The organism is Halobaculum sp. CBA1158 (assembly GCF_021431925.1).
Taxonomy (GTDB): Archaea; Halobacteriota; Halobacteria; order Halobacteriales; family Haloferacaceae; genus Halobaculum.
Map to the genome: position 1 here is coordinate 987,452 of NZ_CP090371.1, position 55,200 is coordinate 1,042,651.

Sequence of the window (55,200 nt, forward strand, 5' to 3'; positions counted from 1 at the left end):
GCGCTCCTCCTCGGAGAGCGTGTGGGGCGGCACCGACCCGATGACGCCGGTGAGGTCGCCCTGGCCCGTGTGGACTCGGACGCGCTGGGCGCGCAACACGCGGGCGTCCCACCCGCCGAGCGCGTCCACCTTCAGGAAGCCGTCGTCGGTGACGTGTTTCACCATGAAGCCGATCTCGTCCATGTGGGCCGCGACGGCGACCTCGTGGTCGCCGCTCCCCTCGACCGTCCCGACGACGTTGCCCATCGCGTCGGTTCGCACCTCGTCGACGGCGTCCTCGAGGACGGCGCGGACGCGGTCGCGGACGCGGTCCTCGTAGCCCGGCACCCCGGGAGTCTCGGTCAGCTCGCGAAGCAGGTCGAAGTCGAAGTCGAACGCCATGCTCGATCCACGTCGCGCGCGGGCCATAACCACCGGGGATTTCGAGGCGGACGGCCCGCCCGAGGTCGGCGTTCGGGTCCGCGACGACCGCTCGGGACAACTCTCACGGAGTTCACCGTGGTTCCGGAACGCTTTTGCGGCCATCGGCCCCGGTTGCGCGTATGTCAGACGACGTGGAAGCCGACCTGCGCGCCCAGTTCGAAGAGGCCTTCTCGGGAGCCGACTTCCCGGTCTCCAGTCAGATGGACCTCGTGCCGGCGCTGCCGCAGGGCCCGGGCACGAAGTTCGAGTCCGGCGACGTCTCCTTCACCGCGATGGAACTCGCCGCCAAGCTCGGCTCCAGCCAGGACTTCCCCTACGAGGACGTCGACTCGCTCGTCGACGACGTGATCGAGGGGCTGAAGGACAACGGGATGATCTGAGTCCGGCTTCGACCGCCCCACCCCGGGTCTCTCCTTCCCGTCGCCCTCCCGCCGCACTCCCGGTACCGCCCGGTTCAGTCGCCGCGTCGCTCGCGGCCGTGCGCTTCACACAGCACTTCGCCAGCGCCGCTGTCCAGGTAGAACGCGTCGCCGGCGCGGACCGCTTCGCCGCAGACCGCACAGCCGTCGCCGTGGAACACCGCGAGCTTCCCGACGGCGGTTCCGGTGCGGAGCGCTCCGGCCTCGCGTGCGGGGCGAGCGATCCCCTCGCCGACGGCCGTCAGGTCGTCGGTGTCGGCCGCCTCGAATCGGATGATCGGCACGCGTGAGCGACGCGTCTGCGGGGCCTTCACTCCTCGCGTCGCAGGCGACGCGGTCGCGGCCGGTCGGGCCGCCGGCGAGGGGTTCAAGAGCACCCGTCGCCAATCGCTGGTGTGTTCGGTGAGTGGATCGCCGCCCTGCCGGGGTGGCTGGTGTGGGGAGTCGTCGTCGGCGTCGTCGCCTCGGCCGGCGTCGCGACGGTGTTCCTGGCGGCCAATCGCTGGTTCCCCGACCCGCCGGCCCGCACCGGCGGCCGCGACCGCGGGTCGATCCGCCGCCGCGAGGAGATCCGCGAGTACCTCCGGCGCATCGACGAGCGGTTCCTCGAGGACGTCGACCGCGACGGGACGACCGTCGACTTCTACCTGCCCGAGCGCCGCGTCGCGCTCACCTTCGACGTGCACGCGTACTTCGCGATCCGCGACGACGACGCCAGCGACGACCACGTGATACTCTGTGAACACGAGATGCCCGGGTGGCACCTCGCCCGGCGACTCCCGTTCGAGGTGCCCGAGGTCGACCTCGGTCTCGCTCCCGGACCCGGGTCCGCGAAGGCGACGCCCGCGGCCGCCTTCGATACGCTGGGCCTGCCCGCGAGCGCCGGCGAGGAGCGCGTCGAGGCCGCCTACCGCGAGAAGGTGAAGGAGACGCATCCCGACCAGGGCGGGAGCAGGGAGGCGTTCGACGAGGTCCGCGAGGCGTACGCGACCGCCCTCGAGCACGCCGAGGAGTCGTCCGCGCGGTCGTAGCGCGCCGGGCGCTCTCGACAGTTCGTTCCTCCTCTTTTCTCTTCCTCGGGGCGGCGGTCCCTCGGTCCGTCCCGACCGTTACCGCGAGATCCCTCCCTCGCCCTCGTCGATCACGCGCTCGACCTCCTCGGGCGTGACGACCGCGAGGTCGCCGGCGATGGTCCGCTTGAGCGAGGCGGTCGCGGCACCCCACTCCAGCGCCTCCGCCACGTCGCCGCCGCGGCACCGCCGCGAGAGGAAGCCGCCGACGAAGGCGTCGCCGGTACCGATCGCATCGAGCGTGTCGGCCTCGTACACCGGCTGCTCGAACACCTCGCCGTCGTGGAGCGCGAGTGCGCCCCGCTCGCCCCGCGTGACGACGACCGTCTCGAAGCCGTGGTCGGTCGCCAGTCCGTGGGCGATCTCGACCGTCTTCCCCTCCCGGTCGAGCACGGTCTCGGCGTCGCGTCTGGCGACGAACAGCGTGTCGACGTGATCGAACAGGTCGGTCAGGGTCTCCCGGGCCGCCTCGTGGCTCCAGAGCTTGCTCCGGTAGTTCACGTCGAGGCTGGTCGAGGCTCCGGCGTCGGCGGCGCGTTCGAGGGCGGCGGCGGTCGCGTCGGCGGCCCGCCCGGAGAGCGCGGGCGTGATCCCCGTCGTGTGGAAGGCGGTCGCGTCGTCGAGCACGCCCAGCGGCAACTCCTCGGGCGTCACCGTCGTCACCGCCGAGTCGGCGCGGTCGTAGACGACGTTCGTTCCTCGGGGCTCGCCGCCGTGTTCGAGGTAGTAGGTGCCGAGGCGGGCGTCCTCGTCCCACGCGATCCCGGTGTGGACGCCGTGTGCGCGCAGGCCTCTGACCACCCGGCGGCCGAGCGGTGAGTTCGGGAGCTTCGAGAGCCACACCGTATCGATCCCCAGCGACGCGCCCGCGACGGCGACGTTGCTCTCTGCCCCGCCGACGCGGGCGTCGAGGGAGTCGGCGGTCTCCAGTCGGGTGCCCTCCGGGGGGGAGAGGCGAAGCATCGTCTCCCCGAAGGTGACGAGGTCGGTCATGCGCGGGCCGACGACGGCGGCGCACAAGAAGGGTCGGGAAGGGAGCCGAGGGGAAGGAGGGACGGGAGCCTCGAGACCGGCTCCGCCTACTCGTCGCGTCGACCGCCGTGGCCGGGATAGTCGCGCTCGAACCGCTCGTCGATCTCCTCGGTCCCGAACTCCACGAGCACGGGGCGGCCGTGCGGACACGCGTAGGGGTTCTCGCAGTCGTCCAGCGCGTCGAGCAGGTCGGCGACGCTGCCCTCGGTCAGCGACGTGTTCCCCGTCACCGACGGGTAGCAGGCGAGATCCGCGAGCAGCGCGTCGGCCACCTCCGCCACCGGGCGACCGCCGTCGGCGACCTCGTCGGCGAACGCCGCGAGCACCTCGCGCAGGAGATCCGGGTCGAGCGTCGCGTCGAACACCGCCGGCACCGCCGTCACCGCGACCGCGCGGTCGACGGCGTCGGCGTCAGCGTCGCGGTCGGCGTCGTCGGCGCGGTCGCGGTCCCCGTCGCCGTCGACGCGCTCGGCCCGGAACCCCACCTCCCGGAGCGCGTCGCGGAACGTCTCGAACAGCTCGGCCTCGCGGGCCGTCAACGGGAGTTCGACCGGCGCGGCGAGCGTCTGTGCGGGCGTGTCGCCGGCGACGGCCGCCCGGAGTCGCTCGTAGTTGACGCGCTCGTCGGCGGCGTGCTGGTCGACCAGCACGAGTCCGGCGTCCGTCTCGCAGACGACGTAGGTGTCGTCGTACTGCCCGAGCACCCGCATCGCGGGCAGGCGGTCGTGGTCGGTCCGCTCGTCGGTGGTGCCGCCCGCGAGCGTCGCCTGCGAGGGCGCGCCCCACGACCGGTCGCGGGCGTCGTCACTACCGTCCCCCGGCCGGTCGCTGTCGGCGTCACCACCGTCCCCGCCCTGGTCGCTGTCGACGGTCGCGCGGCCCCGACCCCGGTCGTCGCCATTACCGTCGTCGCCGTCCGTCTCCCGATCGACGTCGTCGGACTGCCACGATCGCGGCGACGGTGCGTCGCCGGCGGTCGCGTCGGTTCGCCCCCGCGTCGGGTGATCCGTCGGCCGGTCCGTGCCGCTCACCTCGACGCTCCAGGCGTCGTCGCCGGCGGCGTCGGTGCCGCCGGTGTCGGCCGTTCCACCGGCGTCCGTGCCGTCGACTCCGGTCTCGTCGCCCGCGGCCGCTCCGGACGACTCCGATTCCTCGGAGTTTGCGGAGTCAGAACCGCCCCACGCGTCGAGGACCGAGGACGTCGACTTCGCGCCGGGACTCGGGGAGTCGCGGTCGTCCGCGTCGCCTCCGGTCGAATCGCCGTCGTTGGAGCCGCTGTCGTCGGAGTCGTCGTTGGAGCCGCTGCCGTCGGAGTCGTCGCCGTCGGAGTCGCTTGTGTTCGCCGTCTCGTCGTCTTCGCGCCGCTCGGCCGCCGCCCGCTCGTGGTCCGTCCCCGCGCCGCCGACGACCTCCGGGTTCACCGAGGTCTCGTCGGGCGCGGACCGACCCCGCGGGGCCGACGAGCGAACGAGGCCGTGGTCCAACAGCGCGGCCCGGACTCCCTCGCGGACGGTCGCCATCACGTCGGCGTCGTCGCCGAAGCGAACCTCGGTCTTCCGCGGGTGGACGTTCACGTCGACGGCCGTGCGCGGCACGTCGACGAACAGGACCGCGAACGGGTAGCGGTCCGTGGCGAGTTGGCCCCCGTAGGCGTCGACGACGGCCCCACGGAGGTCGCTCTCGCGCACCCAGCGGTCGTTGACGTAGGTGGTGAGGTACTCCCGACTCGCCCGGGTCGTCTCCGGGTGCGAGACGAGCCCCGAGACGGCGATTCGCCCGTCCGCTGACTCGTGGTCGACCTCGACCATCGACTCGGCGACCTCGCGGCCGTACACCGCGAGTACCGCCGAGCGCCGGTTCCCGTCGCCGGGGGAGGCGAACACCTCGCGACCGTCGTGCTCCAGCGAGACGGCCACGTCCGGGTTCGCCAGCGCGTACGCCGACACGACGCCGTTGACGCGGTCGAACTCCGTCGCGGGCGTCTTGAGGAACTTCCGGCGGGCGGGCGTGCGCCCGAACAGGTCGCGCACCTCGACGGTCGTCCCGACGGGGCAGCCGGCCGGTTCGACCTCTCCCTCGTCGCCGTGGTCGACGGTCAACTCCGCCCCGGTGTCGGCGTCGGGCGTTCGCGAGCGGACCGTCAGCCGAGCGACCGCGCCCACGGAGTGGAGCGCCTCGCCGCGAAAGCCGAGGGTTGCGACGCCCGAGTCGAGGTCGTCCATGCCCTCGAGCTTGCTCGTCGCGTGTTTCGCCACCGCCATCGGGAGCTCCTCTGGAGGGATGCCCGCGCCGTCATCGCGCACCCGGACGCCGTCGATCCCGCCGTTCTCGACGGCGACGGCGACTCGGCCCGCGCCCGCGTCCAGCGCGTTCTCGACGAGCTCCTTCACGACGGAGGCGGGTCGCTCGACCACCTCGCCAGCGGCGATCTCGCGGACGGTTCGGTCGTCGAGCGAGCGTATCTCCCCGGTCATCGACGGTACGTGGCGACGACGGGGTATCAATCCCGTGTTCCGTGCGCCCGCGGGGCGACACCGGGAGCCGCGGCGACGACACCGGGAGCCGCGTCGCCGCCGTCCCGAACCGCGCTGGCGACGAGTCGCGGTGAGACGCCGCCGTCGGCCTACAGGCCTGGGATCGCGTTACCGCGACTGAGAACGTCGGCGATCCGATTAAGTGGCGAGTTCGCACAGGAACTGCCAGCACGCATGAGTGGGAGCTCGCTCGAGGAACAGGACCGAACCGACGAACGCGACGCAGCCGCGGCGACGGACGGCGCGGGGGACGCCGTCGACGCGAGTCCGGACGACGCGCACATCGCCGATACAGCCGGGGACGACACGGAGCGCCCCCGGTCGGCGCGCGCGGAACTGGTGTTGACGCCGCCGGGGCCGGAGCGTCGCGCGATGCTGAAGCGACAGGCGGTGACCGGCTACGTCGAACATCCGACGGTCGTGGAGTTCAGCTACGAGACCGACCCGGCGACGCTTCACGAGCGCTGGCGAGAGTCCGTCGGGTCGCCGCCGTGCCACATGGTCGTCGACGCCACCGGCAGCGGCGAGGTACCGGGCCCTCGGGTCGCCGCCGACGGGGGGTCATTCGCCGCGGAGGCGGCCCACCCGCAGGACCTCACCGGACTGTGCATGAAGTGGCAGGACGCCCTCGAGGAGGCGCGCGGCCGCGGCGACCTCTTCGTCGCGTTCGACTCCGTGACGGCGCTGTTGCAGTACGTCGACCTCAGGGAGGCGTACCGCTTCCTGCACACCCTCGTCGCCGGCGTGCATCAGGCCGGCGCGCGCGCCCAGTTCTACCTCGACCCCGACGCCCACGACGAGCAGACCGTCTCGACGGTGCAGGGGCTGTTCGACGCCGTCCGACGGATCGGGTGAGTCGCGAAGGACCGACGCGACGGGCGGCTTCCGGGCGCGAACACGGTTTTGTCGCCTGGGACCGTTCGGCCGACATGGACCTCACGCGCCGGTTCGCCGACTACGACGCCTTCTGGGAGCGTCACGCGAACCCGAAGAGCGGCTGGTCGCGGTTCCTGTCGGTCCCGCTGTTGGTGCTCGCGGCGTACACGCGCGACCGACGACTGTTCGCGGTCGCGCTCGGGTGGACGCTGGTGAACCCCGTCGCGTTCCCCCGGGTCGACCGGGGCGACGGCGACCGCGTTGGCGACGGTGACCGCGTTGGCGACGGTGACCGCGTTGGCGACGACCCGGCGTGGATGACCCGCGTCGTCGACGCCGAGCGGGCGTGGCTTCGCGGGGAGACATCCCCGGGGTCGTGGAGCCGCCTGAACGCGGTTTCCGGTCCCGTGACCGCCTACGCGCTGTACGCCGCCTACCGTCGACGGCCGGTCCGTGCGGTCGTCGCGGGCGCGGCGTCGATGGCGCTGAAACTGGCGTTCGTGTGGGGGCTGGAGCGGCGATGGGACGCGGGGACGGCCGGGCGGTGAATCCTCGGGGACCGGCTCAGGGCTCGGGCAGGTCCACTTCCTCCCCGTCCGCCCATACGGTCGGTTCGGTCACGATCCCGTCGAGGTGCAGCGGCGCGTCGGTGTCGCCGCCGATGCCCGCGTCGTCGCCGATGGCGATGTGGACGGTGCCGGCCGCCTTCTCGTCGAGCAGCACGGAGCCGACGAGGTCGGTGACGCCGACGTTCGTACCGATACCCAACTCCGCGAGGTTGTACGCGTCGCGGCCGACCTCCTCGGCGGCGCACTCGACCTGCTCGCGCACCTCGTCGTCGGAGATCTCGGTGACGAAGCCGTCCTCGACCTCGAATCGGAGCTCCCGTCCCTCGAGCAGGCCGTACGGCATCATCGTCCCGTCGACGACGTAGGTTCCCTCGGCGGTCTCCGGGCTGACGAACACCTCGCCCGCCGGGAGGTTCGAGAACGACCCCGGCTCGCTCACGTCGCCTGTGTCCGACAGGAACTCGCGGTCGCCCGGCTCGAACGTGATGTCGGTGCCCGCCTCCGTCGTGACGCGGATCTCGTCGGCGTCGTCGACCTGCGCGCGTACGTCGGCGCAATGGCGCGCGATGGTCTCGTAGTCGGCGTCGAGGCCGGCGAGGAACACCTCGCGGGTGATCCCCGGCAGCGTCGCGCCGCGCGCGCCCGCCTCGCAGGCGTCCCCGCGGGCACGGGTGTGGCTCAGGCTCTTCGTCGTCGGCGCGAGGAAGGCGTCGGCCTCCCGCATCGCGGCGGCGACGGGGTCGGACGGCTCCGCGCCGTGCTGGCTCGCCGGCGGGTACCGGAGGATCGTCGCGTCTGCGGTCACCTCGCCGGCGACGGCGTAGAGCGCCTCGCCGATCGCCTCGCGCTCGTCGTCGGTGACGACCGCGAGCGACTCGTCGCTCGCGAGGTCGAGACACTGATGGATCGCCGTTTCCGCGGCCGAACGGAGCTCCTCGTCCATACCCGACGTTCCCCGCCGCGGGGGTTTGGACCTATCGACCGCGTCGGCGATGCGGGGGCGGGGTCGGCCATCGTCGCCGTCGCGTTTCTGACGGGAGAGCTCTCGATCGATCGCGTATCGGTCGAATTCCGATGCCTTACTCGATCTGTAGTTGTTTCGGGGGTAGCAGTCCCGTAACGATTAACCCCCGCCACGAAGGAGTTCCCGCCAATGATACAGGTGGGCGTCAACGGCTACGGCACGATCGGCAAGCGTGTCGCCGACGCGGTGGCCGCACAGCCCGACATGGATCTCACGGGCGTCGCGAAGACCCGACCGAACTTCGAGGCGGAGGCGGCCGTCCGCAAGGGGTACCCGCTGTACGCGGCGATCCCCGACCGGGCGGACCAGTTCCGCGAGGCGGGCATCGACCTGGCGGGCGAGGTCGAGGACATGGTGATGACCGCCGACGTGATCATCGACACCACGCCGTCCGGGATCGGTGCGGACAACCGGGAGCTGTACGAACGCTACGACACGCCGGCGATCTTCCAGGGCGGCGAGGACGCCGACGTGGCGGACGTGAGCTTCAACGCCCGGTCGAACTACGACGCCGCGACCGGCGACGACGTGGAGACGGCGCGGGTCGTCTCCTGCAACACGACCGGCCTCTCGCGCCTGCTCGCCCCCCTGCGTGAGGAGTACGGGGTCGAGAAGGCTCGCGTCACGCTGGTCCGGCGCGGAGGCGACCCCGGACAGACCTCCCGCGGCCCGATCAACGACATCCTGCCGGACCCCGTCGAGATCCCCTCCCACCACGGTCCGGACGTGAACACCATCTTCCCGGACGTGGACATCGACACCCTCGGGGTGAAAGTGCCCGCGACGCTGATGCACCTCCACTCCGTGAACGTCACGCTGGAGTCGGAGCCGTCGGCCGAGGCGGTTCGAGAGCTACTCTCTGAGGAATCGCGGCTGTTTCTCGTCCCCGAGGAAACCGGGATCGACGGCACGGGGAAGCTCAAGGAGTTCGCCATGGACACCGGCCGGCCCCGCGGCGACCTCTGGGAGAACTGCATCTGGGAGGAGTCCGTCTCGATGGAGGGCCGCGACATGTACCTCTTCCAGTCGATCCACCAGGAGTCCGACGTGATCCCGGAGAACATCGACGCGGTCCGCGCCCTGCTGAACCGCGAGGACCGCGAGACGAGCATGGCGACGACCGACGAGACGCTCGGCGTCGGCCTCGAGTCGCTGTTCGACGGCCAGCGACAGCGCGTGGTGCCGCGAAGCAACGGCGACGATTGAGGCGACCGGGTCGGCCTACCCGCTGGAGTCCGCCTCGGCGCTGCGGACGAGCAGCTCGACGGCCGGCAGCGGCTCCCCGGTCAGCGCGCGGATGTACGCGCCGCCGGCGATGGAGACGTGCGAGAAGTCCCCCTCTGACATGCCGTACATCGTGATCGCCCGAGAGGTGTCGCCGCCGCCGACGACCGAGAAGCAGTCGGTGTCGGCGATGGCCTCCAGCACGCCGACGGTGCCGACGCTGAAGCGCTCGTCCTCGAAGACGCCCAGCGCGCCCTTCACGAAGACGGCCTCGGAGTCGCGGATCACGGGCTCGTAGTCTGCGACGGTGTCGGAGCCGATGTCGAGGAACGCGCGTTCTTTCGTCTCGATGTCGTCGACGGCGACCTCCGCGCGGTCGCCCTCGTCGCCCTCGAACGCGAGATCCGAAGGGAGCAGCACCCGGTCGCGCCGCTCCTCGAGCACGGCGCGGATCGTCTCTTCGTTGGCGTCCCACTGGTCGTCGAAGAGGTCCGTCTCCACGTCCTCACCGACCGGGTACCCCGCCGCGCGGAGGAACAGCTCGCCCGCGACGCCGCCGAGGAGGAACCGGTCGACCGTCTCGTCGAGCGCCTCCATCACGCCGATCACGTCGGTGGCTTTCGCCCCGCCGACGACCATCGTCACGTTCCCGTCGAACTCGCGGTCGGCGATGGCGGTATTCGCCTCGTACTCCGTCTGCATTACCCGGCCAGCGTAGCTCGGGAGGCGCAGCGGGAAGCCGACCAGCGAGGCGTGTTTGCGGTGTGCGGCGGAGTACGCGTCGTTGACGTACGCATCGAACTCCGGCGCGAGCGTCTCGACGAAGTCGCTCGCGGCGTGTTCCTCGGGCTCCCGCTCCGGCAGTTCGTCGTCGGTCATCCGGGTGTTCTCAAGCAGGAGCACGTCGCCGGCGTCGAGATCGCGGACGGCTTCCAGCGCGTCGTCACCGAAGGTGTCGGCGACGAAGTCCACGTCGACGCCGGCGTGTTCGGCGAGGACGTCGGCGTGCTGTGCCAGCGAGACGAAGGTGTCCCTACCGGGACGACCTTGGTGGGCCATGAGCGCGACGCGGTGGCCCGCCTCGGCGAGTTCCGCGACGGTCTCGGCGTGGCGGGAGAAGCGACGATTGTCGCGGACGACGCCGTCCTCGACCGGAGAGTTGAGGTCGAGGCGAACGAGGACGCGCTGGTCGGGTGGAAGATCGTCGAGGGTGCGGAAGGCGCTCATCACGCGACCAGTCGGCGGTGGCGGACTTAGAAGACGCGGATGAAGCGGATACCACGAACGCGGTCGCTGGCACGGCGGTGTGGCGTACAGGTGGCCGTGCTCGGGGCGGGGGTGAACCGGCTGGCGGCTTCGGTGCCCCCTCGGCGCGCCGTCGGGCCACGCAACCGCTTCCCGACGCGCCCTCGCGGTCAGCGCATCGGAAGGGCTGGTGCGGTATCGGATAAAAGGATTCGCCGTGACCGTCGCGAAGCCGGCTCGGTCGGCACACCGTTTCGATCGGTGCGGAGCGGTGCGGGACCGTCTCTCCGTCCCTCCGAAGCGCCCACCGCGCCTCGTCGCGCCTCGGCAGCCCTCGCCTCAGTCGTCGCCCGCTTCCGCCTCCGTCCGGGAGGTGCGTCGGGCCGCGCGGTCGATGAACTCCTGCGGGAGCTCGTCGATCTCGCCGGCCTGAACGCCCCAGAGGTGAGCGTAGAGGCCGTCCTCGCTCAGCAGCTCCTCGTGGTTTCCGCGTTCGGCGATCCGGCCGTCCTCGAGGACGACGATCTGGTCGGCGTCCTTGATGGTCGAGAGCCGGTGAGCGATGGCGAAGGTGGTTCGATCCTCGGTGAGCTTGTCGATGGAGCGCTGGATCAGCATCTCGGTCTCGGTGTCGACGTCGGAGGTCGCCTCGTCGAGCACGAGGATGTCGGGGTCCTTCAGCATCGCGCGGGCGATGGAGAGGCGCTGGCGCTGGCCCCCCGAGAGCTTCACGCCGCGCTCGCCGATCTCGGTGTCGTAGCCCTCCGGGAGGTTCGTGATGAACTCGTGGGCCTCCGCGGCCTTCGCGGCCTCGACGACCGCGTCCTCGTCGGCCTCGAAGGTGCCGTACGCGATGTTGTCGCGGACGGTCCCGTAGAACATGAACGTGTCCTGGCTCACGTAGCCGAGGGACTGGCGCAGGCTCGGGATCGTCACGTCGCGGATGTCTTGCCCGTCGATCGTGATGCTTCCCTCGTCCACGTCATACATCCGGAGCAGGAGCTTGAGAACGGTCGACTTGCCGGCACCGGTCGGCCCGACGAGCGCGACCGTCTCGCCGCCGTCGACGTCGAAGGAGATGTCGTCAACGATCGTCTCCTCCTCGTCGTAGCCGAACGTCACGTCGTCGTAAACGACCGAGCCGTCGCCGACGACGAGCTCCTCGGCCGCCGGGTCCTCTACGATCCGGGATGGGGTGTCCATCAGCCCGAACAGGCGGGCGCTGGAGGCGCGGGCGCGCTGGTACATGTTGATGATCGAGCCGAACTGCGCCATCGGCCAGATGAACCGCTGAGTGTAGAGGATGAACGTCGTGAACGTCCCGACCGTGAGGCTCCCACCACCGGTGATCCACGTCGGTGCGACCCCGAGCACCCAGAAACCGCCCACGCCGAAGGTGATGACGAAGCCGATGCCGGCGATGACCCGCAGGGCGGGGAAGAACTTGATCCGGGTGGTGATCGCGTCCCAGTTGGCGTCGTAGTACTCCCCGGAGACGTCGTCGACGCGGTCGGACTCGAAGCCCTCGGTGTTGAACGTCTTGATCACCTTGATACCGCCGAGGTTGTTCTCCAGCCGGGAGTTGAGGTGGCCGACCGTCGATCGGACCTCGGCGTACTTCGGCTGAATCACGTCGATGAACTTCCAGGTCACGGCGGCGATGATGGGCACCGGAAGCAACGAGACGAGCGCGAGCCGGGGATTAAGCCAGACCATGATGCCCGCGATACCGAGCACCATCACCGACAGACGAAACGCCGAGTTCATCCCGTCGTTGAGGAACCGCTCCAGTCGGTTCACGTCGTTCGAGAGCACGGACATCATCTCGCCGGTCTGCTTCTCGGCGAAGAAGTCCATGTTCAGCCGCTGCATCTTGTCGTAGGTGTCCGTGCGGATGTCGTGCTGGATGTTCTGTGCGAAGGAGTTCCAGCCGTAGTTGCGGATCCAGTGGAACACCGACCCGCCGAAGAACGCGAACGCTATCACGCCGAGGGTGAATACGAGTTGGCCGTTCGGCTCCGTCGGGAGCAACCCCTGCGGAACCAGCGGGAGCGCGAACTCGCGGTCGTTGCGGAAGATCGCGTCGATCGCCAGTCCGAGTAGCAGGGGAGGCAACAGGTCGAGCAACCGTGCGGCGACGCTCCCGAGGAACCCGAGGCTGAAGAACCGAACGTTCGGGACGCCGTACTCCGAGAACAACCGCTTCATCGGGTTTTCCGTCTTCTCACGGATGTCCTCGAAGGGGTCGTCTTCGTCGGAGGGATGACTCATTACGTACTCTCAGCGACACCAAGGCCCTAAACCGTTCGCTTCGAATCGAAACACGCGTCCGATCGGCGCTCGAGCCGTTCTCGATCCGTTGTGACCCGATGGGGCTCGCGGGGTCTGCGGCGTTCGCGGCGGAGACGTCAGTAGTCGCCGGCGATCTCGATCCTGTCGCCCGTCTCCGCGCCCGCGTCGTCGGTCCAGTTGTACGGCACCTCGAGCACGTACTTCCCCAGACCGCGGTAGCGCTTCAGATCGCCCTCGTCGGTCCCCTCGGGCGGGAGTTCGGCGTGGTGGATCCGGGTGATCGTGCCGTTTGCGGCGACGAACACGATGTCGATCCGGAACGCCATGTCGCGCATCACGTACGCCTGGGTGGCCTCGGCGTCGTGGACGAACAGCATGCCCTCGTCCTCGCCGAGCGATTCGGTGTTCGAGAGGCCGGTGTAGCGCTTCTCGTAGCTGTCGGCGACGCGGGCGTCGACGGACCCGAGTTCCGAGCCGTTCTCGTCGACGACCGAGACGGTGGTTCGGTCGTACTCGCCGTCGTTCGCGGCGTTCATCACCGCGCCGGTACACCCCGCCAGCGCGACGAGGAGCACGAGGAGGAGCGTGGCCGAGATCCGACCGTTCATGTCCCTACTGTCGGTGGCCTCGGGTGAAAGCGTGTCGGGGAAAAGTAAGCGTTATTCGACCGCGGCCGGTGTGTCCGGGCACGGGCTCGTGGTCTAGTGGTTATGACGCTTCCCTTACAAGGAAGAGATCGGTGGTTCAACTCCGCCCGAGCCCAGTCGAGTGCCGAGCGGAGCGAGCGCCGAGACGTTCTGCGAGGCGGAGTCTGAAGCAGGGAGTGAAGCGAGTAGTGCGAGGTCGAGCGAAGCGAGACCTCGGCGCGAGCGGAACGACCGTGGTTCAACTCCGCCCGAGCCCAGTTCTACCGCCGACACCGCGAGGATCGGAGCGACGAGCCGTCGGCGGCGTCTGGCGTGCCAGAAGTTGAGCCCTGCAGCCCTGCAAGTCGCTCGCAACGAGTGAAACGAGTCGTATCTGGCATTCCGCGAGGCGGAGTCTGAAGCAGGGAGCAGCTTCGCTGCGACCGTGGTTCAACTCCGCCCGAGATCAGTTCTGACGACAGCCGCGGCTCGTCACCCGTTTTTTATCCCTCCCCGTGGAACGGCCGGTCGATGCACGAGCGCACGTCAGGAGGGGGGAGTCGATGAACGGCAAGGCCATCGTCGCGGTGCTCGCGGTCGTCGTGATCGTCGCCGTCGGCGGCGCGGCGGCGTTCGTCGCCGGAATCGGCCCGATCGGAGACCTCGGTGGTGGCTCCGACGAGTCGACCGCCACGCCGCAGTCGACCGGGACCGTCTACGACGGGGCCGGCGGCTCGAACGACGGCGGTTCGGGAACGGAGGCCGATTCCGGCGGCGAGGAATCGATCCCACCGTACACCTTCGCGATCCAGTCGATCGACGAGTGCGGACAGACCTGTCGTGACGTGACGGTCCGCCTCGACAACAACCGCGATCAGACGGCCGAGGACGTCTCGGTGTTCACGCAGATCTACGCGGGCAACTCCACCGACAGCGGCGACCGCGTCTGGCAGGGGAACGAAGACGTCGGGAGCATGGAACCGCAGGGGTCGGTGACGCGCACCAGCCGGGTCGAACTCTCCTACTCGGAGGGGTATCAGGTGCAACAGGAGGACGGTTGGATCACCATCGTCACCACCGTCGAGTCGGCCGACGTGACGATCACGTTCCGGGAGCGTCGACAGGTCCTCTGACCGCCAGCCGGCACGGCGTTTCGAAACGCTTTTTCATACCGCCGAGGTTCGTTGAGACGCGCCGCCTTAGCTCAGATTGGGAGAGCACTCGACTGAAGATCGAGCTGTCCCCCGTTCAAATCGGGGAGGCGGCATTTTCTCCGGCCGACACCGCGAACGAGCGTAGCGAGTGAGCCGTCGGCCGATGGTACTGCGTCCACGACACGATTTGAACACGGAAGTCGCAGCGCGCGAACGAAGTGAGCGCGACCGTCTTCGGGAGTTCAAATCGGGGAGGCGGCATACTGCTCCGGGCGACGATGCGACGAGTGAGCCGTCGTCGAGGGACAACGACCTTGTCACCGGCTCACGATCACAGATCGATGAGTGTCGACTCAGGCCGACTCGATCGCCTCAAGCGACCGCTGTTGTACGTCATGGGACCGATCTACGTCGTCGCCGGTGTGTTGCACCTTCTCGCGCCCGAACCCTTCGCGCGGATCGTGCCGAGACGACTCCCGAAGCCTCGCCTGCTCGTGTACCTGTCGGGGCTGGCGGAGATCGCGCTCGGGATCGGCGTGTTGATCCCGCGGACGCGACGCGTCGCGGCGAAGGGGATCGCGCTCCTGTTGGTCGCGGTGTTTCCGGCGAACGTCAACATGGCCGTCAGCGACGCCGAACCCGAGGGACTCCCCGACTGGGCCGGCGGGATCTACCGCGCCGCGACGTGGGCGCGGCTCCCGCTGCAGTGGGTGTTGATCCGCTGGGCGTGGTGGTACACGACCCCGATGCCGGACGACAGAGAGTGATCGTGCGACGCGGGGGCTGCGGCGTGACCCGAGGATCGCGAACGCGACACCGGGCCGCGACCGCGACCCGGCGACCGTGAACGCGACACCGGACCGCGGACGCGTGAGTCGCGGACCGTACCCGCCGGGTGCCGGCCGCGATCATCGAAGCTCGCTTTCCCCCAGACGGGCCGGCGTGTCGCCGTCGGCGGTGCCGAACACCTCCCGAAGCCGTCCGAAGGCGTTCCTGACCGCGAACGTCGCGACCGGCCGGCCCCGAGGATGACTGTAGAGGTCGCCCAGCGACGCGGGCTCGCGGAGGTCCCCCCGCTCGGCGGCCCGAACCGCCCGCGTGAGCATGTCCTCCGAGGCGTCGAACTGCCGGCGCTTGACCGCCTCCCACGTGGGGGCGTCGTCGATGTCGACCCGCTTCAGCGCCGCTATCTCGCCGCCGTCGAGCGTCTCTGAGAGCCGCTGGACGGTGATTCCGGCGGTCGACTCGCCGTGGACGAACTCCCAGAAGCCCATCGGCTGGCCGCGGTACTCCCGGAGGTCGCCGTGGTGGAAGCTGACCACGCCGTGCTCCGGTGCAGAGAGCATCGCCCCGACGAGGAAGCCGAAGCCGAACCGCACGGCCACGTCGGCCTCCTCGGCGACCGCGTCGGCGACCCCTGCCGGGATCTCTCGCTTCCACCCGTCGACGATCCGGGGATCTATCGAGCGCTCGCGGATCGCCCCGCGGTCGACGACCGACGAGAGGGGCACGTGCTCCTCGTGGGGGATCGGTCCCGCGACCGCGTCGTTGAGCGTCGCCACGACGGCCCATTCGCGGAGTTCGAGCGCCCGTCGAATCGTCTCTGTGCGCGTGCGATCCGACTCGGGCTCGTCGTAGACAACTGTCGTGACCTCGCAGTCCGTGTGATCGAGGAGGTGCGCGAGCGCGTCCGCCTGCCACCGGGGGAGCGTTTCGCCGGCCGCGAGCAGGCACACTCTCACGGCGACGCCCCCGCGGCGACCGCGTCCGCGACGAGGTACTCGTCGGCGAGCGACGCCATCGTCCGGATCCGGAGATCCCCCTCGGGAACCGTCGCGAGGAACTCCAGGTACTCCGCCACCACCGCCCACTGGTGGGGGTTGCTGAGGTCGTATAGGTGACACCACAGGTGCAGCGGCGTGCCGGTCTCGATCGCCCGTCGCGTGCTCCGGCGGAGATACCGACCGTGGAGCCGCCGGCGCACCGCCGCCGGCACTGACCGAAACGGCGCGGGCGCGGGCGACTGCCCCGACGGGAGCGACGCCGCCGTCAGCGACGGGTACGTCGTGCAGTACGTCTCCAGGACGCCGTCGACGACCGCGGGCTCCCACAGCGGATGCGGGCCGACAGTCAGCTCCCGTAGCCGTCGAAGCCTGCCGTTCCCGCTCGTGTCGACCGCGTACCGGGCCGCGCGGACGCCGTGTTCGCGGAGCAGGTCGTTCGGCGGCCGGGAGTGGCGCGGCGGCACGATCGACGCCGATCCCGCATCGAGTTCGTCGTGGAGCGCCCGAGCGCGCCGGAGTTCGTGGTCGACGACCGCACGATCGACGCTGCCGCACAACACGTGCGAGAAGGTGTGGGTGCACAGTTCGTGGTCGACGGCGGCGTCGAGCACAGCCGGAGCGACCTCCGGGGCGTAGTAGAGCGGGTCGGCGGCGGCGTCCGTGCCCGGGTCGGCGTCGAACCACCCCGGCTCGTACGGCCCCGAATGGGACCCGTCGCAGTCGTCGAGGAGCAGATGTCCGACGACGTCGAAGGTGATCGGGACGCCGCACGCGTCGGCCGCTCGAAGGAGCTTCCGGAGGTGCGCGCGCTCGGGTGAGCCGTCCGTCGAGAGGTGTTCCGCGGCCGACCCAGAGAGGTCGTGAACGCCCCATCCCAACTCGATCTCGACGCTGATGGTCAGCGTCCCCGGCGCGTCGCGCCGGGACGTGTTCGGTTGCACTGTGCGGTCGGTGGTGCATCTCCGGCTTTGGTAGCCGGCCCGTAACGCCGATCACGGCCACGCTTATGCCGCGGGTCGGCGAACGCGGACCCGATGACGAAGCTCGCGATCACCCTGCGACGGCGAGACGACGCGACGTTCGAGGAGTTTCGGGAGCACTACCTCGAGGAACACGCGCCGCTGGCGGCCGACCTCCCCGGTCTGGAGCGGTACACGGTGTCCTTCCCGAACGACCCCGACGACGCCTCTTACGACGCGCTGGCGGAGCTGTACTTCGCAGACGACGAGGCGATGGCCGAGTCGTTCGCCTCCGAGATCGGCCGCGAGGTGACCGCCGACGCCGAGACGTTCGCCGACATGGACGCCGCCGAGCGGGTGGTCCTCGAAGAGCACGTCGAGGTGGCGTGAACACCGGCGATCAGAGTCGTCAATCCGACCCGACTCCGTGGGGACCGTCGCGACCGCAGCGACCGCGAGGACCGACGGAGCCGCCGTCAATTCCGTGGTACGCACGCGAGCGAGTCCAGCGAGCCGTCACGCGGCGGAGCGCGCGGAGCGTTCACACGGGCGGCCGTGACTCGGAAGGGTTATCCGTCGCCCTCCGCACGTAACGGGTATGGCAACTGGGAAGGTCGACTTCTTCAACGACACCGGCGGCTACGGATTCATCGATACTGAGGACGCGGACGAGGACGTCTTCTTCCACATGGAGGACGTTGGCGGCCCTGACCTGGAAGAGGGTCAGGAGGTCGAGTTCGACATCGAGGAGGCCGAGAAGGGCCCCCGCGCGACGAATCTGCAGCGCCTGTAAGGCACCGACGACACGGACGCAGTCCGTGCCGCAGTTTTCACCGTTTTTCACCCGATAGCGAGCGACCGTGCCGCCGTACGCACGGCCCCCGACGGCCGCTCGCCAGCGGCGGCCCCACGCCCCTCGGGATCAGCGCCGGGGTGCTTTTCCACATCGGTGCCGAAGCCCCCGACGTGACCGCGCTCGCACGAGGGGTACCGTGACGGCGACGACGCTCCACGAGCCGTCCCACCGGGAGGCGCTGTGGGCGCTCGAGGACGCCTTCGACCGCGGGGACCTGGTCTCGGTGTTCGGCACCTGCACCGTCGAGTACGACGGCCGGGCGGCCTCGTCGCTGGGGCCGGGCGCGCGCCTGCTGGTGCTCAAGCCCGACGGCGCGGCGCTGGTCCACACCGACGAGGGGCGGACGCCGGTGAACTGGCAGCCGCCGGGAAGCCGGCACCGCGCGGCCGTCAGCGACGGTCGCCTGCGCGTCCGTAGCGTCCGCACGTCGCCCGCGGAGACGCTCGACGTGCGCTTCTCGACGGTCGAGCACCTCGCGGCCTACGGCGTCACCGGCGGGCGGGCCGTCGAGGTGGTCGGCAGCGAGGCCGACCTGAAGCGCCGCGTCGTCGCCGATCCCTCCGTGGTGGAACCGGGATTCGAGCCGCTGGCGACCGAGCGCGAGACCGAGGCCGGTCCCGTGGACGTGTTCGGGCGCGACGCCGAGGGTCGCCCCGTCGTGGTGGAGCTGAAGCGTCGCCGCGTCGGCCCCGACGCCGCCGGCCAGCTGGCTCGCTACGTCCGCGCCGTCGAGCGCGAGGAGCCCGACGGCACCGCAGTCCGCGGGATCCTCGTCGCGCCGTCGATCACCGACCGCGCGCGCGACGTGCTCTCCGAGGCCGGACTCGAACACGTCGCAGCCGATCCCCCCGACGAGCCGCCGGAACAGCACGAGTAGGGAGACGAGTCGACCGGGTCGGTCGCGTGGGCGACTCGGCCGCCGCGGGGATCTCCGTGCGGCCGACGCGCACGGTCGGGCCCGCGAAACGTAGGGTTTAACCACGGCACCGCCGTCGACTCGGACAAGTAACCATGTCCGAGAAACCGGCCTCCATGTACCGGAAGATCGACAAGCCGTCGTACACGCGGCGCGACTACGTCACCGGTATTCCTGGCTCGAAGATCGCACAGCACAACATGGGCGACCTGACCACCGACCCCGAGGACTATCCGGTCCACATCTCGCTGGTCACCGAGGAGGACGTCCAGATCCGACACGGCTCGCTCGAGTCCGCGCGCCTGTCGGCCAACCGCCACCTCATCCGCGAACTCGGCGAGGGCAACTACAAGATGGTCCTGCGGAAGTTCCCCCACCAGATCCTCCGGGAGAACAAGCAGGCGACCGGCGCGGGCGCGGACCGCGTCTCCGACGGAATGCGCCAGGCGTTCGGCAAGCCCGTCGGCACAGCCGCGCGCATGAACGCCGGCGAGATCGTCTTCACAGCGTACGTCGACGTCGACCAGGCCGACGCCGTCAAGGAGGCGTTCCGCCGCGCGTACAACAAGATGTCCCCGCCGTTCCGCGTCGTCGTGGAGAAGGGCGAGGACCTGCTGGTCCGGTAACTCGGAGGACTCGCGGCCGCGGTTCCTCGATTCTCAGTCCGTAAGCGGCGGCGTATTCGGTCGCGTCGTTCACGTTGCCCGAGTCGATCGCGTCGTTCCGCCGTCCACGTCGCCGGAGTCGCTCGTTCGTCCCCGTCGTCCTCGAAACGACAACGCGAATCCGTGTGAACGACTGGACGCCGCCGGCAACGACGCCACACTCCGGCAGGCATTTGACCGCGGACCGAGCACTCTGGGGTATGTCAGGAGTACGCGTGGCGGGCGTCGGTCTCACCCCGTTCGGCGAGCACGCCGGGCGGACCGGTCGCGACCTGTTCGCGGAGGCGTCGCTCGCGGCGCTCGAGGACGCCGGCGTCCCCAGGGACGACGTGGAACATCTCAACTACGGCAACTTCATGGGCGCGCTCGCCGAGCGACAGGGCCACCAGGCACCGCTGATGGCGGAGGCCGCGGGCCTTCGATGTGCGGGCACGCGCTACGAGGAGGCGTGCGCCTCCGCCGGCGTCGCGGTTCGGGAGGCCGTGCGGGCGGTCCGGTCGGGCGAGAACGACGTGATGCTCGCCGGCGGGATGGAGCGCATGACGAACCTCTCGACGGCGGAGGTGACCGAGTCGCTGGCGGTCGCCGCGGACGAGCTGTTCGAGGTGCGCGCGGGCGTCACCTTCCCCGGCGCGTACGCGCTGATGGCCCGGGCGTACTTCGACGAGCACGGCGGCGACCGGGAAGACCTCGCCCACGTCGCGGCCAAGAACCACGCGAACGCCGTCCCCAACGAGTACGCCCAGTACCGCCGGGAGGTGAGCGTCGAGGAGGCGCTCGACTCCCCGCCGGTGGCGTCCCCGCTGCACCTGTTCGACGCGTGCCCGATCACCGACGGCGCGAGCGCGCTCGTGCTCGTCTCCGAGGAGTACGCCGAGGAACACGACCTCGACGCACCGGTCGCAATAACCGGCACGGGGCAGGGCGGCGACCGCCTCGCGCTCCAGGACAGGCCGGAGATGTCCGGGACCCCGGCCGCCGCCGACGCCGCCGCCGAGGCGTACGACGACGCGGGGGTCACGAGCGACGAGGTCGAGGTCGCGGAGGTTCACGACTGCTTCACCATCGCCGAGGTCATGGCCATCGAGGCGCTGGGCTTCTTCGAACCCGGCGAGGGGATCGCCGCGGCCCGCCGCGGCGACACCACCCGAGAGGGCGACCTCCCGGTGAACCTCTCGGGCGGGCTGAAGGCGAAGGGCCACCCGGTCGGCGCGACCGGCGGCTCACAGATCGCCGAGATGACCCGACTCCTGCGGGGCGACCATCCCAACAGCGACGCGGTCGCGGACGCGGAGGTCGGCCTCACTCACAACGCGGGGGGAACGGTCGCCAGCGCCGTCGTCCACGTGCTGGAGGTGGCCGAATGAGCGACCCCGAGGCCGACGCCCCCGCGGACACCGGGTTCGACGACTGGGTCGAGTCGCTCGCGGACGGGGGGCGCTTCCTCGAGTGCGCGAACGGCCACGGGAGCCTGCCGCCCCGTCGCGTCTGCCCGGAGTGCGGAAGCACCGACCTCTCGGAGGCGTCGCTGCCCGACACCGGCGAGGTCGCGACGTTCTCCGAGATCCACGTCGCCCCGTCGGGCTTCGGCGAGGACCCGCCGTACGTCACCGCCGTCGTCGACTTCGGACCCGTCCGGCTCACCGGCGTCGTCCGCGGGCTGTCGGCCGACGAGGTGGCGATCGGAACCCGGGTGCGGCCGGACGCCGAGCGCAACGAGGCGACCGGCAACCGGCTGGTCGTGTTCCGCCCGGCGTAGTCGACGGCGGACACCGCCCGGTCTGTCTCCTCGGGACGCTGAGGGCCCGGATACCGACTACATCGGTAGTATCGACTCCAAGGAATACAGTCATCACCTCCCCAGCCGGTGGGTGAGGTATGACTCGGGGCGAGCCGAACGAATTGGTGCAGTTCCTGCAACAGCAGGCGGGCGAATACCTCCGGGGTGTGGTCCACTACTCCGACGACGACTACGACGCCCTGTACCTCCGCGACGACGTGGCAGACATGTACACCGACGAGGAGCTGACGGAGTTCGTCGCGTACTACCGGGAGAAGAACCGGCAACTGGCTCCCGATCGCCCGTTCGATCTGGGAACCGACCACTGCACGATATCCATGTACGACGAGGCGATAATCTTCCACTTCACGCAGGGGACGGATGTCGGCACCGTCGTCACGCTCTCCCCGGAGGCCGGACGAGACGTCGTCCAGTTCACCACGGACTGCCTCGAACAACTGTACCACAACTCCCCCCAAGAGATCGACGACGTTCCGACGTGGCTGCGGAGTTGAGGCCCGTCTCCGGAGGCGGTCCGGTCGTCCGTTACCGTTCGTTCTGCTGCTCGATGCTCACGGTACCCTCGGGGCGGTCGCCGGCGACGACCGAGACGAACTCGTCGCCGAACTCCACGTGCGGAAGCAGCATCGCGTCGTCGAAGACGATCAGCTCGCAGTCGGCGTCGTCCGCGAGATCGCGCCCCGTCGCGAGCGGCGGGAGGTCCGCCTCTCGACCCCACACGATCGTCGTCGGCGCGTCCAGGCCCGCCAGCGCGCTCGCGAGGTCGACGTCGCTGTTGAGGTGCCCGGAAATGAACGAGGCGGGGGCGAAGCGCGCGCCCGGTTGGTGGGTGGTTCGCCACTCGTAGTCGGGCCAGTCCTCGCCGGCCTTCTCGGGGTCCCAGTAGCCGTGGTCGGCGTTGAAGTAGCGGATCGACGGCCGCGACGCGAGCAGGGCGAACGCCGCCTCGCCGATGACGGGCGCGCGCAGTAGCTCGCGCACGGCGGTCTTGGGCGGCTCCGGCCCCGCGACCGCCGTCGGACACACGAGCGTCAGGTCCGCGATATCGAGGTCGCCGGCGACGCCGGCGACGTACGCCCCCGTCAGCGACGAGGCGACGACGCGAGCGCCGGGGTACTCGCTCAGGAAGTCGCGGACGAAGTCCTCGTACAGCGCCGCCGAGTAGCGAAGCGACGGGCGGTCCGAGCGGCCGAACCCGGGGAGGTCCGGGGCGACGACGTGGTACTCCCGCGAGAGGTCGACGAAGACCTCGCGCCACTCGCCCGCAGAGCCGGCGGCGTTGATGCCGTGCAGGAGGACGATCGTCTCGTCGTCCGCGTCGCCGGCCTCGGTGTAGGCGACGTCCATGCCGCGCCAGCGATAGGTCCGCTGGACGCCCTCGAGCGGCGGTTCGAGGCCGCCGGCTTTCGCCCGAAGCGCCCGCGTCGCCGCGACGGCGACGCCGGCACCGAGGGCGGCGTACTTCGCTGTCGAGGCGAGGGTGGATCGGAGAGTCATGGACGATCGTACGGCGGCCGTGAACTTAGTTCGCGTGGCGATTCCACGGGGGACGTGTGCGAACGCGCCGCCGGTGGCGACGGCGGACGCGCGCCTACAGCGGTTCCTCCCCGTCGACGATCCGCAGACACCGCTCGGCCAGCGCCGGCACCCGCGTCTCCATCGTCGGGTACAGCGGGTCGTCGCTGTTGCCCTCGAGGTAGCGCCGGTAGAACATCTCGCCGAGGGCGGCGAGCTTGTAGACGGCGAGGGTGCGGTAGAAGCGGTCGCGCTCGTAGTCGATCCCGGTCGCGTCCTCGTAGCGCGCGACCAGGTCCCGACGGCTCGGATACCCCTCGCGCTCCATGAACGTCGAGGTGAGCTCCGGCGTCGCCGGCGCGGGATCCCCGGGGTCGCGCCAGAAGGAGAGCATCCACCCCAGGTCCGTGAGCGGGTCGCCGAGCGCCGACAGCTCCCAGTCGAAGACGGCGACCAGCTCCGGGGGCGTCCCCGGCGCGAACATGACGTTGTCGAGCTTGTAGTCGCCGTGGACGAGCGCGTGCTCGTGCTCCGCGGGGCAGTTCTCCCGGAGCCACTCGGTCACCTCCGCGATCTCGGGCACAGCGCGCTCCTCTGCGGTCACGTCGAACGCCCAACTGAACTGCTTCGCCCAGCGTTCGACCTGGCGCTCGGTGAATCCCGCGGGACGGCCGAAGTCGCCGAGGCCGACCGACTCGGGGTCGACGGCGTGGACCGCCGACAGCGTGTCGACCAGCTCCTCGCCGACTCGGCGGCGGTGCTCGGGCGCGGCGAATCGCTCCGGCTCCTCGTCCCGGAGCACGTCGCCGGCGCGCTTGCCCATCACGTAGAAGTCCGAGCCGACGACCGCGTGATCCTCGCACGCGAGCACGGTCTCGGGGAGCGGGACGGCGGTGTCCTGGAGCGCGTCCATCACGCGGTACTCGCGGAGCACGTCGTGTGCCGTGTCGGCCGTCTCGCCCGGCGGCGGCCGACGGATCACGAGTTCGCGGTCGCCGTGGGTGACGAACAGCGTCTCGTTGGAGTGGCCCTCGGCGTGGCGGCGCACGTCGAAGTCGTCGGCCGAACCGAGTTCCGCGGCGAGGTACTCGCGGAGTCGCTCGGGGTCGACGAGGCGGCTGAAGTACTCCTCGTCGCCGTCGGCGGGGTCTGTCATGCGGCGGAGTTGCACACCGCCGGGCAAAAGCGACGGGGGTCCGCCGAGCACGGACATCGGGCTGTCGGAATCGGGGATGTCAGGGGTGGGTGGATACTGGGGATGTCGGAATACCGGGGACGTAGTGGACCCGAGCGCTGGGGTACTGTTTTGTCCCGGCGGCGGCACGCGATCGTATGGACTACGACGACGGCGAGACGGCGAGTGCGCTCGCGGAGCGGACGCGCGAGTTCGTCGACAGCGAGGTCATCCCGGTCGAGCGGGCGGTGCTCGGGGACGGCCCCGTGAGCGGCGATCAGCTGGCGGATCTGCGCGAGACGGCTCGCGAGTACGACGTGTTCTGTCCGCAGATCGGCGAGGAGTTCGGCGGGATGGGGATGGACTTCCGCGACGTGTTGCCGATGTTCGAGCAGGCCGGCCGGTCGCTGCTGGGGGCCGCGGCGTGCCGGGTCGACGCGCCCGACGAGGGGAACATGCACACCCTGGAGCTGTTGGGGACCGACGAGCAACAGGAGCGGTGGCTCAGACCGCTCGTCGCCGGCGACATCTCCTCGGGTTTCTCGATGACCGAGCCGATGCAGGGCGGCGGCTCGGACCCGAAGATGATCCAGACGAGCGCCGAGAAGGAGGGCGACGAGTGGGTCATCGACGGCCACAAGTGGTGGACCACCGGCGGGAGCGAGGCGGACGTGCTCATCGTGATGGCGCGCACCGACCCGGACGCGCACCCGTACGAGGGCTGTTCGCTGTTCCTCGTGCCGGCGGACGCGCCGGGCGTGAACGTCGTCCGCGACATCCCCCACGTCGGCGGCGAGGTCACCGGCGTCGGCCACGCGGAGATCGAGTACGACGGCGTGCGCGTCCCCGAGGAGAACCTCCTCGGGAGCCTGAACGAGGGGTTCGACCACGCCCAACAGCGCCTCGGCCCCGCCCGGCTCACCCACTGCATGCGCTTCGCGGGCATGGCCGAGCGCGCGCTCGACGTGGCGAAAGCCTACACCAGCGAGCGGCAGGCGTTCGGCGGGCCGATCGCCGACAAGCAGGCCGTCCGCCACGACGTCGCCGACGCCGAGACGGAGCTCCACGCCGTGCGGACGATGGTGCGCGACGCCGCCGACCGGATCGCCCGGGGAGAGGAGGCGCGCGTGCAGGTGGCGATGAGCAAGAACTTCGCCGCCAACACGGTACAGGAGATCGTCGACACCGCCCTCCAGCTGTGCGGCGGCAACGGGATCGGGAAGGACCTCCCGATCGGCGACTTCTACGAGGCGGTCCGCCAGTTCCGGATCATCGACGGGGCCGACGAGGTCCACCGCCGGGTGATCGCTCGCGACGCGTTCGCGGACGTGGACGACTCCGAACTGGCGAACGTGACGCGCTACGGCGACCCGGGCGAGTAGCGCCCGCAACCGGGCCGCGATCCGGGGGCGTTCACGGTAACCGCCGCACCGATTTTTGTCCCCCGCCGCCGACGGGGCTGTCATGGTGGAACTCGACGCGGATCACGAGGCGTGGACGGCGGCCCAGTCGACGACGACGGCCGTCGTCGACGGGGACGAACTCGACGTAGCGTACTACGAGGCAGGCGGCGACAACGACGGCCCCCCGGTGATCTTCCTCCACGGCATCCCGACGTGGTCGTTCCTGTGGCGGGGGATCGCCCCCGCGGTCGCCGAGGACCGACACGTGATCGCTCCCGACCTCGTGGGCTACGGCAACTCCCAGCGCAGCGACGACTTCGACCGCTCCGTCCGGGCACAGACCAGCGTGCTCGCCGACCTGATCGCGGAGTCGCCCCACGACGCCGTCGACCTCGTCGCCCACGACATCGGCGGGGGCGTCGCCCTGCGCTATGCGGCCGCGCGGCCGGCACAGGTCCGCAAACTGGTGCTGTCGAACGCCGCCTGCTTCGACTCGTGGCCGGTGGAGTTCATCAACTCCCTGGGCGTACCCGGGGTGGTCGAGGGCTGGAGCGACGAGGAGTTCGACGAGAACATGGAGTTCCTCTTCGCCGAGGGCGCACACGGCGAGGCGGACCCCGCCTTCGTGGCGGGCATGCGGGCTCCCTGGGACCGCGAGGGCGGACGACGGGCGCTGGCGCGCGCGGCGGTGGCGACGAACACGAACCACACGACGGGCATCGACTACGACGACATCACCGCCGAGACGCTGTGCCTGTGGGGTGCAGACGACGTGCTCCAGCCGATCGACAACGCCCACCGGCTCGCCGACGCCGTCGCCGGCGACGCCCGGGTCGTCGGCCTCGACGACGCCTACCACTGGGTCACCCACGATCGGACGGAGGCGTACCGCGACGAGGTCCGCGCGTTCCTCACGGAGTGACTCGACGAGCCCGCTTCCTGCCCGATAGAACCCCTCCTGTTCCGTTCACACCGTCGTCCGTTCGGCCGATGCAGACGTACGTCCACGACCGACGACGTGCGTGCCGGTGAACACACGCCATCTCCAACGACACGGTGACCGAATCGTGTGAGTGATCGAGGGCCTCAGCGGACCGTCCCGAAGCCGTTCGTCACGATCCCTCCGCGTCCGGGAATCGGCGGTGGCTATTTAGCGATGGAAAATCCAGAGCCGCTATGTCGTTCCAGCTTTCGAGCGAGCAGGAGGCGATCCGCGACGTGGTCCGGGAGTTCGGGGAGAACGAGATCCGGCCCGTCGCTCGCGAGCACGACGAGGAACGCGAGTACCCCCACGACCTCGTCGAGCAGGCGGCGCAGTACGACCTGGTCGCGCCGACGATCCCCGAGGAGTACGGCGGCGCGGGGATGGACATGCTCTCGGCGGCGGTCGTGACCGAGGAGCTGTGGCGCGCGGACCCGGGGATCGGGAGCGCCATCGGCGCGCGCGGCTTCGGCACCACGATGATCCAGGAGTTCGGCGACGAGTGGATGAAAGAGGAGTGGCTCCCGGAGGTCGCCGCCGGCGACGCCGCGACCTGCTCGTGCATCTCCGAGCCCGCCCACGGCTCGGACGTGGCGGGCATCGAGACGCGCGCCGAGTTGGACGAGGACGCCGGCGAGTGGGTGCTCAACGGCGACAAGATGTGGATCACCAACGGTACTATCGCCGACGTGGCGGTGGTGATGGCGAAGACCTCTCCCGACGAGCGCCACCGCGGGATCACCGCGTTCCTCGTCGAGGCCGACCGCGACGGGTTCGAGCCCACGAAGATCGACAACAAACTCGGCATCCGCGCGTCCGACCTGGCGGAGATCCGACTGAACGACGTGCGCGTCCCCGAGGATCACGTCATCGGCGCGGTCGACCAGGGCTTCTACCAGCTGATGGCGTTCTTCGCCGGCGGGCGGACCTCCGTCGCCGCGCAGGCGGTCGGAGCCGCCCAGGGGGCGCTGGACGCGGCCGTCGAGTACGCACAGGAGCGCGAGCAGGGCGGACAGGCGATCAAGGAGTATCAGGCGATCTCCCACAAGATCGCCGAGATGGCGACGAACGTCGAGGCGGCGCGGTCGCTCACCTACCGCGCGGCCTCCGTCGTCGATGCCGACGGCAACGACCAACTGGCGGCGAAGTTCGCCTCGATGGCGAAGCTGTTCGCCTCAGAGCGCGCCGTCGAGGTCGCGGACGAGGGGATCCAGGTCCACGGCGGCGCGGGGTTCGTCACCGACCACCCGGCCGAGCGGTTCTACCGCGACGCTCGGATCACCAAGATCTACGAGGGCACATCCGAGATCCAGAAGAACATCATCTCCGACCAGATATTCTGACCGACGGTGCCGCCGGCACCTCGATAGCGCGATCCATCGACCACCACGACCGCGATCATGACCGACGACGAACCCACGACCGGCACGGACGTGCCGCCGACCGACACCGACGACGCCCCCGACTGGGAGTTCTCCGAACGCGACGTCGCCATCCTGGAGGAAGTCGCCGCCGACCCGGGCGTCTCCTCGCGGGAACTCGCCGCGCTCCTGGCCGAGGAGTACGACATCGACGTGTCGCACGTCACCGTCAGCGAGACGCTCCGGAAGATGCGCGAGGCGGGGGTGTTTCGCGAGGCGATCGTCCCGAACGAGCGCTACTACGTGTTCGGCCTGTTCGAGTTCAAGTTCGACCCGTCGCACTTCGCCGACAGTTGGCGCGAGGCGATGACGTACATCCGCGACGACCCGCACACCCTGCTGTACTTCCTCTCGGACGGCGAGTACCAATGGAAGTCGGTGATGATGTTCCCGACCCGGGAGGCCCAGTCGCGGTGGATACACGGGTTCTACAAGGCCCACGGCGCGGTCGTCTCGAACCTCCGAAACCACGTCGTCCACAACGTCCTGAAGTTCCGGACCGACCCCGAGATATTCCGGAGCCTGCGCGAGGAGTAGGGGCCATTCGACGCCCCTCTCCGGCCGTCGACCCGCTCGACCGGATTTACCATCGGTAACTCGGTCTCGCCGATCGCCCCCTGGATTGATGTCGACGGCCCGCGCACCGATCCCCATGACGCACACGGCGTCTCCCACCGTACCGAATCGGTCGTCGGCCGCACAGTCCACTCCGAGGTGGGCCGCGTGAGCGACCTCGTCGACCGCTTCTCGCTCGACGGCGAGGTCGCGGTCGTCACCGGCGCGTCCAGCGGGATCGGTCGGGCGATCGCCGAGGCGTTCGCCGCCGACGGCGCGGACGTGGTGATCTGCTCGCGCGAACAGGGGAACGTCGACCCGGTCGCCGAGGCGATCACCGAGCGGGACGGCGGTCGCGCGCTCGCCGTCGAGTGCGACGTGACGGACCGCGACGCCGTCGACGCGCTGGTCGAGGCGACCGTCGACGAGTTCGGCGGCCTGGACGTGCTCGTCAACAACGCGGGCGCGTCGTTCATGGCACCGTTCGAAGACATCTCCGAGAACGGCTGGGACACAGTCGTCGACATCAACCTCGGCGGAACGTTCCAGTGTACGCAGGCAGCGGGCGAGCACCTCGCGGAGGACGGCGGCGCGGTCGTCAACCTCGCCAGCGTCGCGGGCCAGCGCGCCGCGGAGTACATGAGCCACTACGGCGCGGCGAAGGCGGGCGTGATCAACCTCACGGAGACGCTCGCGCTGGAGTGGGCCGGCCGCGACGTGCGGGTCAACTGCATCGCTCCCGGCTTCGTGGCGACGCCGGGCGTCGAACAGCAGATGGGGGTCTCCGCCGACGCGGTCGATCGCGACGCGGTCGATCGCCGGATCGGCACGAGCGAGGAGATCGCCGACATCGCGCGGTTCCTCGCCAGCGACGCCGCCTCCTACATGACCGGCGAGACGGTCGCCGCGCAGGGCGTTCCGCAGGGCGAGCAGATGCCCCAGCAGTAGCCGGAGCGGAGTTCCGACCCCGGCTCAGACGGCGATGCTCGCCAGGCCGAGCGCGGCCAGCGCCGTCACCGCGAACACCGCGGCCGTGGCGAGGCCGATCCGGACGCGGACGGCTGTCTCTGTGCGCATACCCGGGCCTCTCGGATCGCGTACTTCAATCCTCGCTCTCGAGTATCGGAATGGATAATTTGTCACTCGTCGGCGACGGCGGCGTCGACGACCTCGTAGTCGACGGCGGTCTCGCGGAGGCCGTCGGCGTGCGCCGAGAGGTCGCCGGCGACGGCCACCAACAGCACGTCGAGCCCGCGCATCGCCGCCTCGCGGACCGCGTCGGCCGTCCCGAAGCGGGCGTCGGGCTCGCGATCCGCGCGCCGGACGGCCGCCAGCGCTTCCGTGCCGGCGGCCACGAGCAGGTCCGCGCCGTCGGCCAGCGTCGCGAGGCGGTCGGCGTCGACCGCGCGACTCCCGCCGTCGCGCACCGACGGCACGGCGACCGCCGTCACCGCGCCGAGTTCGTAGTCGACGACGCCCTCGAAGTCCGCGACGCCGACGTCCTGCCCGGCCTCCGCGGCCGTCACCGCGACCGCGGTCGCCGACCCGCTGTCACCGCCTCCGCCGCCGTCGCCGGCCGACGGCGCGGGCGACGCGTGGAGCACCCCCTCGCGCATCGAAAGTGCGACGCGGTCGCCGTCATCGATCGCGGCGTCGGCGATGGCGGTCTCGACCTCCACGTCGCCGATCACGTCGCCGGCGACGTGATCGAGATACTCGCGAAGCTCGTCCGTCCGGGTGATGAGCCAGTCGACGCCCTCTTTCGTCACTCGATAGCGACCGCGACCCTCGCGGTCGACGTACCCGCCCTCGACGAGGTCACCGAGGTGTTCGGAGACGGCCTGCGCGGTGATACCGATGGCGTCGGCGATCTCGCGCTGGCTCACGGCGGGCTGACGCTCGGCGATCTCAGCCAGGATCCGGTAGCGCGTCGCCTCGCGCTTGTACCGCAGGACGCCGAGTCCGTCCGCGTCGCCGGTGTTCGCGTCGCCGGTGTTCGCGTCGCCGGTGTTCGCGTCGCCGGTGTTCGCGTCGTCGGCGTTCGCGTCGCTCCCGCCGGAGTCGCCGTCGCGGTCATCGGTCGGGTCGCGCCCGTCGGCGGACTCGCGGTCGTCCCCGGAGGCGAACTCGCCGGTGTCGCCGGCGGACTCGCCGGCTCCGTCGTCGCTCACGATCTGATTGCGGGCGCGCGAACACAAGTAGGTTTGTGGTCGGCGTCGCCGCCGAGCGGCCCGTCCTCGCGGTCGCCGCCACCGTCGCCGTCGTCTACCGTCGCCCCGCCCGGACTCAGACGCCCTCGAGCAGGCGACGGAGATGCGCGGGCGGGACCGCCCCCCGGGCGGCGTGCCCGTCGGCCGTGAACGTCGGAACCCCGGTGACGCCGCGCTGTCGAGCCTCCTCGAACCGGGTCTCCAACTCCTCGGACAGCGCGTCGTCCGCCACGGCGGCGCGTACGTCGTCGGCGTCGACGCCGACGGACTCGGCGATCTCGACGAGCGTGTCGCGGTCGTCGATCTCTCGGCCCTCCTCCCAGTGGGCGTCGAGCAGGGCGTCGTACAGCGCACGGAACGTCTCGTCGTCGTACGACTCCGACTCCTTCACCGCCAGCGCGACCTGCTGTGCGTCCCACGAGTCGGCGTCGTGGACCTCGTCGAACTCGAGCATCGCGTCGGCGTCGTACTCCTCGCGCAGGCGCTCGACGTTCTCGCGGACCTGGTCGTAGTAGTCCTCGTCCTTGCCGTCGTCCACGTCGTCGCGGATCTCCCCGTCGGGATCGCGCTTGTGGCCTCGGAGGTCGAAGAACCGCCACTCCACCTCGAGGTCGGGCAGCCCCCGCTCGTCGCGGTCGGCCCGGTACTGCTGCAGCGACGCCCGCCCGAGATAACAGAACGGGCAGACGAAATCCGAGTAGATCGCGACGCTGTCCTCCGTTTCGTCCTGGGAGCTGGTTTCCGACTCGTCGGTGGCGTCGGCTGCTCGATCGGCGGCGTTCGCGTCCGTGGTCATGGTCGGTGTGAGGGGCCCGCGGCTTTAGGGTTCGTTGGTCGCGGCACCCGGCGGCTCGGCGACCTGACGGCGACCCGCTCCCGTTCTGTCGACACCGGCGACGGTGACGACGACCGCGGGAGAACGGACGACTTCGACGCTGCCGCCGACCGCGACGACCCGGTGCTGGCCGACGACGCCCGCCGACCGCGACGACGCCACCGGCGGGTTTTTCATGAGTGGCCACCGGATTTCGGGTATGAACCTCTCTCGTTTCACGCGCCCGACGGGCCCGAAGCGGCCCTGGCTCGCCGGGGTGCTGGCGCTCGCCGTGACCGGCCTCGGCCACGCGTACCTCCGGCGCTGGCTGCGGGGCTTCGGCTGGCTCGCGGTGACGTACGCCGCCGCCCTCCTGTTGGTGCCGCCGGAGGCGATCGAGGCGCTGGCCGCCGGCGACCCGAGCGCGGACCCGACTCAGGTGCTCCCGCCGCTGATCGTGATCGTCGCGAGCGCGGTCGACGCGTACGTGCTCGCCCGTCGGACGCGCTCGAACGCGGTCCACGTCTCGGCGGCCGAGTTCGAGGAGGCGGCCGCCGGCGGCGAGGCCGCCGAGCAGCCCGCGTGCCCCTCCTGCGGGCGGGAACTCGACGCCGACCTCGACTTCTGTCCGTGGTGCTCGACGGAACTCGACCGTCCGGGGCCGAACGGACCCGGCGGCGACGGCGGCGGGTAGCGCTCGGCGGCCGCCCCCGAGGTCGGAACCGGATCCGCCGACATCTTTTCGTGTTCGCCGTGAGGACACTATGGCATGGTCTCGGGAGTCATCGACTCGGTCGTCGTGTTCGTCGTGAGCGCGCTCGTGGGGGGACTCGGTATCTACGTCGGCGCGAGGCTCCTCTCGAACGCCAGGGGGTACGAACACGCGGTGTGGACCGCGCTGTTCGGCGCGCTGGCGTGGGTAGTCGCCTCGGCGCTGTTCGGGTGGCTCCCGCTGCTGGGCACGGTGCTCACGTACCTCGCGTATCTCGGCGTGATCAAGTGGCGCTACCGCGGCGGCTGGCTCACGGCCGCCGGCATCGCGCTCGTCGGGTGGCTCGCCGCCTCGCTCGTGCTCGAACTCCTGTCGACGCTCGGGGTCGGCGGCTTCTCGGCGCTGGGCGTTCCCGGCGTGTGAGCCCCTCGGCGGCGGCGCGTACCGGACCGGCCGAAGGCGAAACGTAGAAGCGCACGCCGCCACGCAGTACCGCCCGTCGCCGTCGCTCGCGGGCATCGGGTAGGGGCGCTGTCCCGGGCGACGGCGGCTACGTGATCGACGCCCGCCGAGCGATCGCTGGGGCGCGACCGCGGCGGCGACGCGGCGTCGGTCCCAGCAGCGAGCGTCGCCATCGCGGTACGGTCCTCGCTGCTCCGCGCCGGACCCGTAGCGTTTTACCCGAAGACGGCCCCAGCCAGTACCACATGACGACCGACGCCGGCGGCATCGTGGGCGAGTTCCTCTCGCTGAAGGAGTCCACGGACGCGGACGTGCTCGCGATGCAGTGCGGCGACTTCTACGAGTTCTTCGCCGAGGACGCCGAACTCGTCGCCGACGAACTCGACCTCAAGATGTCCCAGAAGTCGAGCCACGGCTCCTCGTACCCGATGGCCGGCGTCCCCCTCTCGGAGCTGACCCCGTACCTGACGGCGCTCGTCGAGCGGGGGTATCGGGTCGCCGTCGCCGAGCAGTACGAGACCGACGACGGTCACGCCCGCGAGATCGAGCGCGTCGTCTCCCCCGGCACCGTGATCGACCCCGACGGGGCGGCCGCCCGCTGGCTCGCCGCCGTCGAGCACGACCGCGCGGGCGAGCGCCCGTGGGGGCTCGCGCTCGCGGAGGTGACGACCGGCCGCTTCCACGCGGCCGCGCTGGAGGACCTCGACGCCGTGCGGGCCGAACTCCACCGCTTCGCGCCGGTCGAACTGCTCCCGGGACCCGGCGTCCGCGACGACGACGCCCGACTCGCGGAGCTCCGGGACGGAACGGACGCTCGACTCACGCTCCACGAGGCGGAGGCGTTCGCGCCCGGCCGCGCCCGCCACCGCCTCGGCGACCAGTTCGGGACGCAGGCGCTCGCGGCGGTCGGGCTCGACGCCGACCCCGCCGTCGCCGCGGCGGGCGCGGTGTTGCACTACGTCGAAGAGACGGGCGCGGGCGTCCTCGCGTCGATGACACGCCTCGGCGGGCTGGACCCCGGTGGACGCGTCGCGCTCGACGCGACGACCCAGCGTAACCTCGAACTCGTGGAGACGATGCAGGGGGAGCGCGACGGCACGCTTCTGTCGACGCTGGATCACACCGAGACGGCCGCCGGGAGCCGGCTGTTGCGCGAGTGGCTCACCCGCCCGCGACGCGACCGCGAGGAGTTGGAGCGCCGGGGCGCGGCCGTGGAGGCGTTCGCGAGCGCCGCCCTCGCTCGCGACCGCCTGCTCGACGCGCTCGACGGCACCGCCGACCTGGAACGACTCGCGGCCCGGGCGACCAGCGGATCGGCGGGCCCGCGCGACCTTGCGGCCGTCCGCGAGGCGCTGGGGAGGCTCCCGGAGCTCGCGTCGGCCATCGACGGCACCGAACTCGCCGACTCACCTGTGCCGGACGTGCTCGCGCGTCCCGACCAGGGGGCCGCACGCGAGCTTCACGACGACCTGGCGGCGGCGCTCGCGGCGGACCCACCGGGGAGTATCGGCGGCGACGGCGGCGTGATCGCCCGCGGCTACGACGAGGAACTGGACGGGCTGGTGACAGAGTACGAGGAGGCCGTCGAGTGGCTCGACGGGCTCGCCGAGCGCGAGAAGCGTCGGCACGACCTGAGTCACGTCACGGTCGACCGCAACAAGACGGACGGCTACTACATTCAGGTGGGGAAGTCCGTCGCGAGCGAGGTCCCGGACCACTACCGCGAGATCAAGACGCTGAAGAACTCCAAGCGGTTCGTCACCGACGAACTCGCCGAGCGCGAGCGGACGGTCCTCCGGATGGAGGAGCGCCGCGAGGAACTGGAGCGGCGCATCTTCGAGGAGGTCCGCGACCGGGTCGCCGGCGACGCCGAACTCCTGCAGGACGTGGGCCGCGCGCTCGCCGAACTGGACGCGCTGGCCGCGCTGGGCCACCACGCCGCCGCCAACGACTGGACGCGCCCCGAGTTCACAGACGGCGACGAGCTTCACATCGAGGCGGGGCGACACCCCGTCGTCGAGCAGACGACGGAGTTCGTGCCCAACGACCTCCGGTTGGACCGCGAGCGCGGATTCCTCATCGTGACGGGGCCGAACATGAGCGGGAAGTCGACGTACATGCGCCAGTGTGCGCTGATATCGCTGCTCGCGCAGGCCGGTTCGTTCGTCCCCGCCGACTCGGCGACGCTCCCGCTCGTCGACGGCGTGTACACCCGCGTCGGCGCGCTCGACGAACTCGCCCAGGGGCGGTCGACGTTCATGGTCGAGATGCAGGAGCTGTCGAACATCCTCCACTCGGCCACGGAGGACTCGCTGGTGATCCTCGACGAGGTCGGCCGCGGCACGGCCACGTACGACGGCATCTCCATCGCCTGGGCGGCGACCGAGTACCTCCACAACGAGGTGCGCGCGAAGACGCTGTTCGCGACGCACTACCACGAACTGACCGCCCTGGCCGAGCACCTCCCCCGGGTCGCGAACGTCCACGTCGCCGTCGACGGCGAACCGAGTTCGCCGTCTTCAAGCGGGACTTCGTCCCGCACCGCCGAGGAGCGCGACGGCGTTCGCGGGAGCGAAGCTCCCGCGAGCCAACCAGAAACGCCCCGCGTTTCTGGTGACGACGTGACGTTCCTGCGTCGCGTGCGAGAGGGGCCGACGGACCGGAGCTACGGCGTCCACGTCGCCGACCTCGCGGGCGTGCCCGACCCGGTCGTCGGGCGCGCGGACGAGGTGCTCGACCGCCTGCGCGCGGAGAAGGCTATCGAGGCGAGAGGGTCGGACGCCGCCGGCGACGACGACGCTGACACCGAACAGGCGGTGTTCGACCTCTCGGCCGGCGAGTTCGTCGCGGAGGGCGACGACCGCGACGACGACGCGGACGCGACCACCGACGCCGCGGGTCGGTCGGGGACCGTCGCGGGCAACGGCACAGCGGCCGCGACGTCCGGCCGCGAGGCCGCAGACGACGCCGCCGGCAACGGACCGGGCGACGCCGTCGACGGCGGACCGACCCGCGACCCGGCGGCCGCGGCGGTCCTCGACGAGATCCGCGAGACCGACGTGAACGAGACGGCCCCGGTCGAACTGCTGACGAAGCTTCAGGAGTGGCAGGCGCGCCTCGAGGAGGAGTGAGCCGCCGGCCGGCCGCGAGCCGGTCCGGGTCCGCACCGCACCACCCGCCGATCCGGGACGAATTTTGGAGAGAGTTCGCCCGCAAGCCGGCCGGAGTCACGTGGGAGTTCGGAAATCCTACTTGTACTGATAGGTCGTGGCGAGTAGTGTAGCAATGACGGACTCACGACGCGGCTCGAACGCGACCGACGACACGACCTCGGATCGACTCTCCCGCCGCCGCTTCACCGGCGCGCTCGCGGCCGCCGGGGCCGTGGGGCTCGCCGGCTGTTCCGGCACCGACGGCGAGGCGACGACCGGGGAGCCGACCGACGAGATGGACACGCCGATGGACACGCCCACGGAGACCGAGGCGGGGACGGAGACGGACGAGCCCACCGAGGAGCCGGCCCCGAACCCGGACGTGGACGTGTTGAACTACGCGCTGACGCTGGAGCACCTGGAGAACGCCTTCTACCGCGAGGGGCTCGCGGAGTTCTCCGACGACGAGATCATGATGGCCGACTCGCTGTCGGAGTTCGGGGAGACGCTGCGGATGCAGGTGCCGGAGTACCTCGCGCTGGCCGGCGAGCACGAGGCGGCCCACGTCGACGCCATCTCGGCGACGATCGAGGACCTCGGCGGCACCCCCGTCGGTGAGGCCGACTACGACTTCGGCTACTCGACCCCCTCGGAGTTCCTCGCGACCGCCGGAGCCCTCGAGAACACCGGCGTCGCCGCCTACACCGGCGCGGCCGGGGCGATCAAGGCGAACGCGGTGCTGGGCGCGGCCGCCGGCATCCAGAGCGTCGAGGCGCGCCACGCCTCCTTCCTGAACGTCATCAACGGCGAGATGCCGTACCCCGCGGGTGTCGAGGAGGCCGCGAGCGTCGAGGAGGTCTTCGAGATCGCCGGACAGTTCATCACCAGCGAGGTCTCCTCGCCGGCACCCCTGGACGGCGAGGACGAGCCGACGGCCGAGCGGAAGGCCGACGACGACACCAGCGACGTGGACGTGTTGAACTACGCGCTGACGCTGGAGCACCTGGAGAACGCCTTCTACCGCGAGGGGCTCGCGGAGTTCTCCGACGACGAACTGATGAACGCGAGCGCGCTGTCGGAGTACGGCGAGACGCTCCGGATGACCGTGCCCGACCGGCTCCGGACCGCGGGCGCACACGAGGCGGCCCACGTCGACGCCATCGCCGACACGGTCGAGCAGTTGGGCGGCACGCCCGTCGAGGAGGCCGAGTACGACTTCGGCTACACGAACCCCTCGGAGTTCCTCGGGGTCGCCCGCGCGCTGGAGAACACCGGCGTCTCGGCGTACGCCGGACAGGCGGGCACGGTCTCTGCCGATGCGGTCTTCGACGCCGCCGTCGGCATCCACGCGGTCGAGGCGCGCCACGCCTCGTTCCTCAACGAGTTGAACGTCGAGTCGCCGTTCCCGATGGCGGTCGACGAGCCGCGGACGATGGAGGAGGTCACCGAGATCGCCGGCCAGTTCATCGTCGAGGAGTGAGCGTGCTCGAGCGCGACGCGCGGTTCGGTCCCGAATCCGACCGGTCGACTGCGCTCGCCTCCCCGGTCACGCCTGCTCGACCGACCGCGCTCGACCGCCCCCGGGCACTCGATCTGCCGTCGACGGTGCTCGGTTCCCCGCTGACGGCCTCGGGCGAGTTCGGGCGGACCGACGGGTCACCGGCTCGATGTCCGTCGTCGACCGCCTCCGAGTCGTCGATCGCCTCTGAGCGGTCGACCGCTCCCGAGCAGTCGACTGGCTCCCCGACGCCGGCGACTCGCCCCGTCCGATCGCCCGTCGCGACAGGGGACGAGGGGTAGCGCGTGAGCGCGCTCTGGGGAACGGTCGCGGCGGTCGCGGTCGCCGCCAACCTCGGACTCCTGCTCGTCCTGCTGGTCGTGTGGGGGCGAAACGCGGTTCGGCTCCGCTCGTCGCACGCGATCGGGCTGAGCACGTTCGCCGCGCTCCTGTTCGCCGAGAACGCCATCGCGCTGTACTACTACCTCGTCGACCCGACGCTGTCGGCGTGGTTCGCCTCGGCCGTGCCGCCGGTCGCCTGGCGTGCGATGGTGACGCTGCACCTGCTGGAGACGGTCGCGCTCGCGGCGCTGATCCGGATCACGCTGGATTGACCTGCGACCTCGGCGGCGGCAGCACCGCCGTCGGCCTCAGTCCCGCGTCTCCCGTTCCTCGTCGGCCGACCGGCGAAACAGCAGCGTGACCCGGTTTCCGCCGTCCGGTCCGTGCTCGAATCGGACCTCGCCGTTGGACAGTTCCGCGATCCAATGGACGAGCCAGAGCCCGAGGCCGGACCCGTGGCTGAGGCGGTCGATATCGCGCTCGCCGACCAGGACGGCGTACTCGTCTCTCGGGATCGGCGGCCCCTCGTCGGCGACGACGATCCCGGTCAGATCGCCCTCCTCGACGGCCGACACCGATACGACCGGCTCGTCGGTCCCGGCGTGGGACACCGCGTTCGTCAACAGCTCCTCTACGGCGACGACGAGGTCGGGAAGCGCGAGCACCACGTGTCCGGCCTCGATGTCGATCGACACGGTCGCGTTCGGGTGGTCCTCGCCGACCCGTCTGGCGGCGAGCCGAACCGTCTCCGCCAGGTCGACGCGGACGAGTTCCTCGTTTTCGGCGAGCGTCTCGACGATGACGCGTTCCTTGTCCGCGGTGTCGAGCAGCGACTCGGCGGTGTCGAGCAGCGACTCGAGGGTGGCGTCAGTCGGCACCTCGCCGCGCTGGTGCAGGAGTTCGACCTGCCCGATGATCACGTTGAGGTCGTTGCGGAGGTTGTGCCGGAGGAGTCGACCGATCACGCGGAGGTGTTGCTCGCGGCGTCGCCGATCGGTTACGTCGCGGACGAAGCCGGTGACGCGGACGGCTTCGCCGTCCTCGAACACGGGGCGGCCCTGCACCCAGACCCAGCGCCGATAGCCGATGTCGGGGCCGATCCGGTACTCGATGTCGACCGCCTCGCCGGCCGAGAGCTCCCGCATCGCCGCCCGAACCTGTCGGCGATCGTCCGGGTGGATTCCCTCGAGGAACGCGCGCGGATCCTCACGGAGTTCGTCGACCGACATCCCCCAGAGGTCCTCGTAGGCGTCGTTGACGAACAGCAACTCCGACCAGTCGGCGTCGAACATCCACAACACCTCGGTCGTGTTCGCGGCGATCTCCCGCAGCCGCGACTGGATCTCCTCGCGATCGGCCTCGGCCTGGCGGCGCTTGCTCACGTCCGTCGAGCTGACGACGTAGCCGTCGAGGCGCTCGTCGGCCGAGTTCGCGATGCGGCTCCGCAGCCAGACGTACTCCCCGTCAGCTGTGCGGTGACGGTACTCGACCTCCGCGGTCGCGCCGTCCTCGTCGGCGACGAGGCCCTCGAACGTCGACCGCACCCGATCGCGGTCGTCCGGGTGTACGTACTCGAAGCTGACAGTCCCGAGGAGCTCCTCCGGTTCGAAACCGATGACGCGCTCGGTGGCGGCGTTGGCGTATCGAAAGGTCCCGTCGTCGTCGATGACGACGATCTTGTCGTGGGCGTTGTCGAGTAACGCCAACAGCTCCTCGGAGCCGTACATTCCGTGATGTCTAAGACGACCTGCGGTAAAGTTCATACCCTTACTTCCCGACCGCGCGGTCCACGGGGCCGTGAGTTTAACACGAGTCGGGGGGTACGATCGGACGGAACACATGGACATCGACGAACACGCCGAGGAGCTCGCCTCCGCCCTCGGCGAGGACACAGCGGAGGTCAAACGCGACTTGGAGAATCTCCTGGAGTACAGCGTCCCGATCGACGAGGCCAAGCAGTCCGTCCGCCGGAAGTACGGCGGCGGGGGCGGCGGCGACGACGCGACCCCCGAGTCCGTCGACATCGCTGAGATCACCACGGAGTCGGGCAACATCACCGTCACGGCGCGCGTGCTGACGGTCGGTCGGCGGTCGATCCGCTATCAGGGCGACGACACCGTCATCCGCGAGGGAGAACTCGCCGACGAGACCGGGCGGATCAGCTACACCGCCTGGCAGGACTTCGGCTTCGAGGCGGGCGACACCGTCACGATCGGCAACGCGGGCGTCCGCGAGTGGGAGGGCGAGCCCGAGCTCAACGTCGGGCAGTCCTCCTCGGTGGCGATGGAACAGGAGGCGCTCGACGTGCCGTACGAGGTGGGCGGCGGGCGCGACCTCGTCGACCTCGCGGCGGGCGACCGCGGCCGCACGGTCGAGGCGAAGGTGCTCGAGATCGAACAGCGCACCATCGACGGCCGCGACGGCGAGACGACGATCCACTCGGGCGTCCTCGGCGACGAGACCGCCCGGCTCCCGTTCACCGACTGGCAGGCCCGCGAGGCGGTCACAGAGGGCGCAGAGCTCCGCATGGAGGACGTGTACGTCCGGGAGTTCCGCGGCGTTCCCTCGGTGAACCTCACCGAGTTCACCGAGGTGTCGCCCGCGAGCGTCGAGGTGAGCGACGAGGCCCCGCGCGTCGACGTCGCCGAGGCGGTCGCCTCCGGCGGGATGTACGACGTCGAGGTGCGCGGCAACGTCCTCGAGGTCCGCGACGGCTCCGGCCTCATCGAGCGGTGTCCTGACTGCGGGCGGCTCGTCCAGAACGGCCAATGCCGCAGCCACGGCCAGGTCGAGCCCGAGGACGACCTCCGGATCAAGGCGATCCTCGACGACGGCACGGCGACCGTCACCGCGATCCTCGACCGCGACCTCACCGAGGAGATCTACGGCGGCACTCTGGAGGACGCCCTCGAGGCCGCCCGCGACGCGATGAGCCGCGAGGTCGTCGCCGACGAGATCAGCGAGACGCTCGTGGGACGCGAGTACCGCGTGCGCGGACACCTCTCGGTCGACGAGTACGGCGCGAACCTCGACGCGACGGAGTTCGCCGCCAGCGACGAGGACCCGAGGGCGCGTGCCGCCGACCTCCTCGCGGAGGTGGGCGCGTGAGCTCCAGCGACGCGAACGGCGACGACGGAAGCGACGACAGCGGGCCAGGAACTCGGGAGGTCGCCCACCGCGTGTTCGCCGCGGAGTTCGACGACGCCGACCTCGACCACTCCGAGAGCGACGAGGAGCGCGCGCCGAACTACGTCGTCACCCCGACCGGCCTGCGCGTCAACCGACTGTTCGCGGTCGGCGTGCTCACGGAGGTCGAGTCCGTGAACGAGCAGACGCTGCGCGGTCGCGTCGTCGACCCGACGGGCGCGTTCGTCACCTACGCCGGCCAGTACCAGCCCGACGAGGCGGCGTTTCTCGACCGGACGACCCCGCCGGAGTTCGTCGCACTCACGGGGAAGGCGCGGACGTTCGAGCCCGACGACGCCGACGTGGTGTACACCTCGGTCCGGCCCGAGAGCCTCGCGACCGTCGACGCCGACACGCGCGACCGCTGGGTCGTCTCCGCCGCCGAGGCGACGCTCCGCCGGATCGCGGTGTTCGCAGCCGCGCTCGAGGCGGACGAGCGCGGCGACGACCTCCGCGTCCGCCTCGAGAACGCCGGCGTGCCGACGGCGCTCGCCGCCGGAATCCCCCTCGCGATCGACCACTACGGTACCGGCGCGCGCTATCTGGAGGCGGTCCGGACGCTCGCCGTCGACGCGCTCGAAGTCGTCGCCGACGAGCGCGAGGAGGTGGGTGACCTGACGGCCGACCCCGCCGACACCGGCGCGGTCGAGCTCGGTCCGCTCCCCGAGGTCCCGTACGACCTCGAGGCCGCGAGCAGTCCTGATATCGCAGCCGGCGACGCCTCCGACGTTACCGACGCCGATGTCGACACCGACGCGGACGCCGACGCCGACGCGGCCGACACCGACGCGGCCGACACCGACGCGGCCGCGGAACCGGCCGAAGCGGCCGGGCTGGACACGGACGCCGACGCCGAGGCGGATTCGGGTGTGGATGCGACACCCGAATCTCCGGAATCGGCGGACGCGACCGAGACCGAGTCCGCGAGCGAGGATCCGACCGAGGAACTCGACGACTTCGACGCGGGAGACGGCGGTGTCGCTGGCGACGCCGACGACGACGGTGTCGGGGGCGGCCCGGACGACGCCCTCGGAGACTTCGAGGCGGGAGACGACGACCCCCTCGAGGACTTCGACGCCGGCGACACCGACCCGGAGGACATCGAGAACGCGATCACCGAGGAGGAGCGCCGCGAGGTCGAGGAGGAACACGGCGTTGAGTTCTCTACTGGGAGCGAGGTTCCCGGTCCCGGCGAGGTGGACATCGAGACGCCGGATCCGGACGCGACCGACGCCGGCGATGACCGCGATCCGGGCGACCCCGATGCCGAACCCGAGACGGGAGGCGCTGGAACCGAGCCGACGACCGGGGCGGACTTCGAACCCGACGCCGCCGGCGAGGTAGATGACTCGGCGGTCGACGAGTCGATCGACGAGCAGACCGGCGACGCCGTCGACGACGACGCTGATGACGCCGTCGACGCCGCTGACGGCACCGACGACGCTGACGTGGATCTGGAGACGGCGGTCGTCGACGCGATGGCGACCCTCGACGACGGCGACGGGGCCGACCGCGAGGCGGTCGTGGCGGCGGTCGTCGACGACCACGGCGTCGACCCGAGCGACGCTGAGGACGCGATACAGGAGGCGCTGATGAGCGGAAAGTGCTACGAGCCGGCCGACGGGACCCTCAAGCCGATCTGAATGGACGATCCCCCCGCGAACGCACCCGGATCGCTGGTCGAACCGGTTCCGGACGCGCCGGCGGCCGTCGCCGACCTGGGCGATGAGACGGGACTGCTCGTCGCCGACTACCACGCCGGCATCGAGGTCGGCCTCCGGTACGAGCGCGGGATCGAACTCGACAGCGCGGCCGACGAGCGTCGCGAGCGCGTGTGCGACCTGCTGGCGCGGACGGACGCCGACAGGCTGGTGGTGCTCGGCGACCTCGGCCACCGGATCGGCGGCGCGGGCGACGCCGAGGTCGCCGAGGTCGACGCGCTGGCGTCGGCCGTCGGCGTCCCGGTGACGCTCGCGCTCGGCAACCACGACGCCGGACTCGCTGACGCGCTCGGCGATAGACTGACCGTGACGCCGCCGGGCGGTGCCCGCTTGGGCGACGTGGGGATCGTCCACGGACACACCTGGCCCGATCCGGGGGTGCTCGCCGCCCGCGTGGTCTGCATGGGCCACGAACACCCGACCGTCCGCCTGGCGGACGCCGTGGGCGGCGGTCGCACGGAGCGGGCGTGGCTCCGGGGACCCCTCGATCGCGACGCGTTCGCCGACGCGGTCGGACTCGAGGGCGTCGACTGGCGAGACCCGGAACTGGTCGTGTTCCCGGCGTTCAACGACCGCTCCGGCGGGAGCAGGATCAACGTCGAGGGACGGCGGTTCCTCGCGCCCTTCCTCCCGGAGGGTCTGGCGTCGGGGGAGGCGTACCTGTTCGACGGCACCCGCCTCGGCGACTACCGTCGGGTGTGATCCGCACCGATCGACATCGGTTCGGAATCCGGTCCGGTTCGTGCGCTTCTCCCGAACCGTGCCGCGCGTGTGACCGGATCACACGTTCTCAGGGGTATGAGAGCCCGTACCACGTGTTTTCGCCCGAAAACAGCGAAGGAGTTATATATATCTACCCTGTATGAACAGGTACCAGACGCCTTCGGGCGTGGTGGCATCGATCGCCGAATGACACGGTGTTCTCACCTACACGGACGCACGCACTCGCATAGCGTCCGCTCCCGAAGCAGGATGGTGTCGAGGTAACGAATCATGGTAACGAAAGAGGAAGTTCTCGAAGAATACGGTCTCGATCAGCTAGATGAATCCCGAAACGTCTCCCTCTCCGAGGAGGAGTTGGAGAACGATTCCAAGGGGCAGCTGATCAAGAAGGCCGGCCAGCTCCGCGACCGACGTAACGAACTCAATCAGATGGCGTCCGAGCGCGCGTCCAAGCGCGACGACCTGAACGCGAAGACTCGCGAGCAGGTCGACGAGGCCCAAGAGCACCGCGAGAAGCGGGACGAGCTCAACGAGCAGGTCCAGGAGCACAAGGAGTCGCGCAACGAGCTGAACGCCGAGGCCAACGAGCTGTTCGACGAGGTCGAGCAGATGAAACAGGACCTCGAGCTCGGCTCGGGTAAATCGATCGAGGAACTCAAAGAGGAGATCGAGGACCTCGAGTTCAAACAGCAGACCGAGGTGCTCGGCACCGACGAGGAGCGCGAACTCATCGAGAAGATCGAGAACAAGCGCGAGAAGCTCGCCGAGAAGAAGGGCAAGGTCGACCAGAGCGGCGAACTCGAGGAGCTCATCGAGGAGGCTGAGGAGGTCCGCTCGGAGGCGTCCAATCACCACCAGAAGGTGACCGAGCTGGCCGACGAGGCCCAGGAGCACCACAACCAGATGATCGAGGCCTACCGCGAGGCCGACGAGATCCGCGACGAGGCCGACGCCATGCACGAGCTGTTCGTGGAGGCGCAGGAGGCCGCCGACCAACACCACGAGGACTTCGTCCGCGTCCAGAAGCGCCTGCGCGAACTGGACAAGGAGGAGGAGGAAGAGAAGAAGGAAGAGCGCGAGGCCAAGATGGAAGAGGAGCGCGAGGAGGCCGAGGAGATCTACCAGAAGTTCAAGGAAGGCGAGACCCTCGACACCGAGGACCTGATGAAGCTCCAGAAGACGGGGCTTCTGTAAGTCCGCAACTCGCCGTTCGACCGACGCACGGGTTCCGTCATCGTTTTCTCTCAGCGCGTCGCCGCCGATCGGAAGCCGCGCCGCTCCCGGTCGCGAGTCGCACCGCTGTCGTTCGGGAGTTGCGTCGCCGGAGGCGAGCGTGCGCTCGGATGACACCCGATCTTATCCCGGATCCGACCCAAGCGCCGCCATGTCGGATTCAGACTCCACCGCTCGCTCCGCCGCGGTCGCGGCCGCCCTCCTCGTCGCCGCGGCGGTCGCGGCCGTCGTCGGCTACCTGTTGTTCGTCGCGTTCCCGGCAGACCTCGCGGACCTGTTCGGCGTCCTGTTGACGCTCGTCGTCGTCGCCGTCGGGGTCAGGCTCGCCTCCGGGGCGCTCTCGCCGCGTTTCGCCGACTATTCCGTCGCCGAGGTGGCCGTCGAGGGACCGATCACCCGCGACGGCGGGACCGGGACGCTCCCGTCGTCGCCGACGACCCCCGGCGCGGACGACGTGGTCGACCAGATCGAGCGCGCCGACGAGGACCCGAACGCCGAGGCGCTGCTGGTGAAGCTGAACACGCCCGGCGGCGAGATCGTCCCCAGCGAGGACATCCGACTCGCGGCCGAGCGCTTCGACGGCCCGACCGTCGGCTACGCGACCGACACCTGCGCCAGCGGCGGCTACGCGATCGCCGCCGGCTGCGACGAGCTGTGGGCCCGTGAGGGGAGCGTCGTCGGCTCGATCGGCGTCATCGGCTCCCGGCCGAACGTCAGCGAGTTGGCCGACCGCCTCGGCGTCAGCTACGAGCAGTTCACCGCCGGCGAGTACAAGGACGCCGGCCTCCCGCTGAAGGAGATCGACCCCGACGAGCGGGCGTACCTCCAGGGCATCGTCGACGACTACTACGACCAGTTCGTCGAGCAGGTCGCCGCCGGCCGCGACATGGAGGAAGAGGCCGTCCGCGATACCGAAGCCCGGGTGTTCCTCGGAACGGAGGCGCACGAACGCGGCCTCGTCGACGGGCTCGGGGACCGCGAGGCAGTCCTGGATCGCATCGAGGAACTGACCGGTCGTGAGGCCGTCGTCGAGGAGTTCACGCCCAACCGGGGCGTGATGGCCCGGGTCCGCGGCGGTGCCGCCGCCGTCGCGTACGCCCTCGGCGCGGGCGCGGCCAGCCGGGTCGCCGGCGACGGGGCCGGTCCCGACGACGTTCGCTTCCGCCGGTAAAGCGGGTCCCGCGCTCTGGCTACCCGGTCGCTCCCGCTCTCGCGCACGCGTCGACCGGCTCCGGCCCATGGTGGCCTTTTTCATCCGGGGGGGCCTGCGATCGCACGTGACGACGCTGGTCCTGTGCGTGGACCGTTCGAACGACGTGGGTCGGAAGGCGGGCGTCGAGACCCCGATCGTCGGCTGGGAGGCGGTGCGCTCGCTCGTGACCGACCTAGGACTCGCAGACCCCGAGGACGCTGGCGTCAACTCCCTGCTCGAGTCGCTTCGCGTCGCGCGCGACCTCTCCGACGAGGGCGAGGAATCGGTCGTGGCGGTCGTCTCCGGAGCCGGCGAGTCGGCGGTACGGGCCGATCGGGCGCTCGCCCGCCAACTCGACGAGGTCGTCGCCGCCCGGGAGTTCGACTCGGCGATCGTCGTCATCGACTCGGCGGCCGACGAGCGCGCGGTGCCGATGGTCGAGTCGCGGCTCCCCGTCGACGCCGTCGACCGCGTGGTCGTCCGACAGGCCCGGGACCTGGAGTCGACGTACTACCTCCTGAAGCAGTTCATGGCCGACGAGGAGCTCCGCGAGACCGTGCTGGTCCCGATCGGGATCGGCCTGTTGATCCTCCCGGCGCTTTTGGTGTACGCCTCGCCGGCGGTCGCGCTCGCGGGCGTCGCGACCCTGCTCGGGGCGACGCTGCTGTACTACGGACTGGGCATCGACGACCTGGTCGACGCCGCGCCCGACCGCGCCCGCGAGGCGCTGTACTCCGGCCAGGTGTCGGTCGTGACGTACGTCGCCGGGCTCGGGCTGTCGGTCGTCGGGGCGTTCCTCGGCGTCATCTCCGCGACGCCGGTCACCGACGGCGAGTTCGTCGCCGCGATGCGGTTCACCTACGCGGCGGTCCCGTGGCTGGCGCTGGCGGCGCTGACGGCGTCGTTCGGTCGCCTGCTCGACGAGCTGATCAGAGACGAGGGCGTGCGCTCGCCGTATCTGAACCTCCCGTTCGGCGTCGTCGCCGTCGGCCTGTTGCTCCGCGGGTTCGCCGGGTACTTCCTCGAGCGCGAGGACGGGTGGAGCCAGCTCCGGCTGCTCGGCTACGAACTCGCCCCGACCGAGCGCCTCGCGGTGTTCATCGTCGGAAGCATCGCGCTCGCGCTCGTCGGCGTCCGCGTCGCCTCCAGCGTCACCGACGAGACGCTCGACGACGTCATCGAGGACGCGGGCTCGCCGAACGAGGCGAACCGCGGCGGCGACGGCGGCCGGTAGCGAGCGGCCACCCGAAGCGCAGCGCCCGCGCAGCCCCCGTGCACCGGACGACTCCCTCGATCAGATCCCGGCCCTCTCGGGTTCCATCAGATCCGCGCACCGGACGACTGCTCGCGCTTCGGGCGGACCACGTCCGCCAGCGCGACGAGCACGCCGAACAGCCAGCCGACGGGGACGGAGATACCGATCCACATCAGCACGTACGCCGTCCCCTGCAGTTCGAACCGCGCGCGGATCACCTCGCTGATCCCGCCGACTGCGAGCGGACCGTCGAGGATCCACACCGCGAGCGACGTGGTGTTCGGGAATATGACGTCCGCGAGCGCCGGCGAGTACAGCGCCGCCACCACCGGCGGGAGGAGGAAGGCGGTCACGCCCGCCGGGTACGCGATCAGGACGCTCGTCCCCCTCCCCCCGAGGCGCGAGCCACCGACCGCGACCGCGGCGGCGACGGTCGCGACCGCGCCGGCGGCCGCCACGGCGATCAGGCCGCCGGTCGAGAACTCCCGGAGCCACGCGGCGACCGTGAGCAGCCCCCACGCGAGTATCGAGACGAGGACGACGCCGACGACGCCTAGGCGCGTCGCCGCCGAGTCGACGCGCGCGGCGTAAAACCGGGCGGCGAACCCGAACAGCAACAGCGGGTAGCCGACCGCGACGAGCGGGACGCCGAGGGCGGCCCAGAGCGCGTACGCGACCCGCTGGGGACCCGTCTCGGGCGTCCACTTCCCGACGACTCGACCGGGGTCGAGCTGGCGGGGAAACACCAGCTCCATCCAGGTGGCGTGCAGCCGCGCGATGTCGATCCGGACGGCGTCGGCCAACCCCGTCGAGCGTCGTTCCATCGAGCGAGGGAAGCAGCGGACGCCGATTGAAGGTTTCGCTCGCGTCCGCGTCGTCGGGTCGTGCGGTCGTCGGCCGTCGTCGACCGCTATCCGCGACGCGACGCCGGCGACCGGCCGATCAGTTCCAGGGAGCGAACCCGGGGTCGACGCGACGGTCCCTGCGGTCGATGGCGTCGATCGCCGCCACGTCCTCGTCGTCGAGGTCCAGCGCGAGCGACTCCCAGTTGTCGCGGATGTGGCCCTCGCTCGTCGCCTTCGGGATGGCGGTGACGCCCTTCTCGCGGAGCCACGCGAGGCTGACCTGCGCCTCGCTGGCGTCGTGCTTCTCCGCGATCTCGGTCAGCTCGGGCACGTCGAACACCTTGCCGCGCGCCAGCGGCGAGTACGCGACGAGCTCCACGTCGTGTTCGGCACACGCCTCGCGAAGCCTCGTCTGCTGGAGGAGGGGGTGGAGCTCGACCTGGTTGGCGAAGATCGGCACGTCGCTGAGCTCGACGGCCTCCGCGACCTGCTCCGGCTCGAAGTTGGAGATCCCGATCCGGTCGATCAGCCCCTCGTCGTACAGCTCGTTGAACGCCTCCAGGGTGGCCTCGGCGTCGTACTCGCGGGCCGGCCAATGGACGTACATGAGGTCGACGGCGTCGACGCCGAGCCGGTCGAGGCTCTCCTCGGTCGTCCGCCGCACGTCCTCGGGCGCGAGGTTGTCGATCCACACCTTCGTCGCGAGGAACACGTCCTCGCGGTCCACGTCGGCGCGGGCGATGCCGTCGCCGACCTCCGCCTCGTTGCCGTAGATCTGCGCGGTGTCGACGTGGCGATACCCCATCTCCAGGGCCGTTTCGACCGCGTCCCGGCACTCCTCGGGAACGTCGTTCTCCCAGGTGCCGAGTCCGAGCCTCGGCATCCCGTCGGCCGTCGGTACGTCCGCCGCGGCGAGCGTCTGCTGGTCTGTCATCGATCTATCCGTGGCGGCTCGCGCGAAAAGGCGTTGTGGCAGGCGCGGTCGGTGCCGGTATGTGGATCGATCCCACTACTCGATCGCGCCCGGAGTTTCTCCCCTCTCAGCCGATGTAGCGGAGTTCGTCCTCGCTGGGCATCCCGCCGCCGCCGCTCCCCTGCATCTCCTGGATCTTGCCGACGACCTCCTCCATCTCCTCGGCGCGCTCTTCGAGTTCGGAGAAGTCGACTTCGATGTCGAGCAGCGACTGCAGCACCTCCAACACCGCCTGTGCGCTCTTGGGGTCGACGAGGTAGCCGGAGGTCTCGCCCATCAGGCACGCCGCCGGGAGGCCGCGACGGCTGCCGAGGCCGAGCACGAGGCCGGAGACGCCGACGATGCCGCCGGCGGGCTCGTCGGCGCGGAACTCGACGCCGGCGTCCTCGTACTCGTCGCGGTCGGCGGCGTCCGTGAGCGCGCCCAGCACGTCGTACTCGTCGTCCTCGATCAGCTCTCCGGTGGGGACGCCGCCGAGCGCGAACGCGCGCTCGCAGCCGAACTCCTCGGCGACGTCGAGGAACGCCGTCGTCAGGGTGTAGTGGCCCTGGTTGCTGGCGGCCTGGTGATCGCCCGTGAGCACGAGCAGATCGCGCCCGTCGGCGTCGACGTGGTGGAACTGCGCGTGCGTGAGTTCGGCCGCGCCCTCGTCGTCGACGGTCACCTGCGGGGGGAACTCGGTCGTGTAGACGCGCCGCACGAGGTCGCCGTCGAACTCCTCGAGAAGGTGCTCGGCGACGAGCTTGCCGACGTGACCGACGCCGGGGAGCCCCTCGATGAACACCGGGTCCTCGAGGTCGGGGTCGGCGACGGTCTCGATGTCGATGTCGTCCATGCTCGTTGCTGGCGGGCGGGGGAGGTAAAGACGCGTCGGCTCGATCCGGTCGATCCGACGTCGTCGCTCCCGGCAGACGGCGTGCACGCTATCGCTCGGTCGAGGTCGTCGTGGGCGGACGACCGGACCGGCGTTACTCGCCGTCAGTAACGGTCGCGTCGTCGCGGTCACCCGTGTCGTCGCGAGCGCGAAGGCGCGCTCGACGACGGTACTCGCCGTGGGGGTCCTCCGGATTGAACGGCGCGGGCGCGGAGTTGACCGCATCAGCACCGCACTCGGGGCAGGCGTCGCCGAGGGTGTAGACCGGGCGCTCGTGAGCCGTCTCCCACGCCGAACACACCCGGATGTCCGATTTCACGAATCGAGTCCTCGCCGGGGGTTACTCGTCCTCGGTCTCGCGCTCGCGGTGGAAGCCGCCGGTGCCGCCCTTCGCCTCGATCGCCTCGCGGGCGCGCTCGGCGGAGGCCTCGAGTTCGGTCTCGGCGGTCTTGTAGTCGGGTGCGCGGACGCGGATGCGGTACTCGGGGGAGCCGACGTACGACACGTCGAGTTCGATCTCGTCGGGCACCTCGCCGTTGCCCTCGGCGGCCTCCAGCGCCTCGCGCACGTCGTCGACGCCGTCGTGGCCCGGCGACTCCAGGTTGACGTAGCCCGTGACGTTCACGTACGGCACCGAGACGTTCTCGCGGGCGGTCTCGACGATGGCCTCGATCTGCTCGTCGGCGAGGTCGACGTCCTCGAGCGCCTCCTCGCCGTGGATGGCGGCGGCCTCGAAGCCGTCGTACATCGAGCCGAACTCGGCGTACAGCGCCTCCGCGACCGTCGTGTACGTCTCGTCGTCGACGTCCTCGCCGAAGGCGATGCCCATCCAGTTGTCGGCCTTGCGCTCGTTCTTCCACTCCTGGATCTTGTCCGAGCGCTGGTGGTCGTTGACGTCTTTGATCGACAGGTCGATCTGCTGGCTCGACTCGTCCACGTCGAGCACCTTCGCGACGACCCGGTCGCCGACGTTGACGTGGTCGCGGATGTTCTTGATCCACCCGGAGGCGACCTCCGAGACGTGACACAGTCCGCGCTTGTCCTCGTACTCGTCGAGGTCGACGAACACGCCGAAGTCGGCGATCTCGTCGATCTCGCCGACGACGAGTTCGCCCTGCTCGGGCCAGCCGGTGAATTTCATGTCGGAGCGTTACGGACCGAGGCTAATACCGTTTGTCAATCGAGGGGCCGATACCTCGCGGTGCGGGCTGTCGGATTGTCGGGTCGTCGCGTTGTTGGACCGCCGTGTGGGACTGAAACGGGCCGGCAGGAGGGTTCGAGGACGGCCTTTCAGAGGCTAAGCACCACAGAACTCAGCGCCGATCTCCACGACGGGTACCCTTCACTCGAACAGACGGGCAGTCGATACTCGACCGAAGAACGACCTCAGCGGCTCTGCTGAATACGCACCGCGAATCAGTTATCGATCGGCCGCCACCGCCGGTCGCGATAAGTGGCGGTGACTGTCCCACGTTCTCTCAGATTGCGGGCTACTCGAGGCTGTACTCGTTTGACCAGTAGGCGATGAGTGGGACACCGAGGAGGGTCGGCCAGAGCCACGCCGACACGCCGATCAGCGGCGTCAGATTGACCGCCGAGACCGCACTGACCGTCGCGATGAACGCGGCGATCATCCGCTGGAGGTGGCTTACCATCCACTCGTCCGTCCCGTCGCTGCGAAACGCTCGGATGTCGATCGCGCCGAACGCGATCCCGATCGCACCGAACACCGCCATCACGATCCCGAACGACCGCCCGTCGAGATACCAACCGAGGCCCCACACGCCCAGGACGAGACAGGCGAGAACGACCGACCCCGTCGCGATCCAGTCGATCGAGTGTGTCCGATCGCTCGGTCGCTTCCGGGAGAGCGCCCGATACCCCGAGAACGCGAGGTAGCCGCTGAAGACCGCGACGAGCGTGAGAACGATCCGGAGGGTTGTCGGATCGAACGCCAGCAGGACGAACACGGTCGCAACGACGACGCCCATCGCCAGCAGGAACACCGTCCCGGCCGTGCGATGTCGCGTCCCCCCCTTGGCCGTCACGAGCGCACCGACTCCGGCGAAGACGGCGACCGCTCCCGCGGCGACGTGCAGCCAAAGCGTCCACGCTTCGACTGCCGCCATATCGACACCTGTGGCGGGTATTTAACTAAAGGTGTGGGAATTTCAGAGTGATACCGTTCGTTCGGTATGAGCCCTCGATAGATACGCACGCAACTCGTCTCCACTATGGGGGGTCAACCGAGCCGAGGGCATCGCCACTCCGCACCGACGAGAAACCGCGAACCGCAGAAGCCGACGTTACCGCGCTTCGACGGTCTCGACGACCTCGCCGGCGAACTCCGCGTCGCCGCCGGTGGGTCGGGCCAGCGTCGTCCCGCAGACGGCGCAGTTGACCTCGGTGGACGCCTTGCCGAAGACGACCTGCTCGTTCTCGCAGTCCGAACACGCGACGCGGAAGAAGCTCCCTGCCATACTTACTCCTGGAAGGTGAGCCGACCGGCGCGCCATCCCTCGCGCATGTGGGCCTTGCCGCAGTCGCCGCAGCGGTACTTGAGGTGGGTCTTCTTGGTCGGCTTGTCGCCACCGGGCACCTTCGAGAACTTGCCGGCGTTCCCGATGACGGACGTGCCGCGGGCCTGCTGGCGGTCGGTCCACTTCATGCCGGTCTGGCGGCCGGTTCGGACCTTCTCGACCTCGTGTTCGTGGTGAGCGTTGCAGTGCGGACAGTACGTGTTCATCCGGCGTGGCATCTCCATAGCGGGATCTCCTCTTGCCAGCGACTACTGTGTGGGCGCTTAAAACCCATACGGTACGGTGGCGACCGCGTGGGATTCGGTCGCACGGTCCGGTGGGTGGATCGGGCGTCCGCGACGGTCGCGACCGCGACTCAGTACTTCGGGTCCGCGCCCGAGACCTCGTACAGTTCGTCCATCAGGTCGTCGCGCCGCTCGCGCCAGCCCTCGAAGCCGCCGACGCGGGTCGGGTAGCGGTCGTAGTGCTCCTTCAGTCGGCCGGCGATATCGCGGACCTCGTACAGCTCCCACAGCGTCCCCCAGTGGCCGTACGTCTCGACGAGCGTCCGCAGCTTCAGCCGGAGGCTCATTGAGGTCTCGCCTTTCGTCATCGCGTTCAGGAGCTGCTGGCCCGGCAGCGCCGCGACGATGTCGGTCAGCTCGTCCACCTCGTGGGCCGTGCCCCAGACGTTGTACACGTCCATCGCGGCGAAGCGCTTCCCGAAGTCCGTCATCACGTCGTGGTTGTACGTCCACAGCCGTTCCTCCGTCGTGTCGCCCTCGACGACCGCGTCGATGGCGCGCTTGATCGCCCAGTGGGCGGACTTGGCCGCGCCGGGGATGCCGCCGCCCGTCGTGGGGTTGACGTGGCCGGCGGCGTCGCCGACGGCGACGAAGCCGTCCGCGACCGCCGAGTCGTACGGCCGGCGGGTCGGCAGCGCCGCGCCCAGCTTGTCCTTCACGGTCGCGCCCTGGAACTCCGGTCGCCGTCGCATGTCGCGCTTGAGTACCTCGACGAGCTTCATCGGCGGCTCGGTCATCTGGAAGCCGAGGCCGGCGTTGATCTCGGTGCCCGTGCGCGGGAAGTACCAGAGGTAGCCCAGTTCCTCCGTCGGCTTGAACACGATCGCGTCCTCGTAGTCGACGGGCTCGGGCACCTCGACGACCTCGCGGTAGGCCGAACAGAACTGCGAGTAGGAGACGTTCGTATCGAAGGTGGCGTCGTCGAAGTCGCCCTTGTCCTGGAGGATCGACAGCGCGCCGGCGGCGTCGACCGTGAGCTCGGCGTCGTAGGCGACCACCTCGCCGTCGCGGGTGGCCCGAACGCCGGTGACGGTCCCGTCGTCGTCCTGCGTCACGTCCTGGACGACGGTGTCGTAGTGGATCTCCGCGCCGGTTCGTTCGGTCTCCTCGAGGATCACCTCGCCGTAGCGCTTGCGGTCGATCACGGCCCCGGCGTCGGCGAACGGCACGTCGAGTTCCTCGCCGGTCTTGGGGTTCTCGAACACCGCCCGGCTGATGCTCTGGTTCGTGAACGACTCCTCGCGGAGGTAGTCGAGGTCGATCACGTCCGGGAACGTCGATTTTCCCTTGATCGCGTCACCGCAGGCGATGTGCCCGGCCTCCTCCTCGGGCTTTCGCTCGAGAATGACGACGTCGAGCCCCTCGCTGGCGGCCGTCGAGGCGGCGAAGGCTCCCGCCGTGCCCGCGCCGACGACGACGATATCGTACGAGTTCGCTGCCGCAGACATTGTCTCCCCTTTCGGATCGGCCCCCAAAAAAGGCGCGTATCCGCCGCGTGGGGTGTGTCCGCGGGCTCGGCTCGGCCCGCGGCCAGCAGTCTCCGTCGATCGCTCTCGGGGTCAGACGGCCTCGGGGTCGGCGTCGCCGCGGGGGAACCGCGATTCGACGACTGCGAACGTCAGCGTCGAAAGCACGCCCAACAGCGTCCCCGCGGTGAGCGCGAACGCCAGTCTGGTGAGCGACAGCGGCTCGACGCCGAGCGCCGGGAGCCGCGGCAGGAAGTACCCCGACAGGCCGTACAGCACGACCGCGATCGCGACGACGTAGAAGGGGGCGTTCAGGTACCGCCAGCGGAACCGCTCGGCGAGGTACTCGTCGGTCACCTGCCCCAGCGAGGACGTGATCCCCGCGGCCGCGGCCCACTGGACGGCCGCGTGGACGAACGCGGCGGCCGACTGCGTCGGCGAGAGCCCGGCGGACCCCGCGGCGTCCCGCGCGGCCGCGAGCGCCTCGTACCCCTGTACGCCGCCGATGACCAGCAGCGCGATCGCCACCAGATAGGTGACGATCGTCACCCGGCCGGCGTACAGACCGCTGCGGACGCGCTCTGCGATCCCGTCGACGGTCTCCTCCAGACCGAGCCCGCGCCACAGCGAGTACAGCCCCAGCAGCGTCGACAGCCCGCCGACCACGACCGCCCCCGGGAGGTCCAACATCCCGGCGATGACCGAGAAGGGATAGACGAGCAGCAGCACCCCTAGTGGGATGAGGATCGTCCCGCGGGTCTCGGGGTCGTCGAGCACCTGTTTCATCGTGTAGTAGATCGACTCCAGGTCCTGCGCCTGCCGAACGACGACCCGACGGACGCCGTCCAGGGGGACTCGCGAGCGGATCACAGGGAGGACGGACTCGTCTTGTGCCCCGTCGGTGATCACGATCGCGCGGACCTCCTCGCCGGTGGACAGCGCCGCGAGGACGGTGTCGATCTCCTCGCCGACCGCGCGGTTCGCCTTCACGTCGCCCTCGTCGACGCCGGTGACGGCCGCGACGGCGACCTCCTCGTCGACGGTCGGGTCGGCCAGCAGGTCGTCGTAGGCGTTGATCGCCTGGAACAGCACGTTCACGTCGGAGTCCTCCGGGTCGGCGGTCGCGAGCTTCACCGCCGCCTCCTCGACGGCGTCCCGACCGACGACCGGCGTGCGGACGCCGGTCTTGCGGCCGAGGT

Annotated in this window: 56 protein-coding genes and 2 tRNA genes (2 of these 58 only partly in view); 32 read left to right on the plus strand and 26 right to left on the minus strand. The window is 70.3% G+C overall.

What is annotated here, in order from left to right:
• Positions 1-381 carry the start of a M42 family metallopeptidase gene (locus tag Hbl1158_RS05240; protein ID WP_234299006.1) on the minus strand. It extends 672 nt beyond the left edge of the window, so only the first 381 of its 1,053 coding nucleotides appear in the window; the start codon lies at positions 379-381; its stop codon lies beyond the left edge, outside the window.
• 161 nt (positions 382-542) lie between these two features.
• On the opposite strand from Hbl1158_RS05240, the gene Hbl1158_RS05245 reads away from it, so the two are divergent.
• Positions 543-803 (plus strand): MTH865 family protein, encoded by a 261-nt coding sequence (locus Hbl1158_RS05245; RefSeq protein ID WP_234299007.1) that lies wholly within the window; start codon positions 543-545, stop codon positions 801-803.
• Between the two features lie 74 nt (positions 804-877).
• Here the strand turns inward: Hbl1158_RS05245 and Hbl1158_RS05250 are convergent, their stop codons facing one another.
• Positions 878-1,126, minus strand: a complete 249-nt coding sequence (locus Hbl1158_RS05250; protein WP_234299008.1) for a hypothetical protein — start codon at positions 1,124-1,126, stop codon at positions 878-880.
• 111 nt (positions 1,127-1,237) lie between these two features.
• Between Hbl1158_RS05250 and Hbl1158_RS05255 the strand changes: the two genes are divergently transcribed.
• Entirely contained in the window at positions 1,238-1,873 is a 636-nt protein-coding gene (locus Hbl1158_RS05255; RefSeq protein ID WP_234299009.1) for a J domain-containing protein, read from the plus strand.
• Between the two features lie 78 nt (positions 1,874-1,951).
• Here the strand turns inward: Hbl1158_RS05255 and kdgK1 are convergent, their stop codons facing one another.
• Both kdgK1 and mutL read right to left on the minus strand, forming a co-directional pair.
• Positions 1,952-2,905, minus strand: coding sequence for a bifunctional 2-dehydro-3-deoxygluconokinase/2-dehydro-3-deoxygalactonokinase (gene kdgK1, locus Hbl1158_RS05260; RefSeq protein ID WP_234299010.1), 954 nt, complete (start codon positions 2,903-2,905; stop codon positions 1,952-1,954).
• A gap of 86 nt (positions 2,906-2,991) precedes the next feature.
• On the minus strand, positions 2,992-5,418 hold the full coding sequence (gene mutL, locus Hbl1158_RS05265; protein WP_234299011.1) for a DNA mismatch repair endonuclease MutL: 2,427 nt from the start codon (positions 5,416-5,418) through the stop codon (positions 2,992-2,994).
• A 234-nt stretch (positions 5,419-5,652) separates the two neighbouring features.
• Between mutL and Hbl1158_RS05270 the strand changes: the two genes are divergently transcribed.
• Together Hbl1158_RS05270 and Hbl1158_RS05275 are read left to right on the plus strand one after the other, a co-directional pair.
• Entirely contained in the window at positions 5,653-6,333 is a 681-nt protein-coding gene (locus Hbl1158_RS05270) for a hypothetical protein (protein ID WP_234299012.1), read from the plus strand.
• A 74-nt stretch (positions 6,334-6,407) separates the two neighbouring features.
• A complete protein-coding gene (locus Hbl1158_RS05275) occupies positions 6,408-6,902 on the plus strand; it encodes a DUF6653 family protein (RefSeq protein ID WP_234299013.1) in 495 nt (164 codons plus the stop codon).
• A gap of 16 nt (positions 6,903-6,918) precedes the next feature.
• Here the strand turns inward: Hbl1158_RS05275 and Hbl1158_RS05280 are convergent, their stop codons facing one another.
• Entirely contained in the window at positions 6,919-7,866 is a 948-nt protein-coding gene (locus tag Hbl1158_RS05280) for an aminopeptidase (RefSeq protein WP_234299014.1), read from the minus strand.
• A gap of 210 nt (positions 7,867-8,076) precedes the next feature.
• Here Hbl1158_RS05280 and Hbl1158_RS05285 point away from each other — a divergent pair, with 210 nt between their 5' ends.
• Positions 8,077-9,153 carry a type II glyceraldehyde-3-phosphate dehydrogenase gene (locus Hbl1158_RS05285; RefSeq protein WP_234299015.1) on the plus strand — a complete coding sequence of 359 codons (1,077 nt, stop codon included), beginning with the start codon at positions 8,077-8,079 and terminating at the stop codon, positions 9,151-9,153.
• 15 nt (positions 9,154-9,168) lie between these two features.
• Here the strand turns inward: Hbl1158_RS05285 and Hbl1158_RS05290 are convergent, their stop codons facing one another.
• From Hbl1158_RS05290 to Hbl1158_RS05300, 3 genes are all read right to left on the minus strand, one after another.
• A complete protein-coding gene (locus tag Hbl1158_RS05290) occupies positions 9,169-10,398 on the minus strand; it encodes a phosphoglycerate kinase (RefSeq protein WP_234299016.1) in 1,230 nt (409 codons plus the stop codon).
• A 357-nt stretch (positions 10,399-10,755) separates the two neighbouring features.
• Positions 10,756-12,687 carry an ABC transporter ATP-binding protein gene (locus Hbl1158_RS05295; protein ID WP_234299017.1) on the minus strand — a complete coding sequence of 644 codons (1,932 nt, stop codon included), beginning with the start codon at positions 12,685-12,687 and terminating at the stop codon, positions 10,756-10,758.
• A 137-nt stretch (positions 12,688-12,824) separates the two neighbouring features.
• A complete protein-coding gene (locus tag Hbl1158_RS05300; RefSeq protein ID WP_234299018.1) occupies positions 12,825-13,316 on the minus strand; it encodes a DUF192 domain-containing protein in 492 nt (163 codons plus the stop codon).
• A gap of 82 nt (positions 13,317-13,398) precedes the next feature.
• Here Hbl1158_RS05300 and Hbl1158_RS05305 point away from each other — a divergent pair.
• From Hbl1158_RS05305 to Hbl1158_RS05320, 4 genes are all read left to right on the plus strand, one after another.
• Positions 13,399-13,471: transfer RNA gene (locus Hbl1158_RS05305), tRNA-Val, on the plus strand.
• Positions 13,472-13,897: 426 nt separating this feature from the next.
• Positions 13,898-14,467, plus strand: coding sequence for a hypothetical protein (locus tag Hbl1158_RS05310; protein WP_234299019.1), 570 nt, complete (start codon positions 13,898-13,900; stop codon positions 14,465-14,467).
• 60 nt (positions 14,468-14,527) lie between these two features.
• Positions 14,528-14,601 (plus strand) — tRNA-Phe (locus Hbl1158_RS05315).
• Positions 14,602-14,829: 228 nt separating this feature from the next.
• Positions 14,830-15,255, plus strand: coding sequence for a DoxX family membrane protein (locus Hbl1158_RS05320; RefSeq protein WP_234299020.1), 426 nt, complete (start codon positions 14,830-14,832; stop codon positions 15,253-15,255).
• A 141-nt stretch (positions 15,256-15,396) separates the two neighbouring features.
• Here Hbl1158_RS05320 and Hbl1158_RS05325 read toward each other — a convergent pair whose 3' ends face one another.
• Together Hbl1158_RS05325 and Hbl1158_RS05330 are read right to left on the minus strand one after the other, a co-directional pair.
• Positions 15,397-16,230 (minus strand): formyltransferase family protein, encoded by an 834-nt coding sequence (locus tag Hbl1158_RS05325; protein WP_234299021.1) that lies wholly within the window; start codon positions 16,228-16,230, stop codon positions 15,397-15,399.
• The gene (locus Hbl1158_RS05330; RefSeq protein WP_234299022.1) at positions 16,227-17,213 is read right to left on the minus strand and encodes a hypothetical protein; all 987 of its coding nucleotides are present in this window, start codon (positions 17,211-17,213) and stop codon (positions 16,227-16,229) included. Before Hbl1158_RS05330 ends, Hbl1158_RS05325 begins: the two co-directional genes overlap by 4 nt.
• 93 nt (positions 17,214-17,306) lie before the next feature.
• Here Hbl1158_RS05330 and Hbl1158_RS05335 point away from each other — a divergent pair, with 93 nt between their 5' ends.
• The 7 genes from Hbl1158_RS05335 to Hbl1158_RS05365 all read left to right on the plus strand — a co-directional run bounded on the left by Hbl1158_RS05335 (position 17,307) and on the right by Hbl1158_RS05365 (position 21,963).
• Positions 17,307-17,621, plus strand: coding sequence for an EthD family reductase (locus Hbl1158_RS05335; protein ID WP_234299023.1), 315 nt, complete (start codon positions 17,307-17,309; stop codon positions 17,619-17,621).
• 208 nt (positions 17,622-17,829) lie between these two features.
• Complete coding sequence (locus tag Hbl1158_RS05340) at positions 17,830-18,024, plus strand: cold-shock protein (RefSeq protein WP_234299024.1); 195 nt, start codon at positions 17,830-17,832, stop codon at positions 18,022-18,024.
• Between the two features lie 199 nt (positions 18,025-18,223).
• On the plus strand, positions 18,224-18,964 hold the full coding sequence (gene nucS, locus Hbl1158_RS05345) for an endonuclease NucS (RefSeq protein WP_234299025.1): 741 nt from the start codon (positions 18,224-18,226) through the stop codon (positions 18,962-18,964).
• A gap of 134 nt (positions 18,965-19,098) precedes the next feature.
• Positions 19,099-19,629, plus strand: coding sequence for a 50S ribosomal protein L16 (locus tag Hbl1158_RS05350; protein WP_234299027.1), 531 nt, complete (start codon positions 19,099-19,101; stop codon positions 19,627-19,629).
• 239 nt (positions 19,630-19,868) lie between these two features.
• The gene (locus tag Hbl1158_RS05355; protein WP_234299028.1) at positions 19,869-21,035 is read left to right on the plus strand and encodes a thiolase domain-containing protein; all 1,167 of its coding nucleotides are present in this window, start codon (positions 19,869-19,871) and stop codon (positions 21,033-21,035) included.
• Complete coding sequence (locus Hbl1158_RS05360; RefSeq protein ID WP_234299029.1) at positions 21,032-21,427, plus strand: OB-fold domain-containing protein; 396 nt, start codon at positions 21,032-21,034, stop codon at positions 21,425-21,427. The genes Hbl1158_RS05355 and Hbl1158_RS05360 overlap by 4 nt, the downstream gene beginning before the upstream one ends.
• A 119-nt stretch (positions 21,428-21,546) precedes the next feature.
• Positions 21,547-21,963: a hypothetical protein gene (locus tag Hbl1158_RS05365; RefSeq protein ID WP_234299030.1), complete on the plus strand. Its 417-nt coding sequence runs from the start codon at positions 21,547-21,549 to the stop codon at positions 21,961-21,963.
• A gap of 31 nt (positions 21,964-21,994) precedes the next feature.
• On the opposite strand, the gene Hbl1158_RS05370 is transcribed toward Hbl1158_RS05365, so the two are convergent.
• Together Hbl1158_RS05370 and Hbl1158_RS05375 are read right to left on the minus strand one after the other, a co-directional pair.
• Positions 21,995-22,966, minus strand: coding sequence for an alpha/beta hydrolase (locus Hbl1158_RS05370; protein ID WP_234299031.1), 972 nt, complete (start codon positions 22,964-22,966; stop codon positions 21,995-21,997).
• A gap of 94 nt (positions 22,967-23,060) precedes the next feature.
• Positions 23,061-24,140, minus strand: a complete 1,080-nt coding sequence (locus Hbl1158_RS05375) for a phosphotransferase family protein (RefSeq protein WP_234299032.1) — start codon at positions 24,138-24,140, stop codon at positions 23,061-23,063.
• Between the two features lie 176 nt (positions 24,141-24,316).
• Between Hbl1158_RS05375 and Hbl1158_RS05380 the strand changes: the two genes are divergently transcribed.
• The 5 genes from Hbl1158_RS05380 (at position 24,317) to Hbl1158_RS05400 (ending at position 29,467) form a co-directional block, all read left to right on the plus strand.
• Positions 24,317-25,540 (plus strand): acyl-CoA dehydrogenase family protein, encoded by a 1,224-nt coding sequence (locus Hbl1158_RS05380; protein WP_234299033.1) that lies wholly within the window; start codon positions 24,317-24,319, stop codon positions 25,538-25,540.
• An 82-nt stretch (positions 25,541-25,622) separates the two neighbouring features.
• Positions 25,623-26,483 carry an alpha/beta hydrolase gene (locus Hbl1158_RS05385; RefSeq protein ID WP_234299034.1) on the plus strand — a complete coding sequence of 287 codons (861 nt, stop codon included), beginning with the start codon at positions 25,623-25,625 and terminating at the stop codon, positions 26,481-26,483.
• A 254-nt stretch (positions 26,484-26,737) separates the two neighbouring features.
• Complete coding sequence (locus Hbl1158_RS05390; RefSeq protein ID WP_234299035.1) at positions 26,738-27,886, plus strand: acyl-CoA dehydrogenase family protein; 1,149 nt, start codon at positions 26,738-26,740, stop codon at positions 27,884-27,886.
• 57 nt (positions 27,887-27,943) lie between these two features.
• A complete protein-coding gene (locus Hbl1158_RS05395) occupies positions 27,944-28,501 on the plus strand; it encodes a winged helix-turn-helix domain-containing protein (RefSeq protein ID WP_234299036.1) in 558 nt (185 codons plus the stop codon).
• Positions 28,502-28,687: 186 nt separating this feature from the next.
• Positions 28,688-29,467 (plus strand): SDR family NAD(P)-dependent oxidoreductase, encoded by a 780-nt coding sequence (locus tag Hbl1158_RS05400; protein WP_234299037.1) that lies wholly within the window; start codon positions 28,688-28,690, stop codon positions 29,465-29,467.
• 191 nt (positions 29,468-29,658) lie between these two features.
• Here Hbl1158_RS05400 and Hbl1158_RS05405 read toward each other — a convergent pair whose 3' ends face one another.
• From Hbl1158_RS05405 to Hbl1158_RS05415, 3 genes are all read right to left on the minus strand, one after another.
• The gene (locus tag Hbl1158_RS05405) at positions 29,659-30,471 is read right to left on the minus strand and encodes a MarR family transcriptional regulator (protein ID WP_234299477.1); all 813 of its coding nucleotides are present in this window, start codon (positions 30,469-30,471) and stop codon (positions 29,659-29,661) included.
• Between the two features lie 334 nt (positions 30,472-30,805).
• Positions 30,806-31,525, minus strand: coding sequence for a DsbA family protein (locus Hbl1158_RS05410; RefSeq protein WP_234299038.1), 720 nt, complete (start codon positions 31,523-31,525; stop codon positions 30,806-30,808).
• A gap of 24 nt (positions 31,526-31,549) precedes the next feature.
• Positions 31,550-31,741, minus strand: a complete 192-nt coding sequence (locus tag Hbl1158_RS05415) for a hypothetical protein (RefSeq protein ID WP_234299039.1) — start codon at positions 31,739-31,741, stop codon at positions 31,550-31,552.
• A gap of 22 nt (positions 31,742-31,763) precedes the next feature.
• On the opposite strand from Hbl1158_RS05415, the gene Hbl1158_RS05420 reads away from it, so the two are divergent.
• The 5 genes from Hbl1158_RS05420 (at position 31,764) to Hbl1158_RS05440 (ending at position 37,981) form a co-directional block, all read left to right on the plus strand.
• Complete coding sequence (locus tag Hbl1158_RS05420) at positions 31,764-32,237, plus strand: zinc ribbon domain-containing protein (RefSeq protein ID WP_234299040.1); 474 nt, start codon at positions 31,764-31,766, stop codon at positions 32,235-32,237.
• A gap of 75 nt (positions 32,238-32,312) precedes the next feature.
• Positions 32,313-32,678, plus strand: a complete 366-nt coding sequence (locus tag Hbl1158_RS05425; protein ID WP_234299041.1) for a hypothetical protein — start codon at positions 32,313-32,315, stop codon at positions 32,676-32,678.
• Between the two features lie 284 nt (positions 32,679-32,962).
• Positions 32,963-35,848, plus strand: a complete 2,886-nt coding sequence (mutS, locus tag Hbl1158_RS05430) for a DNA mismatch repair protein MutS (RefSeq protein ID WP_234299042.1) — start codon at positions 32,963-32,965, stop codon at positions 35,846-35,848.
• A 154-nt stretch (positions 35,849-36,002) separates the two neighbouring features.
• Complete coding sequence (locus tag Hbl1158_RS05435) at positions 36,003-37,349, plus strand: ferritin-like domain-containing protein (protein WP_234299043.1); 1,347 nt, start codon at positions 36,003-36,005, stop codon at positions 37,347-37,349.
• A gap of 323 nt (positions 37,350-37,672) precedes the next feature.
• On the plus strand, positions 37,673-37,981 hold the full coding sequence (locus Hbl1158_RS05440; protein ID WP_234299044.1) for a hypothetical protein: 309 nt from the start codon (positions 37,673-37,675) through the stop codon (positions 37,979-37,981).
• A gap of 36 nt (positions 37,982-38,017) precedes the next feature.
• On the opposite strand, the gene Hbl1158_RS05445 is transcribed toward Hbl1158_RS05440, so the two are convergent.
• On the minus strand, positions 38,018-39,436 hold the full coding sequence (locus Hbl1158_RS05445) for a PAS domain-containing sensor histidine kinase (protein ID WP_234299045.1): 1,419 nt from the start codon (positions 39,434-39,436) through the stop codon (positions 38,018-38,020).
• Positions 39,437-39,548: 112 nt separating this feature from the next.
• Here Hbl1158_RS05445 and Hbl1158_RS05450 point away from each other — a divergent pair, with 112 nt between their 5' ends.
• The 6 genes from Hbl1158_RS05450 to Hbl1158_RS05475 all read left to right on the plus strand — a co-directional run bounded on the left by Hbl1158_RS05450 (position 39,549) and on the right by Hbl1158_RS05475 (position 46,998).
• Positions 39,549-40,817: a Single-stranded DNA binding protein gene (locus tag Hbl1158_RS05450; RefSeq protein ID WP_234299478.1), complete on the plus strand. Its 1,269-nt coding sequence runs from the start codon at positions 39,549-39,551 to the stop codon at positions 40,815-40,817.
• Positions 40,814-42,538 (plus strand): hypothetical protein, encoded by a 1,725-nt coding sequence (locus tag Hbl1158_RS05455; protein WP_234299046.1) that lies wholly within the window; start codon positions 40,814-40,816, stop codon positions 42,536-42,538. The genes Hbl1158_RS05450 and Hbl1158_RS05455 overlap by 4 nt, the downstream gene beginning before the upstream one ends.
• Entirely contained in the window at positions 42,539-43,318 is a 780-nt protein-coding gene (locus tag Hbl1158_RS05460) for a metallophosphoesterase (RefSeq protein ID WP_234299047.1), read from the plus strand.
• Between the two features lie 291 nt (positions 43,319-43,609).
• Positions 43,610-44,533 carry a coiled-coil protein gene (locus Hbl1158_RS05465; RefSeq protein WP_234299048.1) on the plus strand — a complete coding sequence of 308 codons (924 nt, stop codon included), beginning with the start codon at positions 43,610-43,612 and terminating at the stop codon, positions 44,531-44,533.
• 190 nt (positions 44,534-44,723) lie between these two features.
• Positions 44,724-45,743, plus strand: coding sequence for a signal peptide peptidase SppA (sppA, locus tag Hbl1158_RS05470; RefSeq protein ID WP_234299049.1), 1,020 nt, complete (start codon positions 44,724-44,726; stop codon positions 45,741-45,743).
• Between the two features lie 106 nt (positions 45,744-45,849).
• Positions 45,850-46,998 (plus strand): DUF373 family protein, encoded by a 1,149-nt coding sequence (locus tag Hbl1158_RS05475; protein ID WP_234299050.1) that lies wholly within the window; start codon positions 45,850-45,852, stop codon positions 46,996-46,998.
• 86 nt (positions 46,999-47,084) lie between these two features.
• Here the strand turns inward: Hbl1158_RS05475 and Hbl1158_RS05480 are convergent, their stop codons facing one another.
• The 10 genes from Hbl1158_RS05480 to Hbl1158_RS05525 form a co-directional block, all read right to left on the minus strand.
• Positions 47,085-47,843: a hypothetical protein gene (locus tag Hbl1158_RS05480; RefSeq protein ID WP_234299051.1), complete on the minus strand. Its 759-nt coding sequence runs from the start codon at positions 47,841-47,843 to the stop codon at positions 47,085-47,087.
• Positions 47,844-47,961: 118 nt separating this feature from the next.
• Positions 47,962-48,747 (minus strand): aldo/keto reductase, encoded by a 786-nt coding sequence (locus tag Hbl1158_RS05485; protein ID WP_234299479.1) that lies wholly within the window; start codon positions 48,745-48,747, stop codon positions 47,962-47,964.
• 157 nt (positions 48,748-48,904) lie between these two features.
• Complete coding sequence (locus Hbl1158_RS05490; RefSeq protein ID WP_234299052.1) at positions 48,905-49,672, minus strand: proteasome assembly chaperone family protein; 768 nt, start codon at positions 49,670-49,672, stop codon at positions 48,905-48,907.
• Between the two features lie 133 nt (positions 49,673-49,805).
• Positions 49,806-50,030 carry an RNA-protein complex protein Nop10 gene (locus Hbl1158_RS05495; protein ID WP_234299053.1) on the minus strand — a complete coding sequence of 75 codons (225 nt, stop codon included), beginning with the start codon at positions 50,028-50,030 and terminating at the stop codon, positions 49,806-49,808.
• A gap of 21 nt (positions 50,031-50,051) precedes the next feature.
• Complete coding sequence (locus Hbl1158_RS05500; protein WP_234299054.1) at positions 50,052-50,852, minus strand: translation initiation factor IF-2 subunit alpha; 801 nt, start codon at positions 50,850-50,852, stop codon at positions 50,052-50,054.
• 349 nt (positions 50,853-51,201) lie between these two features.
• A complete protein-coding gene (locus Hbl1158_RS05505) occupies positions 51,202-51,840 on the minus strand; it encodes a hypothetical protein (protein WP_234299055.1) in 639 nt (212 codons plus the stop codon).
• 177 nt (positions 51,841-52,017) lie between these two features.
• Entirely contained in the window at positions 52,018-52,191 is a 174-nt protein-coding gene (locus tag Hbl1158_RS05510; RefSeq protein WP_234299056.1) for a 30S ribosomal protein S27e, read from the minus strand.
• Positions 52,192-52,193: 2 nt separating this feature from the next.
• Positions 52,194-52,475, minus strand: coding sequence for a 50S ribosomal protein L44e (locus Hbl1158_RS05515; protein ID WP_073306840.1), 282 nt, complete (start codon positions 52,473-52,475; stop codon positions 52,194-52,196).
• A gap of 131 nt (positions 52,476-52,606) precedes the next feature.
• On the minus strand, positions 52,607-53,983 hold the full coding sequence (locus tag Hbl1158_RS05520; RefSeq protein WP_234299057.1) for a geranylgeranyl reductase family protein: 1,377 nt from the start codon (positions 53,981-53,983) through the stop codon (positions 52,607-52,609).
• Between the two features lie 111 nt (positions 53,984-54,094).
• Positions 54,095-55,200: the 3' portion of a DUF373 family protein gene (locus tag Hbl1158_RS05525; RefSeq protein WP_234299058.1), read on the minus strand. It continues 34 nt past the right edge of the window; the window shows 1,106 of its 1,140 coding nt (coding positions 35-1,140); the start codon falls outside the window, past its right edge; it ends in the stop codon at positions 54,095-54,097.

Excerpts from the sequence above, each read along its gene's own strand:
- Hbl1158_RS05460 (WP_234299047.1), top strand. The coding sequence starts at position 42,539 with ATGGACGATCCCCCCGCGAACGCACCCGGATCGCTGGTCGAACCGGTT.
- Hbl1158_RS05385 (WP_234299034.1), top strand. The coding sequence starts at position 25,623 with ATGGTGGAACTCGACGCGGATCACGAGGCGTGGACGGCGGCCCAGTCG.
- Hbl1158_RS05370 (WP_234299031.1), bottom strand. The coding sequence starts at position 22,966 with ATGACTCTCCGATCCACCCTCGCCTCGACAGCGAAGTACGCCGCCCTC.
- Hbl1158_RS05505 (WP_234299055.1), bottom strand. The coding sequence starts at position 51,840 with ATGGCGGCAGTCGAAGCGTGGACGCTTTGGCTGCACGTCGCCGCGGGA.
- Hbl1158_RS05480 (WP_234299051.1), bottom strand. The coding sequence starts at position 47,843 with ATGGAACGACGCTCGACGGGGTTGGCCGACGCCGTCCGGATCGACATC.
- Hbl1158_RS05485 (WP_234299479.1), bottom strand. The coding sequence starts at position 48,747 with ATGCCGAGGCTCGGACTCGGCACCTGGGAGAACGACGTTCCCGAGGAG.
- Hbl1158_RS05465 (WP_234299048.1), top strand. The coding sequence starts at position 43,610 with ATGGTAACGAAAGAGGAAGTTCTCGAAGAATACGGTCTCGATCAGCTA.
- Hbl1158_RS05395 (WP_234299036.1), top strand. The coding sequence starts at position 27,944 with ATGACCGACGACGAACCCACGACCGGCACGGACGTGCCGCCGACCGAC.
- Hbl1158_RS05340 (WP_234299024.1), top strand. The coding sequence starts at position 17,830 with ATGGCAACTGGGAAGGTCGACTTCTTCAACGACACCGGCGGCTACGGA.
- Hbl1158_RS05335 (WP_234299023.1), top strand. The coding sequence starts at position 17,307 with ATGACGAAGCTCGCGATCACCCTGCGACGGCGAGACGACGCGACGTTC.
- Hbl1158_RS05515 (WP_073306840.1), bottom strand. The coding sequence starts at position 52,475 with ATGGAGATGCCACGCCGGATGAACACGTACTGTCCGCACTGCAACGCT.
- Hbl1158_RS05415 (WP_234299039.1), bottom strand. The coding sequence starts at position 31,741 with ATGAAAAACCCGCCGGTGGCGTCGTCGCGGTCGGCGGGCGTCGTCGGC.
- Hbl1158_RS05520 (WP_234299057.1), bottom strand. The coding sequence starts at position 53,983 with ATGTCTGCGGCAGCGAACTCGTACGATATCGTCGTCGTCGGCGCGGGC.
- Hbl1158_RS05510 (WP_234299056.1), bottom strand. The coding sequence starts at position 52,191 with ATGGCAGGGAGCTTCTTCCGCGTCGCGTGTTCGGACTGCGAGAACGAG.
- Hbl1158_RS05420 (WP_234299040.1), top strand. The coding sequence starts at position 31,764 with ATGAACCTCTCTCGTTTCACGCGCCCGACGGGCCCGAAGCGGCCCTGG.
- Hbl1158_RS05280 (WP_234299014.1), bottom strand. The coding sequence starts at position 7,866 with ATGGACGAGGAGCTCCGTTCGGCCGCGGAAACGGCGATCCATCAGTGT.
- Hbl1158_RS05450 (WP_234299478.1), top strand. The coding sequence starts at position 39,549 with ATGGACATCGACGAACACGCCGAGGAGCTCGCCTCCGCCCTCGGCGAG.
- Hbl1158_RS05390 (WP_234299035.1), top strand. The coding sequence starts at position 26,738 with ATGTCGTTCCAGCTTTCGAGCGAGCAGGAGGCGATCCGCGACGTGGTC.
- kdgK1 (WP_234299010.1), bottom strand. The coding sequence starts at position 2,905 with ATGACCGACCTCGTCACCTTCGGGGAGACGATGCTTCGCCTCTCCCCC.
- Hbl1158_RS05285 (WP_234299015.1), top strand. The coding sequence starts at position 8,077 with ATGATACAGGTGGGCGTCAACGGCTACGGCACGATCGGCAAGCGTGTC.
- Hbl1158_RS05445 (WP_234299045.1), bottom strand. The coding sequence starts at position 39,436 with ATGTACGGCTCCGAGGAGCTGTTGGCGTTACTCGACAACGCCCACGAC.
- Hbl1158_RS05425 (WP_234299041.1), top strand. The coding sequence starts at position 32,313 with ATGGTCTCGGGAGTCATCGACTCGGTCGTCGTGTTCGTCGTGAGCGCG.
- Hbl1158_RS05380 (WP_234299033.1), top strand. The coding sequence starts at position 24,317 with ATGGACTACGACGACGGCGAGACGGCGAGTGCGCTCGCGGAGCGGACG.
- Hbl1158_RS05375 (WP_234299032.1), bottom strand. The coding sequence starts at position 24,140 with ATGACAGACCCCGCCGACGGCGACGAGGAGTACTTCAGCCGCCTCGTC.
- sppA (WP_234299049.1), top strand. The coding sequence starts at position 44,724 with ATGTCGGATTCAGACTCCACCGCTCGCTCCGCCGCGGTCGCGGCCGCC.
- Hbl1158_RS05360 (WP_234299029.1), top strand. The coding sequence starts at position 21,032 with ATGAGCGACCCCGAGGCCGACGCCCCCGCGGACACCGGGTTCGACGAC.
- Hbl1158_RS05350 (WP_234299027.1), top strand. The coding sequence starts at position 19,099 with ATGTCCGAGAAACCGGCCTCCATGTACCGGAAGATCGACAAGCCGTCG.
- Hbl1158_RS05320 (WP_234299020.1), top strand. The coding sequence starts at position 14,830 with ATGAGTGTCGACTCAGGCCGACTCGATCGCCTCAAGCGACCGCTGTTG.
- Hbl1158_RS05295 (WP_234299017.1), bottom strand. The coding sequence starts at position 12,687 with ATGAGTCATCCCTCCGACGAAGACGACCCCTTCGAGGACATCCGTGAG.
- Hbl1158_RS05435 (WP_234299043.1), top strand. The coding sequence starts at position 36,003 with ATGACGGACTCACGACGCGGCTCGAACGCGACCGACGACACGACCTCG.
- Hbl1158_RS05365 (WP_234299030.1), top strand. The coding sequence starts at position 21,547 with ATGACTCGGGGCGAGCCGAACGAATTGGTGCAGTTCCTGCAACAGCAG.
- Hbl1158_RS05300 (WP_234299018.1), bottom strand. The coding sequence starts at position 13,316 with ATGAACGGTCGGATCTCGGCCACGCTCCTCCTCGTGCTCCTCGTCGCG.
- mutL (WP_234299011.1), bottom strand. The coding sequence starts at position 5,418 with ATGACCGGGGAGATACGCTCGCTCGACGACCGAACCGTCCGCGAGATC.
- Hbl1158_RS05500 (WP_234299054.1), bottom strand. The coding sequence starts at position 50,852 with ATGAAATTCACCGGCTGGCCCGAGCAGGGCGAACTCGTCGTCGGCGAG.
- Hbl1158_RS05310 (WP_234299019.1), top strand. The coding sequence starts at position 13,898 with ATGAACGGCAAGGCCATCGTCGCGGTGCTCGCGGTCGTCGTGATCGTC.
- Hbl1158_RS05355 (WP_234299028.1), top strand. The coding sequence starts at position 19,869 with ATGTCAGGAGTACGCGTGGCGGGCGTCGGTCTCACCCCGTTCGGCGAG.
- Hbl1158_RS05410 (WP_234299038.1), bottom strand. The coding sequence starts at position 31,525 with ATGACCACGGACGCGAACGCCGCCGATCGAGCAGCCGACGCCACCGAC.
- mutS (WP_234299042.1), top strand. The coding sequence starts at position 32,963 with ATGACGACCGACGCCGGCGGCATCGTGGGCGAGTTCCTCTCGCTGAAG.
- Hbl1158_RS05490 (WP_234299052.1), bottom strand. The coding sequence starts at position 49,672 with ATGGACGACATCGACATCGAGACCGTCGCCGACCCCGACCTCGAGGAC.
- Hbl1158_RS05275 (WP_234299013.1), top strand. The coding sequence starts at position 6,408 with ATGGACCTCACGCGCCGGTTCGCCGACTACGACGCCTTCTGGGAGCGT.
- Hbl1158_RS05245 (WP_234299007.1), top strand. The coding sequence starts at position 543 with ATGTCAGACGACGTGGAAGCCGACCTGCGCGCCCAGTTCGAAGAGGCC.
- Hbl1158_RS05270 (WP_234299012.1), top strand. The coding sequence starts at position 5,653 with ATGAGTGGGAGCTCGCTCGAGGAACAGGACCGAACCGACGAACGCGAC.
- Hbl1158_RS05290 (WP_234299016.1), bottom strand. The coding sequence starts at position 10,398 with ATGAGCGCCTTCCGCACCCTCGACGATCTTCCACCCGACCAGCGCGTC.